Source organism: Lysinibacillus sp. DFXJR4 (genome assembly GCF_057196045.1).
On the sequence record NZ_JBXUNW010000012.1, the window covers coordinates 1 to 49,725 of the forward strand.

Here is a 49,725-nt window from a genome sequence, read left to right on the forward strand (position 1 = left end):
CTACTTTTGTTTAAGTGTCTTTCAATTTCTTAAAAACGCAAGAAATTGAAAACAGAAAATTCAATCAAAATTCATGCGACGTTAGTGTTGTCTAATATTTAATAATTTGTTTTTATTTCAAATTCAGAGAACGATTTAATTCACTAGATAATTAAAGTATTATATCTATTTCATTTTTATTATTTCACTTAATTTGAAGATGCCTACTTTTATTTCATCGAGTGAAGCATACCCATAAGAGATTCGTATAAACTGTCCTGACTTTTCAGCATAAATACTACCAGGATTTAGAAGAATATTGTTGGAAAATGCTTTTTCAAATAGCCTTTTTACTTTGAATTCGGGTTTTATTTTTACCCATATGAACAATCCACCTTTTGGGATGTCCCACGTAGCATAAGGACTCAAATATTTATCCAGTGCATCTAAAGCAACTTTTCTACGAACCCTAAGTTGTTCTCTTACTTTATCAAGATGACTATCATAGAAATTACTAGATAACCACTCTGCGGCAACGAGCTGGGAAAGAGTACTTGATCCATAATCGGATTGCATTTTTAAATCCGCTAATCGATTAATAACTGACTCTGAGCCAACTATCCAGCCAATTCGTAATCCTGGACTAAGGGTTTTTGATAAACTCCCGACATATAATACATTTCCATAAAGGTCCCTTGCTTTTAGTGGTTTAGGTGGTGGGTTATCAATCCATAAATCGTGGTACACATCATCTTCTATAACTGGCAGCTGCTCTCTTTCACAATAGGCAATTAATTTCTCTCGTCTCTTTTCTTGCATTAAGGCGCCTGTAGGATTATGAAAGGTTGGAATCGTATATAAAATATTTTTTCCTTTTTCCTTTGTCAAATAAATTGAATCGATGATTAGCCCCTCCTTGTCCATCGCTAATCCTTGCAACTCCATCCCCGCAGACTCAAAAACAGTCAACGAGTAAAGATAGGACGGCATCTCTAGCAATACCGTAGAACCTCTTTTTAGTAATCCAATTGAAATTAAATGTAAAGCTTGGAGCGCACCTGAAACTACGAGAATGGACGAAGGTGATGCTTCGATACCCCTTACCTTTAAATAGTCACTAATGGCTTGTCGTAAATTTATATTTCCTTTCGGCTCTTCATAGCCAAACGAGGTCAATTGATTCGATATCTTTTGAACGATGAATTTCATCTCTTCTAAGGGGAACATTTCTGGTGATAGCTCCCCCTTACTCAATTGAATAAGATTCGTATTCGATTCTGCCTCGTTAATCTCCTGCACCATAGATACACTGGGTTTATGAATGCCTAAAGTGACGTTTTCATTCCAGTTAGTCGATGATTTTGCCCCCATCAAAGTCCAAGTATTATTGGTGACGATTGTTTCCTTCCCTGCCTTACCTTCTAGTAGCCCATCTGCCATTAGTTCCTCTAATGCCGTTATGACTGTACTACGATTAACCTCAAACTGTTTTGCCAAATTACGTTGGCTTGGTATGGGGCTTCCAATCGCCCACTCCCCTTTAGCAATTTTTTCTTTTATAAAATCAATAATCAATTGATATTTTGGTTTTTTCATATGTACACCCTCCTCTGACTGGTTGGTTTTTTTCATTTTAACCTGTTGGAGAAATTTTATCAAAATCCTATTAATATTGAAAACATCAATTTAATTGGTTGGATGATAAAAGTAAACGAGGTGTATTTATGTTAAAAACATTAGATGTAAAGATTATTTCTGCTCATTTCACAACAATCATTTTATGGGCATCGGCGTTTCCAGGAATACGAGTGGCATTGTCAGCCTATTCACCTGAACATCTATCACTATTACGATTATTAGTCGGATCATTCATCTTAATCATCATAGCAGTTATTACAAAAACTCCTTTGCCTGCGTTAAAAGATATCCCCATTATTTTATTACTTGGCTTTTTAGGTTTCACCGTGTATCAAGTAGCACTAAATTATGGAGAGCAAACGATTAGTGCTGGGATTGCGAGTTTACTTGTTTCCACAACTCCTATATTCACTGCTTTGCTAGCTGTATTCTTTTATCGTGAGAAGCTTGGATTATGGGGATGGCTTGGTTCACTTATTGGTGTTTGTGGTGTAGCATTTATTTCGGTTGGAGGTTCAAATGAAAGTTCTTCGCTTAATTCAGGGATTATTATCGTTTTAATAGCATCCCTTTCAGAAAGTATTTATTTTGTTTTTCAACATCGATATCTAAAAAAGTATGGGGCTACTCCCTTTACGATGTACGCAATTTGGTCAGGTACATTTTTTATGCTAATTTTCTCACCTGGCCTAAGTGAAGCAATTATGGATGCCCCGTTAAATACAACATTAGTCATTTTGTATCTTGGAATCTTTCCAACAATCATTCCTTATTTTACTCTAGCTTATGTTACCTCACGAACTGGAGCAGCTGAAGCAACAAGTACACTTTATTTAACCTCTGTTTTTGCATTTCTTATCGCATGGATCTGGCTTGGTGAAGTTCCACAATTTTCTGCCGTAACTGGGGGCTTAATTACTTTAATAGGTGTATTTATTGCAAATATAAAAAAAAGAAATGATTAAAGAAAATAACAATGCTCAAAGTTTAAACTAGTGATCAATAATTAATCAATTTGTTTTGATCACTTCAGATTGATGACAACAAGTATGAGAGCAGTAACACTCTATGCATGTTGTCATTTTTAATTCTTCGATCCATAAAAAAATAACCTTCAGACTTTATTTATCAGCAAATGCAAAGACTCCATTTTGAAAAAAGATTGATTAAAATGGAGTTAATCTTTATCTTGCTCTATATTTCAACAATAATATCCAATGAAAATGTTAATCAACAATCTGGCCCTTAAACGGAAAAGATACATTCCTTATTAAAGAAATGCGCCCTTTAATGGAATAACTAAGATGTTTATTAAATCCTATACTCATTAGTCATACTCTAATGAAAGTTCCTTGTTATCTTCTTCAATACTCGTTTACAAAAGGCGGTAAAATGCACAGCGAACTTGCCATTCGGTACGTTCGTTCTAACATGTATTTCCTCTCCCTTCGCAACTGCAAATGTGGGTGATTATTTCCCCCTTCCATAACCTTCAACAAGATTTTTTATAAAATGCCAAATATCGAAGAGTATTAAAAAAATAAAAACCCAACTGAATTTCAAGGCAGTTGAGTTTAGAAATTACTTTTTAATTCATTAAAGTCGATGGTGCTTCATAACTTTTTTATTTAGGTAGAAAGAACATCTGATAAAAATAAGTGCGAGTATAACGAATAATCCACCAATCCAGCTTAAATTTTCTATATTAGTATATTGAATAATGATTCCTCCTAATGCAGAGCCCAGCATCATTCCCACATTCATTAAGGCGGTATTAAAACTGAGTACTGTTTCAGAGGATTGTGGTTTTAGTGAAATCAGATAAAATTGCTTTGCTGGTGTCGTTGTCCAAGTTGCTACTCCCCAAAAAGCTAGTGTGACAAATACACCCACTGCCCTATACTGTGTAAATGCTAGTACAAATAAAGAGATGATATGAACACATAAACTTAATGATATTGTTCGATTAGGTCCCCATCTGTCTACCGCATATCCTCCAAAGCGTGAACCAATAAAAGCAAAAGTGCCTAAAACAAATAAAGCGATACTTGTCATTTCAATAGAAAAGCCAGCAGTATGACTTAATAATGGAGCAATGTAGGCAAACACCATAGTATATCCTAAAATCCAAAAGATCGTTGTCATTAAACCCGTAAGGACTCGTTTATCTTTCATGATTTGTAGCTGTTGTGTAAATGGCAGCGTTTGGTTTCCTTTTATAGCTGGTAGTAATTTATATAGTCCTATCATTAAAAAAACTGTACCAAGCACAATGATCAAGAAAATATAGTGCCAATCAAAATATCCAGCTAAAAATGTTCCAATAGGCACTCCAAGTACTAATGAAACCGTGAAACCTGTAATGACTGTTGCCATAGCACTACCTCTTTTTTCTGGAACTGCAATTTGAGCGGCATAATTGGTGGCAATAACAATATACAGCCCTCCACTCATCGCCATAATAACTCTGGATAACATAAGAATGACGAAATTATAACTGAAAAATGCAACTAGATTTCCTAGAATAAATATAGAGATGGCACATAAAAGCACTTTCTTACGGTCCAATTTAGACGTTAGCATGACCAATACCAATGCTCCAATAGCATAAGATAAGGAATAAATCGTAATCAACTGACCAGCCATTGAAATTGAAACATCTAATTCGAAAGAAATCAGTTCTAAAATTCCAGAAACAACAAACTCTGCTGTTCCTGTTACAAAAGCTCCTAAAGCTAAAAGTATGATGATTAGTTGATTTATATTATTTTTCAATTTGTACATCTCCTTATATTTGAACTGCTGTTTTTATTTTAAGTCCCATGTTAATATAAGTAAAATTGATGTTTTTAATAAAGGAGATGAGTATTTACTCATGACTATTGTGCGCTACGAAATCATTGCAAAAGTAGTCGAGCTAGGAAGCTTTACAGAAACTGCTGAAATATTAAATATGACTCAATCAGCCGTGAGTCATGCAGTTGCGAGTTTAGAATCTGAATGGGGAGTTTCTTTATTAATTCGTGATCGAAAAAAAGGAATAACACTTACAGAAATAGGGCAAAAAATTCTGCCGAATATTAGAGAAATATTGAAAAGAGTGGAAGTCATTAATCAAGAAATTGCACTTATGACAAGCTTGGAAACAGGTATTATTCGTATCGGCACTTTTGCAAGTGCTTCTTCTTGCTTATTGCCTAAATTACTTGTGAAATTCCGGAAAAAACATCCTAAAATAGAATTTAAATTTTACGAAGGAACCTATGAGGAAATTACAGAATGGTTGGGTTCAGGCATTATTGACATTGGATTTGTAGTAAAAGGAAAATCAAATCCAAATTTCGATTTAGTTCCTTTGATTAAAGACAAGATGGTAGTCGCTTATCACCCTGATCATCAATTCCATTTTAAAGAAACAGTAGAAATGAATGATTTAATGGATGAATCCTTTATTATGCCAACAGGGATGTACCAATCACATGTTGAGGAATTATTTGCAGAAGCGCAAATTAAACCATCTATTCTTTTTGAAGTACACGACTGTACAACCATCGCTAATATGGTACAGGAAGGACTTGGCGTTACGATAGGTCCAGAATTATATTTAAAGACACAGCAAAACATAAAAATCAGCAAACTAAATATTGAAAACAGCCGTGAAGTATCACTTGCCTGTCATTCTATTGCAAATGCTTCTCCTGCAGTTAAGGAATTTCTCCATGTGGCAAAAAATGTTTTTAAGTGAACATTTGTAGCGATTACGTTTCAAAATAGAACTTCCTTTATTCATGTAACTCATGATAAAAGGGAAGAAAAAAGGAATTTTTTTATGTATAGCCTTTTAGATTTATTAAAAACACCTAACAGGTGTAGTGGAACGTCCCCAAGCGTCGTTTTGGAGCCTATCGTTAAAAAATGTTTTTCAATAATAGGGCCCTTTTCATGAATAAAGACGCTTTCCTTATTACGGAAAAGCGCCCTATAATGGAATAACTGAGTAGTTTCTAATGGCTGGGTTCGTAATATAGCAGCCAAATTTTAAACTGTACTTGATATAGTAGACACTATAATGTATTGAAGGTCTTCAACAATCACCTTCGAACGGATAAACCACATCTCTTGTAGTAAGGAACTGCAAGTTTAGATTGCTTTTGGTAAATTTATTAATCAATTTTTCCAGTAGCAACTCTTCTTCCATTTGACTCTTCTCTTTCGCTAGTTTATTAGTTCTTCAATTTTTCCATACGTAATTTTGTTTTTTGCTCTAAGATTTTTATTTATCAATAATCGATTCAAAGAGCCTATTCATAAGGATAAGAAGAAACCTATCATAAACGTATTGGTCTTAACTGATTTTATACATATTTTAATCTTTTAGCACCACGGGTGAGGGAAACAATGGCTTATAGTCGATAGGTGAGGAAAGAGAAACAGTGTAGTGGAGTTACCATATTTCATACTTTCATTTTCAAATAGTTCAAGTTCTTTTGTAGATTCAACTACTACTTTTATTAAGTAATTATATTCCCCACTTATACGATGACACTCTACCACTTTTGGTGTATTTTCACAGTATTCAACAAAATTAAGACATTGTGTATACGGCAGCTCGTTGAATACATAAACTCAAATAGTGCTTTCTCCATCGTTGTTTGACAAGCTTCCCTTAGATGTTCTATCTCTAATTCTGAGAGAAATTTAGGAATCCTTTTACCTAATTTCGGCTCTTTTAATTTAGCTGCAGGATTTTTTAGAGTATAACCTTCTTCATGTGACCATCTAAATAATGATTTAACACAACGAATCCTATGTCCTAAACTAGAAGGCTTTAAATGGTCTCCTGATCGTATTAAATATTCTTTTAATCTATCTGTATTAAATTCGTTCATATCAATATCACCAAAAAATCGTAATAATAGATTGTATTGAAAACAATATGTTTTTAATGTAAGCGATGAATATCCCTCAATTTTTTTATCCTGTTGATACCTTTTCCATGCTTCGGATAATAACATGTGTCTTTCACTCTCCCACCTAAAAATCTATTAATTCTAAATTCTATTATGTTCAATGAAAGATTTTTTCATACAAGGATATAAAAAAATAGTGATAGTTATGAACTCTAATTAATCTAAAAGGCACTTTCCGTGTTTCCAGGAAAGCGCCCGATTGCAGAAGATTGAAGAATTTTAAAAAATTGATTGTTTTGTATCGTATGCCAATAATTATTCAGCAATTTTAAGACTATCTATTTTATACCCCTGTGCTAAGGCTTGGAAAGTAAATTGAGATTTTTGAGGTGAAGCTTTAGCCAATAGTAATGTCCCTTCCTCACCATTGACTTCTATAGTATCAACTAAGTATCCCTTTTTCGCATGGATATACCATGTATCATTTTGATGTAAAATAGTTGTTTCGTTTGGCTTCTTCTTAGCTTCCTCCCATTGTTCCTTTAATTCTTCAGGAATGTATTCATCGATATTTCCTGTAATTATTTTTGGGCCATTCCACAGTTCTTCTTTTTTATAGTCATCCAAATTCGGGGTAAATCTCTTTGTATCAATTGGAACATTCACTTCAAGGCTTGTAGGATGCAGATAATCAACGAGCTTTCCTTTAGCATCATAAGTTTCATATTTCACTAATATTCCTGTATCTTTATCCACCCAAAACCGGAATGACCTGGCGTCCCTATGGTTTATATTCCCTTTTATTACAAGCGTGTTATGACCGAGTAATTCTTCATTTTGATTCTCTATTTCCCATTTACTTAAATCTCTTGTATAGTTAGAGGCAATCTCATAGGGAAATAAGGTTGCATTTGCCAAGCCAAATGGGGATCTTTCTCTATAAATGGATAAGGGATTTCCATCAGGGGCAGTTGAAAATGCTTGTTCTAATGTTAGTGTAGTTCCTTTTTTTAAGTTCTCTTCCATTCCCATTACTTGCGATTCTATATAGGTTTTTGCTGAATCATTAAGGGACCACACTGTTCCATCTTTATAAAATTCTTGAGAAGAAATTTCACCTGTATTAAATGTTATTTTACCATATCCCCCTGGTTCCACTTTTAAACTAATATCATATTTAACTACCTCATAACCAGGACTAAAATCGTAATGAATTTTATATTCACCTCTTGCGGTTTCAAAATAATCTACTGTGTTAATCATTTTAGTTAGAATCTCTTCTTCAGTCATTTCATCATAATTTTCTTTATGTTTTGGCGGTGTATATACAGTTGTCTCCGTTTTTGTTTCTATTTTTGCTTTCCCATCTGTGTTCGCTTTTATTTGTTTTTCACTCGACCCATCTGCATTTGCATTCAGTAAAGAAACTGATGCAACAGCAGCCACCGCCAAGATACCAAGTGCTGACCAGCGATAAGATTTCTTTTTGAATTTTTTAATCATAAGGATTCTCCTCTTTAATATTCTTTTATTTTTACTTAAATTGGCTAAACTAGGCACCGGATAATAATTCCTATAGTGTTCTAAAAGACTGATAATGGTATATCCATATGGTACCTTTTCCTCTTCCTCCATAAAGCTGAGAGCGTACGCATCACATGCAAGTTCCTGATCCTCTCGCATACAAACATAAGCAACCCAAATAATCGGGTTAAACCAATTTAAGATTAGTAAAAAATGCATAAGCCAATTAATACCGACGTCTCTTCGTTTTATGTGAGCTAATTCATGATGGAAAATATGTCGTAGTTGCTGTTCATTGAGAAGATTGATTTGATCACTTGAGAGTAATATTCTTGGTTGAAGGAATCCAAGCACTGTTGGACTTGGGATTTTTCCAGCTAAAAGCAAAGGGACATTCTGCTGAATAGACATTGATTTCTTACAGTTTTCAAAAATGTTGATAATCTTTTCATCTGTTATAACAGGTTGTTGTTTTATATAGTGCTGTAATCGTCTATTCGCAAGATAAGTTGTGAAACCTAATAGAATTACACCTGTTAACCAAATGTATAAGGCAATGCTTTGAATGGAAAGTGGCTCTTCCTCTTGTTTGCCATTACTATTCGTTGTCTCTTTCTTGCTTTCCACTATCGTAGGTGAGGTAGGAGTATCAAAGCGTTCGTCATCTGTAACGACCTTTAGATTAGACAAATTGTTTGTTTCATGTAGCTGCTCTGAGGAGCTAATGGATTGGCTTTGTTCAGAAGCAATTGATTCATAACCATTTAATAGAATGGAATAAACACTAAAGGAACTTCCTGGTGACCAGGGAAGTATAAGTCTCACTATTAAAATCATCCATAGTAGATAGTGCCATCTTGGAGTTAACCGGTTTCTCAGTAATACCTTGACACATAAGATGACACCCACTAATATGCTTGCCATAATAGACGTTTCTATCACCCAGTCAAAAAGGTGAGGCAGGTAGGTGTCGAAAACAATATCAATCATTTTTCCTTATCACTTCCTCCGATTCTCTTCAGCCTTCTCATCGAGAATACGTTTGAGTTCATTAATGTCTTCTGAAGATAACTTTTCTTCCTTCAAAAAATTTACAAGTAAAGGTTTAAAGGCTGCGCCATAGAATCGTTTCAGCAAAGACTTTGTTTCTACTTGCAAATAACTTTCCTGCGACACCAAAGGATAATATGTATACAAACGTCCCTTTTCCTGATGATAAGAAACTGCTTCCTTTTGGACTAATCTGTTAATAAGTGTTCGAATGGTTTTTGGTTTCCAGTCCGTTGTTGACTCCAACCTATCAATGATTTCATTCGCTGTTTGAGGTGATTCCACCCACAAGACTTTCATAACTTCCAATTCAGCCTCAGATATTTTAGGTAATTCCTTCATCTTATGGAATTACACCTCCTTTAATATTACAAATGTAATCTATGATTAAATATTACATTTGTAATCCTATAGTGTCAACCATATATCTCTTCTAAACTTTAATAAAAATATCTAGGTGTTGTTCAAAAACTTGAACTGGTCCAATTCAACAAGGACACCTTCTCGAATACAAGAATAGCGCCCTTTAATGGAATAACTAAAATACGGGCTTTTATTACTGTAAACATCTCCCTTTTAAGATTTCAATAAAAGGAAGTATTTTGTTACAAGGGAGCAAGCAGAAATTTCAATTCCAAATTTATTGAATAAAAAATTCCAATATATTAGAATGTAGGAAATACATAATAAGGAGGCTCTTTTATGAAACACCTTTATTCTCCATATCCAGCTGAAAGCATTTCCTTACAAGTAGAATCCTCACCTGTTTGGGAAGTGATACTTGGTATTGCAGGGTACACACATGGACAACTTCGACATACATTCGATTTAGATGAAAAGTGGATATCAGAGCAAGATTCAATGCCTTCATCATTATTAAAACATTTGAAGGTAATTGAGGAGACCAATTTATGGTATGGACTGATTATGCTTCAAGATAAACTATCTGCATTATCTGTTCAAGATTTTTCGAATCAACTTTCAGAAATTCCAATTGCTCGCTTTTATGACATACTTTTGCCGTACAAAGATCGGAATACTGAGCCTATAAGAAAAGCGACAGCCACTGAACATCATCGAGGTGAATTATTTGAGAAGTATTCGACATATTTTGAAGACCACGATTACTTAGGTGGGTATGTGCGTAATCTTAGTCGTTATACACAACAAGAAATTTGTGACCTATTCAACAATACATTGGTTGAGTGGTACATGTGGGTAAGTCAACAAGAAGAATGGGAAAAATGGACTCATGCGCTTGCTTTTGAACAGAAACAATACAAATCATTGGATATAACAAATCCTATTGAGGAAATCGAACGAATTACGGGTGGAATCAAGTATCTCCCTGAACCTTCTGTCTGGAATGTCAAATTAATTCCACACGTATCTTATCGTCCTTGGATCTTAGAAAAACGCACACCTGATACTAAACTTTTCTTTTATCCTTTAAAGGAAGAATATTTGATAGAGCCTGGTGTTCCATCAAATGAGTTAATTCGTGGTCATAAGGCCTTAGGGGATGAACTTCGATTGAAATTGCTTTATCAACTTCTAAAGGGACCTTTATCACTTCAAGAGTTGAGCGTGCAGTTTAATACATCTAAAACAACACTACATCACCAACTTTCTATATTGAAAGCAGCAAAGTTTATTCGTGTTGATAAAGGTATCTATTCAGCAAATCTAACGCAGATTAACGCTTTTTCTGGACGACTCACTCAGTACCTGGGGGTTCACAAATGAATAAGTTCTCTAAGTCATTTAAAGCACTTTGGATAGGTGAAATTGTATCCGAATTTGGTGGAGCAGCTGGAGGAATCATTAATGGATTGTTACTTTATGAATTGACAGGTTCAAGGGAATGGATGGGTGTACTTTGGCTTGTATATTTTATCCCCTCTTTAATTTTGCAAGGCATTAGTGCGCCTTTCCTAAACCATGTTGTGAAGGAGAAAATGCTTCAAAACATACAATTGATTCGTGCTGGAGCCTACATCCTTCCACTTGTTGGTTATTTAATTGGTACAGACGTGGGAACCATTTTAGGATTAGTCGTTTTACAATGTTTGTTAGGCTTGATGCAACCAATTTACGCAAGTCTATCTTTCTCGCTTCTACCAGAAATTTGTAAAGAGAAAGAACTTGTCGAAGCAAATGCATTACTAGATGGAACTATTCGACTTATGAGTTTTATCGCTCCTGGAGCAACTTCATTATTGCTTTTGGTCAGTCCTATACATTTTATATATGGGTTTTCATCTGTAATGTTCCTCGTCAGCTTTCTCGCACTTTCACGTATCCCTCAATCAAGTAAGAAGAAAGTGGCAACTTGGACAAAGAAATTTTGGTGGGCAGAAATGAAGGAAGGCTATCGAACATTCTTTAAATATCCAAATCTTTTTCGACTTACCATTCTTTCTTCCACGGTACAATTTGCGGTTGGAGCAACGATGGTTTTAAGTATTCCTTTTATACGAGGAGACCTTAATGGTCATTCTTGGGAATATGCGATCTTTTCTGGGTCTTTCCCAGTCGGTTATGCTGTAGGTATGGTACTACTTACGAAGTTACCAAAAACCTATCAAACTATGTACCTCGGTTTAATAGGAGGAGGTCTTTCTTTCGTACTCTTGTTTTTTGTAAATTCAGTTCCTATTGCATGGGTGTGTGAATTGTTTGGAGGAATGGTATTTCCTTTATTCAATGCTCAAAGTGCAGCAATTTTTCAGCGTGAAGCTCCTAGAGATCGTTTAACCCAACTAAGTGCAGTTCGATTACTATTCATTCGAGTTACCATGCCATTAGGGATATTGTTTGCTTCCTCAACATTTTTAGATTTAAGTACGCGTCAAATATATGCGATTGTTGGTATGTTAATTGTTTTACCTGGATTATTTCACCTCCTTTCTTCATTTTCCCAACCAAATAAAGATTTACTTACAAATAAAAAATAAAAAACAAGTATGTAGCTTTAGAATACAGATTGATCAAAAAGTTACCTTCAGACTTTATTTATCAGCAAATGCAAAAACTCCATTTTGTAAAAAGATTGATCAAAATGGAGTTAATCTTTATCTAACTCTATATTTCAACAATAACATTCATTGAAAACGTTCCTCAACAATCTGGCCCGTTTGTGGAATAAGAAAAAATTTCAAATTAATTGCCTCCTTATCAATAATTTAATCCCATACTCATTGTTAGTCATAGAATCAATATGACTTACTTTATTAAATGTATAAGCAGATAAAAATGTTTAGGTAAAGGAGGAAGGACAACATAAAATCTCAAAATTTTTCTACTAAGACGCCGTTATTTGAGTTAAAGGTAATTATTTTTATTGAGATAAAAATGTTTGTAATCTTCTTCTGATTTGAATTAATAAAGTTATTTAATTTTAATTAAAAAGGTAAGAGCCTTACTACAATCTATAAGAAGTAGCAAAGCTCTTTAAGTTGTTTCAATTTACATTCAATAATTATACATCCCTTAAAAAATGAATAATAAGTTGTTATATTTCTTATTCAACGAACGCACCCGGTGGCATTGCTGCTGAACTAGTTACATATAGCCAAGTTATGGGTATGTGAACTAGAGAAGATATTGGACTAATGTATGGTCAATTCCATACTGCCAGTTTAAGTATATTTCTTCACAAGGCGACTTTATTTCAAAGACACAACGATCTTACTACATGCTTTTTATTTATCCCACACTCTCATCTGCTAGTACTACTATTTTTTATTACCAAATTAGCCGTTTCACTCGGATGGTTAAGAGGAAAATGATGACCATATGGAACAAAATCAACCTTACCCAGATGTGAAGGAGCAGAATAGCCTCTGTCATAATCCCCCCAAATAATGTGAAGATTATACTTTGTTACTTCATTGAAATCACCTTGAACGTTTTTCGATAGTAAAGTGTTAAGCTGAACGGTAGTATTTAAAATTCTAGGAGAAGTAAAACTTTTACTTATTTTTTCAATATAATGTTCAGGGATGCTCTCTATACTTTCAAATAAACCATTACTTAATAAATATCGCTCTATCAAATTAGTAGTTGCCAATTTCAATGTCCATTTGTTCATAAATTGAGGAACATATATCGATTTAGCATTTTTTTTAGCAATAGGTGGCTGAAGTAAAGTAATTGTATACTTCTTATCTATGTACTTTTGTACTAATGCTTCCAAAAGAATATACGCACCAAATGAATGGCCAATTAGATGGGCGCCGTTAGTAGCTTTCTCCAATAACTTTTTTAATACATTCAAATAGATATTTAAAAGATTTTTCTCGCGTTTAAAAGGAGAACGTCCCAAACCTGGAAGATCCAAGATCCATACAGGTTGACCAGTTTTTTCATGAAGCTCGTGCGCTAAAGGAAATAAATCCTCTCCATCACTCAATAAACCATGTAATAAAATAAACGGTTTCCCCTCTCCTTGTAATTGGTAAAGGGTATTGTTATCGCATAATGTTCGCTCAAATAAATGATGATGCTCACCATTTTGATACATCAATCGATAATCCAGATCAGCTACTACGGCAGGGAAAAAGTTCATGACACTCATCTTCTTAAACCAATCTCCCCCCCTCATGTTTTTCACCGAACCATTTGAAAATGTTCGTTTTGTGATAAAATTCAGTCCATCAGAAGGAATGTTTGCTATTTTACTTACTCCACTTTTCATTATTGTTTTCATAAGTGGCATTGGAACAGAGATTTTTGGTGCCCTCATATTCATACTTTCCGACATAACACTTAATAATTCAGCAATGTTCGGATCGTTCTCTTTGTCATCAACAAGTGTATATGTTTGAATAGCCGGCTGCTCCAATTTGAAAACCTGCACAATAAACTTCGCAAACTCATCGTTTGAAATCAGTGGCAACCTATATCCCTTACCTCCAGGAATCACTGGCAAGAGCCCTCTTCGCATACTTGTCACAAGCAAACCTAATCCTGCTATCTGCTCTGTACTCCCTGTTTTACTACTACCAACCACAGTTGGCGGATTAATGACAGACAGCGGATAACCTACTGCTGATGCCTGTTGACGGATATAAAGATCTGCTAAAAATTTTGTTTTCTCATATGGATTTTTTATTTTCAAATAATTGTTTCCTTCTTTAAACACATCAATTGCAATCTTGCTATTTTTATCATCAAAGGGACTCATATAACCTACAACATGAATAAATTGCTGCAAGCCCTTCAATTGATGAATACTTTTAGCGAATTCACTAATATGTTTGGCGCCATTCAAAAATACAGAAGTTGCCTCTTTGTTTGTCGCTTGAATATCCATGGAGCCTCCTGCGTGAATAATCACATCCGTTTTCAATACCAACTCCTTATCTTCAGCACTTAGACCTAAGTCTATTTTCGTTAAATCACCTTCAATAAAGTGCATATTTTCCTCTTTTAAGATGCCTCTTTCCTGAAAAATGTGTGTTGCTTTACTTTTCGACCTCACTAAAAGAAGAATGTTCACATCCTCTTTGACTAATTCCTTCACTAATTGCTTTCCAATAAAACCTGTTCCACCCGTTAAAAATACTGTTCTCATAAAAATCCTCCTAGTAGTACTGTGTAGTACTAATTTGATGTAAAAAAAATGCTTCTTTTACCGAAGCAAGTTAAACAAATGATCTGCTGTTTTCATGATGACAGTTGCATCCTCCAGTGTTTCTGAAATAAATAGCGCTCCTTCAAGATTTGTAATAAAAAGAGATGCAACCTCGTCAATATTTATTGTCTTTCTAAATTCACCATTCTCTACCCCTTGTTGAAGGAATAGAGAAACTTTCGTTTGTAAGCCTTTAAAAAAAAGACCTATTTTTTCTTTTACTTTTGTGGCATTTGTAGGACTTTGAATATAAAGCGTAATAAATGGACAGCTCCCGTTATATTCTCTCGTCTGAACTCCTTGTGATATTTGCTTTAAAAACAGTTGGATACGATCTTCAACTAATAAATGGTTTTGAGCTAGTAAGTCATCTATTGCAGATTGATACATTTCAATCCAATAATCAACGACCCCTTCCAACAATTCTTCCTTATTAGAGAAGTGATAATACACATTAGACTTTGAAACTTTGCTTACACGTACTAATTCATCCATGCTTGTATAAGCAAACCCTTTTTCTAAAAATAATGTTGCAGCTACTTCAATTACACGTTTTTGATTCATTAATTTTACCTTTGTCATAATTAGTACTATACAGTACTACAATTGGTGTTGCAAGTATTTTTGTTAGTTTAATAAAAAAATTGATCAAAAAAGCTATACTTTAATTGATTTTACTGCTAAAAATTAATCTCATTTTGAACAAAGTTGAACTGAACCCCAAAACTGTTTTGGATGGCTTGCAATTTTTCACTTGTGTTTTAACGCTAGGTTCATATATTTTTGAAAAGAAAACAAATATGTTTTTTTGGAAGATACATACGAATTTATTTTTGTAGTCACTAAATTGTTTAGAGGAGATGCTTTTATGCCCATTTCAGTACAGCATATTCGACATGCTACATCAATTATCTCAATAAATGGAAAACGACTACTGATTGTTCCGATGTTGAGTGAAGCCGGTAAACTTTCACCTGTCCCTTTCACTAGAAATTATCGCAGAAATCCATTGACTTCATTGACTGTTTCACTTCACATTTTCGAAGATGTAGATGCTATCCTTCTAACACATCGTCATTTTGATCATTGGGATACGAAATCTATATCCATCTTGAATAAGGAAACTCTTGTATTTTGTAGCCTTAGGGACCAAAGCTTTGTTCAAAAAGCTGGATTCAAGAAAATAATAGCAATTAATGACTATTCTGAATGGGAAGGAATTCAAATGAGGAGAATTGAGGGACCGCATGCTCCTGGCATTACTGGTAAGATACTCGGGACAGTTTCTGGTTTTTACTTGAATACGATGTCGGAAGGTTCTATTTATATAGTAGGTGACTGTATTTATACACCAAATATTGAAAAAACCTTTCGAGATTTATCGCCTGATGTTGCTCTTTTGAATGCCTTAGAGGCAGAAATGATATGGGGAATATTATTACAATGACACGCGAGGATATTGCTCGCATTGCTCAGCTATCTCCGAAAACTAAGCTACTTGCAGTGCATCTAGATACTATTAGCCACTGTAAATTGAGCCGAAAGCAACTATCCGATTTTCTTAAGGAACAGGATATAAATGGTTCAGTATTGATTCCTGAAGACGGTGAAATTATTTCTTTTTAATTGTTTCCATTATTAAGTATATTTTCATCAAAAATACAATGCCAATTCGGCAAAGATATACTTAAAGTCACACAATTCTTTCTCTCGTACAAACAATTCTAAAGCCCATCTTTTTATGTAATAGAATACTTGATGTATTATTGGCAAAGATAGATGATTGGAGTGTCCAAACCCCTGCCTAAACGCAATTTTACATGATGTCCTTCGTCCCATTAACGTTCACTTGGCACCTCTGTTTGAAAGGTAGCCATTCCTGTATCGATTCTCTCTTTATAATAAATCTTTAATACCTCGTATAAATCCTTCTGTTCCATTTTAAGCCTCTTCTTAAAAGAAAGATGTTAAGTCGGATAAAGAGCTAAACCTAGTCGCAAACGAAGAAAACGCTATATGTATTTCTCTAGTTGAGTTTCTTAATAATACAAAAATATACCCTGAAGGTAGACTTTTTTAGGGGTCTACACTACAGGGTACACTTTAAAATAACTGAAGGCATGAACTTTTTTAATAATCTCAGGGCAGGTTTCTTATACGTGTTGCAACTTTGTGTAATACCCAATAATTGAGATAATTACAGTAAGTAACAGCAGTGTAATAAAGATTGGTAAAGATGCTCCACCAGGCACGAGTGTACTAACTAGCATGATGAAGCCACCTGATACATATACCCGACCCATGAAAAGGTGAGACTTGCGAATTTCGATTCCATTATTGGTATCGTATACGGAAGTAGCCAGGCTGGATCCTAAATTCCCTCTCACTCTCGGAATAAAATTACCGATCACAATGAACACAGCACCTGTAACTAGAGGAGCAATGATATCCACGTTAAATGGATTACCCATGCCATAGGCCAATACCAGACCGTGAACTGGCAGGAGGATAAGAATGACGCCGTTCAGAATCGCATTAACCGGTCCAACGGAGCGCGGGTTTTTTTTATTCAATCCAAGCTTCTGGATCAATGCCATACAGACAAGCATAAAAAAGATCATTACTGGAATCATGCTCACAATAAACTCTTTGGGAGTAGCGGTAGAATCATGTTGATACTTTGAAGCGGAAATAATGTTTTCAGGAAGCTGTGGGTAGCTCCATCCACTTGCTAACACAGATATAATGAAAAGCAACACCGGAAACCAAAACTTTTTCATAATTGTTCCTCTCCCTTTCCCTTGTTATTATTGAATTGCATAAACCACTTCATTACTTCCTGTAATACAGTAGTATTAATTGAGTAAACAACATGCTGCCCTTGCCTTTCGTCCCATACCAAATCCCCTTGCTTAAGCAAGCCCAAATGATGAGAGATCGCAGGCTTTGTCATCTGAAAATGATCGGCTATTTCCCCAGCCGTTAAATCCTTATCCATAAGCAGATCAAGAATTTTACGTCTAGTCGGGTCGGAGAGCGCTTTGAATGTAAGATTTAACGTCATATTATCATCTCCCTTTCCTATAATATTTAAACATTTAAATAATTGTTTAATAATTAAATTAAACCACGCTGGTGTATTTCTGTCAATATTGCAAATAACCAGAATTGACAAAAAATTGTTTCGAATTTATTCAAGTGTATCTTTCTTTCTCATTAGCAGTAAGGCTATCTTCTAGTACACATGGCTACCACTCTAAAATATCTGATTTACTTATGCTTGATATTTATAAGAGTATTTCCCATTAAGGTTCAAGCAAGTAATCTGAAATTAATAAAATAATTCTTAACTACTTTAATAATGCACAATAAATTTGACAATAAAAAGAAAAACATATATGAATTACTAAGCTGTACTGGTTCCCCTTCTTTTGGAACCAAACTTCCCATCCGCAACAAATAAAACTTTTGCAATTTTGTGGGAGGGCCAATTGTTTCGGGTTCCTAGAGTAAATAGAATTTCTAATAAATGGATTAAAAAATACAAGTTTGCTTCTCCAAGAAAATACCCAACTGACCATAATTGGATTTTAGGTTTAACAAAAGCCCCCTTTACTCTATACAAGAGAATTATTAGCCCCAAGCCATTACCTCTTTTAAATAACACTCTTTTAAATAGAAAGAATATTTAGATTTTTATTGATGAATTGAAAATAATTACTTATACTTATATGATTAACAATCGTTTAGAAAACATTAAATACTAGAGTACTGGGGAGAGGAAAGAATGAAAGATTTAATAGTAGAAAAAGCGATTCAAGATATTTATCCAGATGATTTCGCTTGGTGTTATGGATGTGGCCGACTGAATAATGATGGTCATCATCTTCGAACTGGTTGGCAAGGTGAAAAAACTATTACAATCTATACACCTGAATCAAAATACATGGGTATTCCTGGATTTATCTACGGTGGTTTAATCGCATCATTAATTGATTGCCATGGATCAGGATCTGCAGCCCTTGCTTTGCATCGTAAAAATGGACATGAAATTGGTGATGGAGCAGAGCCACCTCGATTTGTAACTGCTAACCTTAATGTAGAATTTCTAAAACCAACACCACAACATGTCCCATTAAGAGCTATTGGAACTGTTGAAGAAATTCATCCGAAAAGATGGAAGGTTGAAACCGAAGTTTACGCACAAGATACTCTATGTGCTCGAGGTACAGTAGTTCTTGTTGTAATGCCAAGTACTTTTCAAAAAAACGATTAGCACTTCCCTTGTTCATCAAACAAGTTAGCCCAATGAAGGTTAACTTGTTTTTTAAAGCCTATTATTTTTCTAATCTTCTGTCTTTTAAAAAAATAGGCATGGTGGATAAAGTTACCGCCATGCCTATTTAATTTTGTGCTAATTTTATTGAATTGTACTTCTTTTTTCTCTTGTATTTCCAAACTAGTTTTAACTAATATGATATGGTACCCTTGTATTGGAATTTTGCTAATTTAGTATAATTTTAATCCCTTACTTAATTGATAATAAAATAGGAGTTATTCTAACAATGATTGCAAGAGAAAAATTAGAAAATAACCAAGTTTTCCTGTATGTAATTGTTTTATTGCTAGCAGTAGTAGTAGGATTATTTACACCTACTATAGGAAAGCAGTTAGACGTTACGATTTCATTTGTAATTGCTATATTAATGTATAGTATGTTTTCGCAAATCCCCTTTACATCTTTAAAAGAATCATTTTCTAACCGACGTTTTATTGGGGCTCTACTAACTGTCAACTATATTGCTGTCCCTATTATTGTATGGCTGTTAACAATGCTATTACCAGACCATCCACCTTTATTACTTGGTGTCTATTTAGTATTACTTACACCATGTATTGATTATGTGATAGTATTTACGGCACTCGGGCGTGGTAACGAAAAAGCTATGCTTGTTTCTACACCCATCCTCTTCATCACTCAAATGCTATTACTACCTTTCTATTTATGGTTATTCATTGGTGATGAAGCAGCTAATATCGTTGAACCACAGCCGTTTTTAGAGGCATTTTTGGAACTTATTATTATACCACTACTACTAGCTATTGCCCTCCAATTATTTGCAAAGAAATCATCTGCAGGGGATAAAATAATTAATCTTTCTGCGTGGCTACCTGTTCCTTTTATGGCGTTAACTCTTTTTATTATTGTTTCATCTCAAATAGGAAAATTATCTACATCCATTGATTGGATTATAAGGGTCATTCCCATTTATATTGCCTTTATGATTATTATGCCGTTTATTTCTAAATTAATTGGGAAATGGTTCAAACTTGATATTGAGTCTGGTAGAGCATTAATTTTTAGCGGATCTACACGTAATTCACTTGTTGTTCTTCCCCTAGCCCTATCATTACCGAATCATTTAAATACATTGGTAGCCGCCATTATTGTCACACAAACCATTGTTGAAATTATAGGGGAAATCTTTTATATTCGTATAGTTCCGAATCTAATTTTACGAAAATAAAAATAATATTATCGAACGTGTTTGAAATATTTCAAACACGTTCTTTTCGTTTATTTCACCTGAAATGTATTCGGATCAGGCTTTCAACCCTATACTTTTATTCCCTCTCTTTATTTTTTAGTTCTTCATTTGAATTAGCAACTCAAAATCTGGAATCCTACATTCCGAGTAACAAAATTCAATATTATTAATTTCATTATTAACATTATTGAGTTTTTGGTTTTAAAAAATTAAATATTATTATTTTAATTTTCTATTCCTTGTTGTATAATCAAATTAATCAAAAGAAAGGAATCTCATTATGGCTTATAAAGTAATTACAAATTGTCCTGTCTGCAGTCAAACATTGAAAATTACAAAGTTGCAGTGTTCCCATTGCCACACTACGATTGAAAATGAGTTTGAATTATCGAAGCTGGCAACTTTGTCAAAGGATCAGCTTCATTTTGTGGAGGTATTTTTAACATGCAGAGGGAATATTAAAGATGTTGAAAAGGAACTAGGGATTTCGTATCCAACGGTTCGAGGTAAGCTAACTGACATCATTTCTTCCCTTGGCTATGTACAAAAGAAGAAAAATGAAGTAGATGAGAAAAAGGTTGTAACCATGTTGGAAAATGGTGAAATCACACCAGAAGAAGCCATTAAGCTTTTAAAAGAATAAGGAGGAATTTATCATGAAAGAGGAAATTACAAGAGTGTTAACAATGATTCAAGAAGGAAAAATTGATGCGGATAAAGGATCGGAACTCATTAAAGCATTACAAGAGAAAGAAGAAACAAGTAATAAGTCTTTTGAAAAAACTACTAGCTATTTAGATAAAACATTAAAAATCCGTGTTGTCTCAGCAGAAAATGATAACGTCACAGTCAATTTGCCTATCAAACTTGTTAAGGTAGTATTAATGGCTGGACATAGCATTGCAGCGAGTATTCCACAGTCGGAAAAATATGTGAAGGATATAGACATAAACCTTATTATTGAAGCAATCGAAAACGAATTAGATGGACAAATTGTTGATATTAAATCGGCAAACGGGGATTCCGTTGCAGTCTTTATTGAGTAGTGTTGCTTATGATGCATGTAAAAGTAAAAGCAAAGGATATTCGGTTTACTATCCCAGTTCCATACGCTATTTTAAACATTGTTCTTTCTATTTTGTCTTCTAATTTTTTTCAGCAGTATGTCAATAGATGGACCAAAGAATACTCCGAAAGAAAAAAATTAGACCTTACCTTACCACAAATAGACAAAAAAATGCTAATACCTATTGTTAAGGAACTGAAAAATTATAAAGGTACCGTGCTTGTAGATGTCAAAGCTAAGGATGGTACGGAGGTTAAGATCAGACTTTAGATTACAGGCTGACATTTTGAGAAAATGCCTAATTTCACTAATAAAAAGCTGAAACAATATACCCCGTTCTAGATTTAGGACGGGGTTAAAGTAATGTCAGGTACCTCCCTATATAAATTACCTCTTCCCCTTTCAATTAATTTTTTAGATAGCACTTCTCTATCTCAAATTATACGGTGCTGTCTCACAGTCTTTTGGAGTAAAATCACAGGAAATTGAAAAGACAGAAACATTGATTTATCAACGTTTCTGTCATTCACCTTTTTATTCATTTTTGGATAAAAATTCTTTTGGGACATCCCCATCAAAGTTATCCATATCTTTAAATTGTAATATAAACCATTTATTTTGATAGAGCTTTTATGTCTGCCACAATTGTATCAACTGGTACATCTGTTGTGCCATCATAATCTTTAACAACTGTACCGTCTGCATTGACTAAGTAATATCTTCCCATATGTATAACTTGGTCAGAATTTGGATCATTTTTAACGTGTGAATTAAACGATTTCATGGCAAACTGTTCAATAAACTTTTGATCATAGCCAGTTAATAGCTGCCATTTGCTTTCATCCGGGACTGAGTATGTTTTTAAATAATTCGTTAACACATCTGGTTTATCAACTTCTGGATCAACGCTAAAAGCTACAATTTGATAGTCTTCCAAGCCTTTATCCTTTAGCGCTTTTTGGACTTCTGTCATATTAAACGTCATTGGTGGACATATGGTATTACAGTTTGTAAAAATGAACATCGCCAGCCATGGCTTACCTTTAAAATTCTCTAGATTCACCTTTTCATTGTGTTGATTTGTTACTGAAAAATCCTGTACCTCTATATTCATTTCTGGTTCGAATTTATAGCTACCACAAGCAGCTAAAATGCTACTTAATGCTAGTATCAATACAAGCATCATATTTTTCTTTTTCATTTATTTGCCCACTTCCCTTCAATTTACCACTATTTTTATTGTATAAATTCTACCCATTAAATACAAGATTATGGTCTAAACCTTACAATTTAATATGTCCAATCTTTGTATTTTGTATGATTTTCCCATAACAATACCCTGTATATTCCAGATAATTCTCATTTTTAAAAAATTTTTTTCAAGCCGTTTTTTACTATTTTGGTTATTTCCCAAGGTATCAGATAATTGTTATATAACAAAGTTTTTCTGCTTTTTTAAATCTTCCATTATTTGATAGCGCAATAACAAATTCATTAAAATTCTCTTTCGTGTTTAAATATTCTCCTACATTCAAAATTATTATCACTAAACTATTTCAATAATATTATTCTAGTAGGTAATTCGGTTCTCTTTCATACGGAATATTTCTATTAAATCCTTATTATTTCTATGTTATTTCCATAAACGCAAAGAGACTAAAAATTATAAAAACTCAAAATTTAGTATTGCATTATAAGAATATACCTCATAAAATAAGTGAATATAACGGCGATAAAGAAAGAAATATGCCGTTTAAAACAGAAATATAACACTTTAGGGGGAATAATAATGGCAAACATTTCTGGTAACAAAAATGTAGAATCAGTTGATTATAGTGCAATTGAAGCTATGGAATCGTTCAACAAGTTCGTGAAAAAGAAAAATACCTTTCTTTTCTCGATTACAGCAGCATTTTTAATTCTTTATATCTTGCTACCAATCCTTGCTTTTCAGCCTGTACTACAACAAAAATTCGTCGGAAATATTACAGGTGTTTGGGTTTATTCAGCAGGGTTATTCATTATGACAATCGTACTTTGTACAGTATATGTAAAAAAAGCTTCTTCATTCGATAAAGCTGCAGCAGCCGTGCTAGCAGAATATCATGCGAAAGGTGGAAAATAAATGAACTTGGTATCTGTTGGTTTCTTTTTAGCAATTGTTGGATTAACACTTGTTGTTACCTATATCGCTGCAAAGCGCACGTCATCTGCAGCGGATTTTTATACTGCTGGAGGAGGTCTTAAAGGCTGGCAAAATGGTTTTGCGATTGCTGGTGACTATTTATCTGCAGCCGCATTTCTAGGTGTATCTGGTGCAATTGCTTTAACAGGTTTTGATGGCTTTTTCTTCTCAGTTGGTTATGTAGTAGCAAACTTAGTTCTATTATATGTAATTGCAGAGCCAATGCGTAATTTAGGCCGTTATACATTAGCTGATATGCTAACTGCTCGTTTTAATGAAAAACGTATCCGTGGAGTTGCAGCTTCAGGAACAATTATTATCGTTATTCTTTATATGATTGCTCAACTAGTAGGTGCTGGTGCTCTTATTAAACTTTTATTCGGGATTGAATATTGGATTGCTGTGTTAATCGTCGGCGTGATGATGACAACTTATGTATTGTTTGGCGGTATGACTGCTACATCTTGGGTTCAAATCATTAAAGCAAGTCTTCTATTATTTGGGACAGGTTTATTAGCTACACTGGTATTAGTTAAATTTGATTTCTCTCTTATGAAGATGTTTGATACAATCGCTGTTGATCACGGTGAAAAATTCCTTGTACCAGGGATAAAATATACAAGTACGGTCGATTCTGTTTCGATGATGATGGCCCTTGTTTTAGGTACATCTGGTTTACCACATATTTTAATGCGCTTCTTTACTGTTAAAGACGCAAAAACTGCCCGGGCTTCTATTTCATGGACTACTTGGATTACAGCTATTTTCTTCTCATTAACTATTTTCTTAGGCTTTGGTGCATTAAATTTTGTAGGCTTAGATAAAATACTTGCTGAAAGTAAAGCAGGTAACACTGCTGCCCCACTTCTTGCTCAGTTCTTAGGCGGGGATGTGTTAATGGCATTTATTGGTGCAGTAGCATTTGCCACTATTTTAGCCGTTGTCTCAGGCTTAGTTTTAACTGGTGCTTCTGCGATTTCTCATGATATTTATGGTGAAATTATAAAAGGTGGTAAATTAACTGAAAAGCAACAGGTTCTTGCTGCTCGAACTGGCTCTATTTCGATTGCCATTGTGTCGATTGTTCTTGCTCTTTTTGCGCAAAACCTAAATGTATCGTTCTTAGTTTCCTTTGCATTTTGTATTGGAGCTTCAGCAAATCTACCTGTTATTCTTTACACAATTTATTGGAAAAAATTCAATTCCACAGGTGCTGTTATGGCAATGGTAACTGGTTTAGTATCATGTTTAATTTTAGGGGCAATGGGTCCAAATGTATGGAGTCCTGTTGAAGGAGCGGCAATCTTTGTTGGTAACCCTATTGTGCCTTTAGCCGTGCCAGCCATTATTACAATTCCACTTGGTTTTATCGCTGGTTACTTAGGTTCTGTTCTTTCCTCTAGCAAAGTTTCACAGGCAGAAGCAGATCGCATTTACAAGGAAATTCGTGTTAAAGCAAATACAGGTGTATCGGTTTCTGATATTTCACATTAATTTTTATGTAATTTCATAAGTGCCTCTACCTGTTCTACAACACTAACAATATAAGTAAAAAACTCGATTTTTTATCAAGTTTTTTACTTTTTTATTATAAAAATTTTACCAATTTACTTATTGAACAATACTATTCTGTTTCCAAAAAACAGAAAAAAACCATTTTTCACTAGGTAAATAGTGTTTAATTTTTATGGAAAAAATAATTTTTTTTTCAAATTTTAACCTTATTTTATGCCCCGAAATCTAGATTTGTCCCCATTTCGTATATTTATCTGAATTTTCCAAAACCCCTATATTTCTAGGCTTTGTCATAAATTTTCTCTTCTAAGACTATTTTTCTAAAAATTTTTTTTACATAATTTTTCTGAAATGTATTGCAATTTTGTGAACTGTCTCATAAAATTAAGATGTGAATTCACTTAACTAGCAAAATCAAGTCTTGAAGCAGTAAAAATAAACACAAAATGGGGAATGTTAATGGCGAACAATCAAGCAAACAAAGGCGTCGTGATTGACTATGATGCAATTGCAAATCAACAATCGTTTAAAGCACTTGTACGAAGAAAGAATTCATTTCTTTGGTCAATGACTGTAATCTTTTTAGCAGCATATATGTTGTTACCAATTCTTACTTCGTACACGACAATTCTACACCAAAAGGCATTTGGGGAAATCACTTGGGTGTGGGTTTATGCAGCAGGATTATTCATTATGACATGGGGGTTATGTCATTTATATGTAGCAAAAGCGAACAGCTACGATAAAGAAGCAAAGGCGATTATCGCTGAATATGAGAACGGAGGTGGCCGCCGATGAATGATGGAGGAATGAGTTTTACAGCCATATTCTTTTTCGTTGCCATTGTAGGTTTAACATTAGTTATTACATGGTGGGCATCTAAACGTACTTCTTCAGCAAGTGACTTTTATACTGCAGGCGGTGGATTAACAGGCTGGCAAAATGGACTAGCTATTGCTGGTGACTATTTATCGGCAGCCTCTTTCCTAGGGATTGCTGGTGCAGTTGCATTATTTGGATTTGATGGATTCTTCTTCTCTATTGGTTATTTAGTAGCTTACTTAGTGGTATTATACATTGTTGCAGAGCCTTTACGTAACCTTGGTAAATTTACATTAGCTGACATGATTACTGCGCGTTTCAATAGCTCAAAAGTTCGTGGAACAGCAGCTTTAAGCACTATTACAATTGTTTTATTCTACATGATTGCACAACTAGTTGGTGCAGGAGCACTTATTCAATTACTTTTAGGGATCGACTATTGGATTGCCGTATTAATCGTAGGTGTAATGATGACAACTTACGTATTATTCGGTGGTATGACTGCTACATCTTGGGTACAAATTATTAAAGCATGTCTTTTAATGTTAGGTACTATCATTATTTCATTCTTAGTATTAAAAGAGTTCGGCTTCAGCATTGCTACAATGTTTAAAGAAATGGGGACTGCTACTGAAAGCGGTGCAGCTTATTTAAACCCTGGTCTTAAATATACAAATGGTATTGATACAATCTCAATGTTAATCGCTCTTGTATTAGGTACTGCTGGTCTTCCACACATCCTAATGCGTTTCTTTACAGTAAAAGATGCGAAGACAGCTCGTTCTTCAGTTATTTGGGCTACATGGATTGTAGGTATCTTTTATGTACTAACAATCTTCCTAGGCTTCGGTGCAGCAAAATTCGTTGGTAAAGAAGAAATTATTGCAGCAAACGCAGCTGGTAACATGGCTGCTCCACTTCTTGCAGAAGCACTTGGTGGCGACATTCTATTCTCATTCGTTTGCGCGGTAGCATTTGCAACAATTTTAGCGGTAGTAGCAGGTCTTGTACTTTCTGGCGCGTCTGCCCTTTCTCATGATATTTATGGTCAAATCATTAAAAAAGGTCAAATTACAGAAAAAGAGCAAGTACTTGCAGCTCGTATCGGTTCGATTACAATTTCAATTGTTTCTATCCTTTTAGCACTTGGTGCACAAACATTAAACGTAGCGTTCTTAGTATCACTTGCATTCTGTATTGCAGGTTCTGCTAACCTACCAGTAATCATTTATACTATCTATTGGAAACGCTTTAACACAGCTGGTGCTGTAACGGCAATGCTAACAGGTTTAATCTCTGCATTAGTACTTGTTGCGGTATCTCCAAACATCTGGAATCCAGTTGAAGGAAAAGCAATTTTCGTGGGTGAACCGTTAATTATGTTAACAAATCCAGCATTAATTTCGGTACCTCTTGGTTTCATTGGTGGTTTCATTGGAACATTACTTTCTAAAGAAAGTGATGACAAGAAATATCGCGAAGTGGATGTTAAAGCAAACACAGGTATTTCTGTACAAGACGTATCTCACTAATAATATGACAACTACCTCGTAAGTAACTTACTTACGAGGTTTTACATTTTCTGTTTTATTCAGTATTATATTGATAATAAGCAATTGGAGGTAATCCTATGTCACAATCAAAAGCCAAAAAGAAACGTATGCATTTAAAGCGTACAAAAGGAAAAAATGTTGAAATCGATCGTCAATCCTCCCCTTTTAGTACACATGAACGTGTCACAAAGACTAAACAAGAAACCTTGGAACGCAACTTCACAAAATACAAAAAGCAGCGTATAGATGAATAAACATTCTATATACTGCTTTTTTATTTATGATAGATTGTAAAATGATTTTGTATTTTGTGTAATGCTTTTAGCCGCTTCCTGCATTGATATCCCCTTTATTGAAGCAATGACCGCTATAGAATGATTCATCATCCAGGGAGATGTACGTTTATTTTCAAACGAAGCTTCAAATGGCCAAGGCCCATCCGTTTCCACCATGATTAGCTCGATTGGATATCTCGTAATAAGCTGTTGAATCTCCTCCTCATACGTACAATCAGGTGTAACAGAAATAAAATAGCCATTCTGGATCATGCGTTCTATTACTTTCTCATCTCCCTTGAACCAATGGAAATGGGCTTTCGTTACTCGATGTTTTTCAAGCAAATCACAAACAAATGCTGCATCCTCATAAACGGCATGTAAAATAATTGGTTTATCTAATTCTTTTGCTAACAAAATAAACCTTTCCAACAATGCTGTATATGGACGATAATCAATAGATTTTTCTTGCTTTAAATAATAAGGCAAACCTACTTCCCCTATTGCTATCATTTCATGTGCATGTTGACGTATCCAATCAAATAAAGCATCCATTTCCATTTTACTAGGTAAGACTTGCTCAGGATGAAAGCCAAATGCAGCCTTTACATTTTTATAGGCTTTCGATAGCATCCACGTTTTTTCACATGATGCAAGATTCATACTGACAGCAATAACATATTCTGCCTCCTCTAGTAAAGAGGGTATATCATTGTCTTGATACTGATCTAAATGAATATGAGCATCAATCAACATAAACATCATCCTTTTCTTCTTTTAAAAACATAAATAATTGTTCTTTTAATGCTGTAAATGTCTCAGAATGACGAATTTTCTCTTGTCGTGGTCGTGCAAACGGAACAACTATTTCTTGTTTAATTGTTGCTGGCCGTTTTGATAGCACAATAATCCGATCTGCCAAAAATAGCGCTTCCTCAATACTATGGGTAACAAATAAAATGGATTTTCGATATTTTTCCCAAATGGATAATAGCCAAGCCTGCATTTCCAGTCTCGTAAACTCATCTAGTGCAGAAAATGGCTCATCTAAGCATAATATAGGCTTGTCAGTAACGATTGCACGGATAAAGGACACTCGCTGTTGCATACCGCCAGATAGTTCATTCGGATAGGCATTTATAAATGAAGCAAGACCCACTTTTGCTAACCACTCCTTGGCAAGTTCCACATTCGGCTTTTGCTGAAGCTCTTCTACAATTGTGACATTTTCTAAAATGGTTCGCCATGGTAGTAAACAGGGTTGCTGAGGCATATAGCCAATTGTTCCTCTGTTCTGCTGTATATCTGTACCATCTAATAAAATGGCTCCCTTATCAATAGAAGAAACACCACCAATTAGTTGAAATAGTGTGCTTTTCCCGCTACCAGATGGACCAATGATTGCCACAAATTCACCGTCCTTAACCTCAAAGGATAAATCTTGAATGACCTGAAGAGAATTAAAGGATTTATCAATATTTTGAACGCTTAGCATGGAATCCTCTCCCCTTCACAATGATTTTTTCTAGCAGTCGAATAGCGGTAAATAACACTAAACTTAAACATATAATAGCCAAAATGGCCACAAACACACGATCTGTACGAAATGATGACTGTGCCAATGTCATATAGACCCCAATACCCTTTTTAGCACCTAGCCACTCCGCAATAACAGCCCCCATAACGCTGTAGGTAGCGGCAATTTTAATACCCGAAAAAATAGATGGATATGCAAATGGCCATTCTAACTTCCAAAAGGTTTGTGCCTTTGTTGCCCCAATCATCTCAAAATAATGCTTCAACTCTGGTGAGGTTTGACGAAAGCCATCCATTGCTGCAATAACAATCGGAAAAAAGCATACTAGGCAAATAATGATAAGCTTAGGTAATAAACCAAAGCCAAACCAAATAATTAACAAGGGCGCTAGGACAAGTATTGGAACGTTTTGTGACATAATAAGAATGGGATAAAATAGCTCTCGAATAAATGAAAAACGATGTAGGAGCACAGCAACTGCTAGTCCACAACATATGCCAATTGTAAGTCCTAGTAAAGCTAATTGCACGGTTGCGAAGGCATGAGGCAAAAATGTTTCAAACGATCGTACCCCTTCTGCTAAAATAGCACTTGGTGCCGGCAATAACCAATGAGGGATATCTGCCAAACGCACGATTAGCTCCCATATGAATAAGAGGAAGGCGATAAAAATTATCGACCTTCCCTTTTGTATTGCCTGCTTCATCACTGGTATTTCTCCGTTAATGTATCCATAGTAATACCTGATGGCTGATATAAAATTTTCACTTGTGTAATAACATTGATAGCCCCAAGCTCTATCATTTTGTTATTCATTCGTTCTATAATTTGTAGTAACGTTGTCAGCTCCCCCTCCATCGTCGTTTCTAAAGGATGCACCTCATATTTCACGCCTGATGCATCAATAATAGCAATGGCCGCATCGACAAATGGAATCACATCTTCATATTTTTCTGTTTTCGGAATAATTTGTACACTGATTAATGAGTTTGCCATGTTACTTCGTCTCCTTTTTCGGTAAAAAGTCGTTTGTAAATGCTTGTTCTGCGTTAAATTCGCCCTCTAAAACGTTGTTGCTAGTCATCCACTTCGCATAGTTTTCCCAGACAGCTAGCTTTTGCTCGCCCCATTGAGCAGCGTCATCCTGATATTTATTTGCCAGCCACTCCTGACTTTTATGCACAAGGTCTTTATCTAAATCAGGTACTGCCTCAAGTAAAACATCTGCCGCCTCACCTGGATTACTGATCGCGTATTCATAGCCCTTTGCCACGGCAGCGATAAATGCTTCAACGGTCTTTGGATCATCTTTAATCATTTTTTCATTTGTAGCAAGAACGGGTGTATAATAATCCAGTTGGTCACTATAATCTGTTAAATACAGCATGTTCAGTTTTTCATCACGAAGCTCAGCTTCAATCCCAGTCCAAGCATAATAAATCCATGCAAAATCAATATCTTTTTTCATCATTGTAAAGAAATCTATATCGCCAGCATTAATAATATCTAATTTATTAATATCTGCATTTTCAGTTTGCATTAATGATTGTAGTACGGCCTGCTCTAGTGGAGCTCCCCAGCCGCCATATGTTTTACCTTCAAATTTCTTCGGTGATGTAATACCTTTGGAGGCGATTGAGGCAAAGCCAGAAGTATTATGCTGAATAATCGCCGCAATCGATACCAGAGGTACACCCTGTACACGAGCCTGTGTAATTCCCTCCTGATAGCTTACGCCAAATTGTGCCTTGCCAGATGCTACAAGCTGATCTGCTCCTGCGTCACCAGGTTGTAAGATATCAACATCTAAGCCCTGCTCTTCAAAATAACCTAATTTCTTAGCAACATATAGCCCTGTATGATTTGTATTTGGCATCCAATCAAGTACAACGGACACCTTCTTTAACGCATGCTCATCCTTTTTGGTATCCTCTTTTTCGCTACAGCCCGCTAATGTTAAAAGGGCAGCCATAAGAACCAATAACCATTTTTTCATGCTGAATCCTCCCAGTAAGTAGTGTGAAAGTGTTCATGAAGGAATGCTCTAACCAGAAGAAAGCGTATTTATGGATTATCTGCACCCAAGATATGTACATTTAACAAAAAAACGCCCAGGATTTCTCCCAGACGTTGTCAATCAATATCAAAAATTTACTTTTTTTGAATAGATGTTCCCTACGCTGGTACGAGCCAAATCAGGTTCAAAGGGTCAGCATCTAACGGACACAATCTCAGCTGGCAACTACCAGCCCCCCTACATTCTTTCCATATGAACTTTTCGATGATTATTATACCCATATCTCACTGCAATTGACAAGGCTCTATTTAATATTAACGCTGTAAAAATATTTTAATTGCAGCATCTTTCGCTTCATGAATTCCATCCTCCGTGAGATACTTTTCATTTATCCCAAATACCTGTAATGTCCCTTCCTTAGTATAACGTGGCTCAAAGAGGATTAATGAAATATCTTTAAAGTCGTAAAGTGGTGTTAATGAACCATCTTCTTCGACTTGATATAATCTAAAGCGGTAATGTTCCTCCTTCGGTATCCATTCGTATAGAGCAAACTTATTTTGATAGGCTGTTAAAGTAATGGCTTTTTTACCATCAAGTTTATGATAGGAGCCATCTTCTAAATCAACATATCCTGTCTCTAAGCTTTCTCCAGATCTAAAGGAAGCATAGATTTTATGGTCAGTAAGTGCCACGTCATGTATGCCTTTAAAAGGGAAATCATATTGCTTTTCTTTTTCTGTTCCAACATCATAGAGTGTAAAGCGAACTGTTTCTATTCCATCTTTTTTAAAGGCACTTGGTAGGAGCAATTTATTGTCTTGATAAATTGGCTGACTTACTGCACTATTATCAAAGGCTTGTTTAAATTGTTTTACCTCGTTTGTACGCAGATTTGTTAAGCTATAAATGGTATGACCTGTCGTTGTATCAGATATTGTTGTCAGTAGTGTATCATCTTCAAAATCTATAAAAGTATCCGTAGAAAAGCCTTTGATCTCTAATGTTTCTCTATTTTTTACAAACACAGAATTCCTATCATCAGCCATCCAAACAAGCCAATTTTCATTTACTAACATTTTTGAAATAGGGAATTCACTTGTTACTTCCGCTTTTTCAATATGTGTATCGAGTGCGTAGGAATAAATGGTATTGCCTTCGTAATAATAAAAGGAGTTCGTTGCATCATCAAAGTCAGCTGTAAATAATGTATCAGCAGATCGACCAGGGATACTAATTTCTTCATAGGATTGCTCAGTTATTTGCGATATTGTCAATTGTTCCTTTATTTCATCTATAACTGGATAACTTAATAAAGCCGTAAGAGCTAAAGCTGAAATTCCTACCGCAAAGGGCTTCCACATATGTTTTTTTACAGGGGTTTGCTGTTGCTCCAATCTTACATGAGCAGCTTCTAAAATCTCTTCTTTTTTTTGGGAAGTTAATGCTATTTGATCTGGTATTGTAGCCTTTAATCGATTACGTAAATTCATTTCCATTATAAAATCCCTCCTTTTCTAATTGGATGCCTACTCGTTTTCTCCCTCTTGCTAGCCTTGTTTTCACTGTATTGATTGAACATTGTAAAATGGATGCGATTTCTGTGATAGATAGTTCATCATAGTAATAAAGCCAAAGGACCTCTCGATATTTCGTTTCTAATGTAGTAATGCTGTGAGCAATTACATCCATTTCCTCCTGCTTTAAAATTTGTGATTCCACTGAAATAGAGGCTTCCTGCTTTTTAAAAAGACTAGTTAACTCTGTTTTCCGATATGCCCAGCTTTTAAAGTAATTATGACACTCGTTGACGACCATACGGTATAAGTAAGTTTTGACACTAGAACGCCCTTCAAATTGCTCCATATGAATGTAATAGCGGATGAATACTTCCTGTACAATATCCTCTGCCCTTTCTTTATTTTTTACATATGTATAAGCTAGTCGAAGTAAGTAATGACCGTATAAATCCATAACCTCCCGTAAATGTATATCTCTTTGTTGTTTCTCCAAGCAATTCCCTCCCTTCTTCAATTTGTATAAGTTAGACAAAGCACAATGCTTGTTGGTTTCACCTTTTCATTAATTTTATATTAATGGCATTTGCTGAATAAAAATTAAAAACCCTGCATTCATAACGAAGGGCACTTTAAAACTAAAAAAAGTCGATTTGCATCACAGTTTTGTGGCAAATCGACTTTAATCTTATAAAGAGGCTTCATCAATCTAGCTTGGGTTTTGTTCTTTTTTTGCAGTTAATACGTGTGAAATCTGTCCATCAGTTGCAATATCTACCTTGAATGAGCCATTTGAATGACGATCTGCTCGTGTTAATGCTTGTACATCAATAACCTCTTGCACACCTTTTTCAGTTTCAATGATAACATGCTCCTCATCTGTAGCTTTGACTACTGCAACGATACGATGAGGATTTGCTTTTAATTCTGTTAACACCTTTAAGCCCCGTTTTGCGCGACTTGCCATCTCAACTTCAGCTACATTCATTTTCTTCACAGCACCTCGCTGCGTTACAATAACAACATATTCTGTGTCGTTTGGCTGTAAAACATTAACACCCACTAATGCTTCCCCATCTTTTAAGGTAATTCCTTTAACACCACCAGTTTTGACACCCGTTACTGGTAATTCTTCCATTGGGAAACGAATCGCATAGGCTGTATCGGTTGTTAATAGTAATTCAGTGTCATCCGTTACGAAATCTGCAAAAATCATTTCATCGCCAGCTTTAACATTCATTGTCTTTATCGGCTTTGAATAACGGGTAACTGCATAATCTGCTAAAGGAGAGCGTTTAATTTGTCCATCTTTCGTAGCTGTTAAAATATAAGTATTCGCTTGCTCAAATGTCTCGAAACCATAGACTGCAATAATGGATTCATCCTCTCCAGTCGGCACAATACTAGAAATATGCTGACCGAGATCCTTCCAGCGAATGTCTGGTAGCTCATGAACAGGCTGATAAATATAATTGCCTCGATTTGTGAACAGCAGCAGATGATGCTGTGTATTTAAGGTTTCTTCATATAATAAATAATCTGAATCCTTCATCGCTATATCCTGACCATTTGAGGCTGCATGGGAACGTGTAGAAGTACGTTTAATATAACCATCCTTAGTCACAGTCACAACAACCTCTTCACTTGGTACAAGGACATCTAATGTAATTTTGATTTCTTCAATTTCTTGTTCAATTTTCGAACGGCGTGGCTCTGTAAAGCGTTTTTTAATATCAAGCAACTCCTGTTTTATGACACGAATAAGCTTTACCTCACTATTAAGAATGCCTTCTAGCTTAGCAATTAATTTATTTAATTCATCCTGTTCTTGGCGAAGCTCTGTAATGTCCGTGTTCGTTAAACGGTATAATTGCAAGCTAACGATCGCCTCAGATTGTACCTCTGTAAAGTCAAACTTAGTTTGTAAGTTTAATTTCGCATCTTTTTTATCATTTGAAGAACGAATCGTAGCAATTACTTCATCTAAAATAGACAATGCCTTAATTAAGCCGTCAACGATATGCGAACGATCCTTAGCCTTTTGTAAATCATAGATTGAACGGTTGGTAACGACTTCTTTTTGATGTGCAATATACGCATCAAGTAATAATGGCAGTGTCATCATCGTTGGACGACGATTATGAATGGCAATCATATTAAAATTATAAGCTACTTGTAAATCTGTTGTTTTAAATAAATAATTTAAAATACCTTGTCCTGGTACATCTTTTTTCAGTTCAATGACCACACGTAAACCTGTACGATCTGATTCATCACGAATTTCCGCGATACCTTCTAGACGCTTATCAACACGTTGCTCATCTATTTTTTTAACAAGGTTCGCTTTATTAACATCATATGGCAATTCCGTAATGACAATCTGCTCTTTGCCCCCCTTAATTGGCTCCACAGCGGCTTGTGCACGGACAATGATTTTACCGCGGCCCGTTTCATAAGCTTTTTTGATGCCATCAACACCTTGAATAATGCCACCAGTTGGGAAATCTGGACCTTTAATAACGGTCATTAACTCATCGACCGTTGAGTGAGGCTTTTCTAAGCGCATTAAAACCCCGTCAAGCACCTCATCAAGAGCATGTGGAGGAATATCGGTTGCATAGCCGGCTGAAATACCTGTTGAGCCATTCACTAGTAAATTCGGGAAGCGTGCTGGTAAAACGGTTGGCTCCATATCCTGATCATCAAAGTTTGGCACAAATTCAACGGTTTTCTTGCCAATATCACGTAACATTTCTGCAGCAATAGCTGAAAGTCTTGCTTCCGTATAACGCATCGCTGCTGGCGGATCACCATCCACTGACCCATTATTCCCATGCATCTCAATCAGCATATGACGCGCTTTCCAATCTTGACTCATGCGCACCATAGCCTCATAAACTGAGCTATCACCATGAGGATGATAGTTACCAATTACATTCCCAACTGTTTTAGCGGATTTTCGAAATGGTTTATCATGTGTATTCCCCTCGGAAAACATTGCATATAATATACGACGCTGCACAGGCTTAAGACCGTCACGTGCATCAGGCAACGCGCGGTCTTGAATAATGTATTTACTATAGCGACCAAAACGGTCACCCATCACTTCTTCTAAAGGTAAATCTTGAAACTTTTCCGTACTACTCATGCTTGGTCCTCCTCTTGTTGGATGAATTCATTGTCTAAAATATTTGAATCATCCTCCATACCGAAGTTTACATTGGCTTCGATCCATTTACGGCGTGGTTCAACTTTATCGCCCATTAATGTTGTAACACGTCTTTCAGCACGTGCACCATCCTCAATCGTTACACGAATTAATGTGCGTGTTTCTGGGTTCATCGTCGTATCCCACAGCTGGTCTGCATTCATCTCACCAAGACCTTTATAGCGCTGTAGTATGTAACCCTTTCCAACTTTTTTGATGGCCTTCTGTAAATCATTTTCAGTCCAAGCATATTCAATCACTTCTTTTTTACCAGTGCCCTTTGAAATTTTATACAGAGGTGGTAAGGCAATAAAGACCTTACCTGCTTCAATTAATGGACGCATGTAACGGTAAAAAAACGTTAATAGCAGCACTTGAATATGTGCACCATCTGTATCAGCATCGGTCATAATAACGACTTTATCATAGGCTGAATCCTCAACAGAGAAATCTGTACCAACACCTGCACCAATAGCATGAATAATCGTTGAAATTTCCTCATTTTTCATGATGTCCTGTAGCTTGGCTTTTTCCGTATTAATGACTTTACCGCGCAAAGGTAATATGGCTTGGAATGTACGATCACGCCCTTGCTTTGCTGAGCCTCCAGCAGAATCTCCTTCGACTAAATAGAGCTCGTTTTTCGCAGCATTGCGAGATTGTGCGGGCGTTAATTTTCCTGAAAGAATGGTACTGGCCTTTTTGTTCTTTTTGCCATTTCGTGCATCTTCACGTGCTTTACGAGCCGCTTCACGAACTTGCTGTGCACGAATAGCTTTACGCACAAGGGATGCAGATAGCTCAGCATTTTCCTCGAGCACATATAAAATTTGCTCAGAGACCACACTATCTACGGCAGAACGAGCCTCACTCGTCCCTAGCTTGCCTTTTGTTTGACCCTCAAATTGTAGTAAATGCTCAGGAATACGTACAGACACAATTGCTGCTAGACCCTCGCGAATATCTGTCCCTTCAAGGTTTTTATCTTTATCTTTTAACAGACCTATCTTTCTTGCGTATTCATTAAAAACACGTGTTAATGCTGCTTTTGCGCCTGTTTCATGTGTGCCGCCATCACGTGTACGAACATTGTTAACAAAAGATAGAATTGTTTCTGAATAGCCATCGTTATATTGGAATGCAAATTCTACTTCAATATCATCCTGAATCCCTTCTACATATTTGACAGGATGAAGAACGTCTTTTTCCTCATTCAAATACGCAACGAAAGCTTCAATGCCGTTCTCATAAAAGAACACATCACCTTTGCCTTCCTCGCGTTCATCAATTAACTCAATTTTTAAGCCCTTCAATAAAAATGCTGACTCACGTAAACGTTCTGCAAGTGTATCATAATTAAACTTTGTAACAGAAAAAATCTTGTCATCTGGTAGAAAATGGACTAGAGTGCCTGTCTGTTTCGTACTGCCGATTTCTTCAAGTGTCGTAACTGGATGACCACCATTTTCAAAACGTTGGCAATATTTCTTACCGTCGCGATGTATAGTCACCTCTAAAAATGTTGATAACGCATTAACGACAGAAGAACCTACGCCGTGTAAACCGCCACTTGTTTTATAGCCGCCTTGTCCAAATTTGCCACCAGCATGTAAAACCGTAAAAATAATTTCAGGTGTTGGCTTTCCCATCTTATGCATACCAGTAGGCATTCCACGACCGAAGTCTCGCACGCTAATACTTTGATCTTTATGAATCTTGACAATAATATGAGAACCAAAGCCAGCCAATGCTTCATCCACCGCATTATCCACGATTTCATACACAAGGTGATGAAGACCACGGCCATCTGTAGAACCGATATACATGCCGGGTCTCTTTCGTACCGCTTCTAATCCTTCTAATACTTGTATAGCGTCATCATTATAGACGCTTGGTGACTGTTTATTCGTCAAAAAATTCCCCTCCAAAAAACAAACGCATGTTCTATTTATCTTCTCTTCCTAATAATAATAGCATTTCCTGTCAATAGCTAGCGACAGGCCCAATAAAATTTTTTATTCCTCACAGCTTCTTCGTTTTTAAAAGTAATGATCCGCATTGTCATAAGCTATTATATTCCCTTGACGCAAGGACCTAAGTTTTTGTTGCATAAATCGATTATGCCACAGCGTAATGACATCTAAATTTCTCCATAGTTAAGCTCCTCTTCAAAGTCATCCGCTAAATACGCCGCTTAAGGATAAAAGTTGTCTGTACCTGAGGCTAAGCTTTCGGTACAAAAACATTGCCGCTTCAAGATAAGACATCGAATGACTAATAACCGATTATAAACTTTCGGCTAAAACAAAGATAGCTCGTGAAGGTTTTCAATTTTTCATGCAGAAGCATTTGATAGCCACTTGAATAAGAGTGGATATGTATGAACAACTAAGTGGGTATCTTCTGTCTGACTGATGATTTATACTAGCATTTCCATGAAATTTAAGATAGACTTCTATTCTACCAAAGGAAAGGATGATTGACAAAATTGCCATTTTACCTATATTTTTAGAAAAGGCTTGTCTTAATGCAAGGATACTCGTGTCAAATAGCCTAACCTAATCATTATACATATCGAAACCCTTGAAAAAATAGTTTTCTTTTGTATTGAATTCAAGGAACGTCATGAAATCTCCTTCATGCCGTTGTAGATTATCAAGAAAAAGTGTAAAATACTTGTTACAAACTATTAGTACCAAGTAATGAATTACAATGAAATGAAAGGAGTCCAACTATGGTAAATGGACTTATTATTTTATGTGCTTATCTAATTGGCTCTATACCTTCTGGATTATGGATAGGCAAAATATTTTATAAAACTGACATTCGTGAACATGGTAGTGGTAATCTGGGTGCCACGAATACCTTCCGTATCTTAGGAAAAACAGCAGGAATTGTCGTAACCATTATGGATGTCTTAAAAGGGACAGCGGCTGTATTGTTAGTAGCACTACCGATATTTTCCGAAGTCTCCATACACTCGTTAATTCTTGGACTTATAGCGGTTATTGGTCATATGTTCCCTATTTTTGCAAGCTTCCGTGGAGGGAAGGCCGTAGCGACATCTGCTGGCGTTCTCTTAGGATATACATGGCCATTATTTGTCTTACTTTTTATTACGTTTATTGTAACGTTAAAAGTCACAAAGATTGTAAGCTTAACTTCCATGATTGCCGCTTTAGTAGCACTAATTTATTCAATCATTTATTATTTTGTTACAGGTGATTTTGCGTTAACTATTTTAGTCGCATGTTTGTTCACCTTTATTATTTATCGTCACCGCGCAAATATTGGCCGCATTAAAAATGGGACCGAGCCAAAGGTGAAATGGCTGTAGCAAAGAGAGGAGCATTCTAATGAATATTGCACTAACAGATGAAGCCCTAAATTGGTTTAAACGAGAAATGGAAGTAGAATCAGGCGATACCATTCGTTTTTATGCAAGATACGGAGGTTCCAGTCCATTTCATGAAGGCTTTTCTCTTGGTATGACGCGTGAGGAACCAATCGAGATTGGTGTCAAAACAGAGATTGACGGGGTTACCTACTATATTGATGAAAAAGATGTATGGTTTTTTAATAACCACAATCTCCATGTAGATATTGATGCTACAAACGATGAATTAAAATATGATTATCGTAAATAAAGCCGTGTTTCCTTTCGTTTATTACGAGAGGAACACGGCTTTTTTATTTGCCAACAATTAAATAGATTAAATTTCTATCTTTGTTTATCTATACAGATATTTGTCCATTCTATATGTAGTAAATGCACACCTGGAGGAGGAAAGTAAATGTCCGTTTCAAAAAGTACAGATGCCTCCCAACCAAATTCCAACAATGAACTCCTGTATAGTTCACTTTCGAGCAATGTCAAACTGATTCGAAACACACTTGGAAATAGTAATGACCTAATTATACGAGAAATTACGATTGGTAAAGCTGAAAAGCACACAATCGCAATTGTTTATATGGATGGCTTATCTGATAAAACAACCATTTCGGATACTATTATTGATAAGCTCATGCTCGATCTGGTTGAAGTAAATGGCTCAGAAACAGATATAGAAACAATTCATCAATATATTAAAGAATCTTGTTTGACAGCCGGTGATGCCAATAATATTTCTCATTTCTCAGCATTGTATACCGCGATTTTAAATGGCAATACAGTCATCTTATTAAATGGATGTAATTTTGGTATTGTAACAAGTACAAAAGGTGCTAAAGATCGAGAGGTTACAGAGCCATCAACAGAATCTGTGATTAGAGGTCCAAGAGAATCCTTTACTGAAACGTTACGCACTAACACTGCCCTTATCCGTCGAAAAATTAAAAGTCCTAATCTTTGGATAAAATCTCGTGTGGTTGGAGAGGTAACCCAAACAGATATAGCTGTTATGTATATAAATGGTATTGCTAATGACAAAATAGTGGCTGAGGTACTGGCACGCATTGACCGTATTAACATTGACGGCATATTAGAAAGTGGCTATATCGAGGATTTTATTCAAGATTCTAAATTCGCAATATTTCCAACAATCTATAATTCTGAACGACCTGATGTTATTGCTGGAGAATTGTTAGACGGGAAAATTGCTATTCTAGTGGATGGTACACCCTTTGTGCTGGTGGTACCCGCTTTATTTACTTCCTTTTTACAATCTGCTGAGGATTACTATCAAAATTGGATCATCAGCTCTCTTATTCGGTTATTAAGATTTTTAGGAATAAGCCTTGCGTTGGTGGCACCATCACTCTATGTTGCCATTACCACCTTTCATCAAGAAATGCTTCCAACCGCTATGCTTATTAGTATTGCCTCCCAACGAGAAGGCGTTCCTTTCCCTGCAGTGGTTGAAGCACTTATTATGGAAATTGCCTTTGAGGTGTTACGAGAAGCAGGTCTTCGAATGCCAAGAACAATTGGACCTGCTGTATCCATTGTGGGAACCTTAGTCATTGGTCAGGCAGCCGTTGAAGCAGGCATTGTATCAGCTGTAATGGTAATTATCGTAGCTTTAACAGCAATTTGTAGCTTCCTGTTCCCTGCCTATGGTTTATCTAACACCATTCGGGTTCTACGTTTTCCATTAATGATTGTAGCAGCAATGCTAGGTTTATTTGGTGTGATGTTTGGCATTATGATTATTATCCTACATTTATGTAGCATTCGCTCTTTTGGTGTGCCGTATTTAAGTCCATTCGGTCCACTAATTTTAAAGGATCAAAAAGATGCGTTAGTATTGTTTCCTCGAAGAGCGCTATTGACTCGACCACGCTTAGTCAGCCAAAAAAATAATGTTAGAGGACATAAGTATTTGGATACGAAAAAAAGAAATAAATCTAATGTATAAACGAGGAATGGTACATGTCAAAATTCAGCTTAATTTGTTTCCTTCTCATCCTCCCTTTACTACTAAGTGGTTGCTGGAGTAAGCGTGAACTAAATGAATTAGCAATTGTCCTAGCGTTCGGCATTGATAAGGTCGATGATGAATTCGAATTATCGATTCAAGTAGTAGATCCTAGTGAAATTTCTACTAGACAGCCTTCTACTGGACGAACTCCCGTGATTACCTATCACGCAAAAGGAGAAACCATTTTTGAAGCTATTCGAAAAATGACGGTTTTAGCAGCTAGGAAACCCTATTTTTCTCATCTTAGGATTGTTGTTATCGGTGAGGAATTAGCGAAAGAGGGAATAAATGAAGCACTAGATTTAATTTCCAGAGACCATGAATTTCGAAATGATTTTGATGTCATCCTCTCTCATCAGGCATCTGCTAAGGATGTTTTAAATGTGTTGACACCGATTGAAAAAGTACCAGCCAACAAAATGCTAAATTCTCTGAGAGTGTCAGAAAAAGTTTGGGGCTCCACCATTTCCATCAATATCGATGATTTAGTGAATACTTTAAACAACAATGAAAAAAGTGCAACCCTTTCAGCTATTGAAATACATGGTGATCCAAAATTAGGTATGGATCAGACAAATGTAAAAAAAGTGAAAACCCCTGTACTTTTAAAATATGCTGGATTAGCCGTCTTTAAAAAAGATAGATATATCGGACTTTTAACAGAAGATGAAAGCAGAGGCCTTAGCTTTATCAATGACAAAATAGAGAGTACCATTGAAATTATTGCTTGTAAAAAAGGAGGTACTCTGTCAACCGAAATTACCAAATCAACTAGCAAAGTAAAAGGTAATTTTAAAAAGGGCTCTCCTCAGATCAATGTGCATATTGACGTGGAACAAAATGTTGGAGAAGTTGAATGTAATATGAAGCTTTCTAACAATAAATCCATTAAATATATAAATAAAAAAACGGAGGAAATTATTAAACAACAGGTTGAAAATACAATCAGAACCGTTCAGCAAAATTATCAAGTAGATGTTTTCGGTTTCAGCGAAGTACTCCATCGATCAGATGCAAAACAGTGGAAAAAAATAAAAAAAGACTGGGATACAATTTTCCCTGAACTTCCTATTAAGGTTGAGGTTCATGTAAATACACAGGGATTAGGAACCTTGCAAAATTCATTATTGCATAAATCCAAAAAGGAGGAATAGGCCTTGATAATGACGCTTTTTATACTAGTTATTTCGTCTATAATTGCCTTTGCTTTTATCCCACAATTAAAGAAAAAGAAAGAAACGAAAACGATTATAACTTTTTCAATTATTTTATTATTTGCTACTGCAATAAATATTGGCATTGCATTAAAGCTTAAGATTCCAAGTCCACTTGACTTTATCACATTTATTTTTTCGCCCATCAGAGATCTAATTGTTTCACTTACAAAATAAAAAAGAAGGGGGTTGCTCATAATGGAAAAAGAAATCATTAGTTCAAGGCAATTTATGATCATTACCCTTCTCTTTTCTATTGGAACTGCCATATTAATTATTCCTGCCACTATAGCAAATGCTGCAAAGCAAGATGCATGGATTGCAGCAATCATTGGAGTCGCAATCAGCTTTCTGTTAGTGAAGCTTTATATTTCTTTAGGAAAACGCACACCTTCCCTCACATTCATTGAGGCAAATGAAAAAATACTAGGTCGCTTTTTAGGGAAATTTACAGCGGTTGGCTTTATACTTCTTACCTTTCTTTCCTCAGGTGAACTATTATATTTTATTGGCATTTTCATGAAAACAGAAGTGATGCCGGAAACACCTACGATGGCATTTGCATTGTTATTTAGCATCATCATTGTATATGCTGCTTTTCTTGGCATCGAAGTATTTGCTCGCTCTGCAGAGATTTTATTTCCCTTTTTTATCCTGATTTTTATCGTCTTTGCAGTTTGTATTACACCTCAAATTAGTTTTGATAATGTACAACCAATTTTGGAAACACCTAAAAAATTCTTATTGTATAGTATTATTCGATTTATGAGTATTTTTTCTTTCCCACTAGTTGTACTGCTAATGCTTTTCCCATCTGTCGTAAATGTCCAAAAATCTGCACAAAAGGGATTTTACATAGGAACACTTATCGGTGGAATTGTCTTAATTATTCTAATTACCTTATGTATTCTTGTATTAGGTCCTGCTAATACCGCCTCCCGTACTTTCCCTAGCTATGCATTGGCGCAAAGAATTTCAATCGGGAACTTTTTACAGCGTATTGAAATTATTATGGCTGGTATGTGGATTGTATCCATTTATATTCGGACTTTTATGTATTTTTACGCATCAGTCATTGGTGTAGCGCAGTTATGTAAGATAAAGGATCATCGTCCACTTATTTTACCATTCGGTTTATTAATGATTGGTCTTTCTCAAATTATTCATCCTAATATTGTTCATTCCAATGTCTACAATAATGAAATTTGGCCTATATTTTCTGCGATATTTACCGTTATTTTACCGTTAACGTTGCTGATCATTGCGAAAATCCGCAAAATAGACGGGAATTCACAAGGTGAAAATAGCAATGAAATTCAAACAAATAACAATAATCAGGCGCAGCAAGATAGTGAGACTAAAAACAAGAATAGTAATAAACAGAGCGACTCTAAAGATGAGGCACAAAATGAAAATAAACTAGAAAAAGCCAGTGAACCACAGACTAAAAATGAAGATAATGGAAAATCCGATCAAGATACAAGTGAACATTAAAAATGATGACCTTGAAACTAACAGGTCATCATTTGATCATTTATTTCGCTTCAAAATTAAATATGATATTCAATTTCATCAACGAAATCCCATTCATATGGTGTTTCCTGATAAACATAATAATTCAACCAGTTTGAGAATAACAAATGGGTGTGGGCACGCCATGTATTAATGGGCTCATTTGTTGGGTCGTCATTCGGGAAATAGTTCACCGGGACAGCAATGTCTAACCCTTTCGCAACATCTCGTCCGTATTCATCTGCTAAGGTTGTCGCGTCATATTCAAGATGACCTGTAATCATAATGTTTTTATTATCCTTGGACTGCACAATAAATACACCAGCTTCCTCTGAATAGGACAGTAAACGTAAATCAGGGTGATTGCGTACTTCATCGATTGAAACAGATGTATAACGAGAATGTGGTGCTGTAAATAAATCACTAAAGCCACGCACTAAGTCCACTGTTAAATCTGTAATGACATGCGAGTAAACCCCTGAGCATTTTGCTGGAAGTTCAACCTTCCCGATCCCATAATGATGATATAAAGCAGCCTGTGCCCCCCAACATATATGTAGAATCGATGTAACGTTTTTCTTAGACCAATCCATAATTTGTGAGATTTCCTGCCAGTAATTCACCTCTTCAAAAGCCATTTTCTCTACAGGCGCTCCCGTAATAATCATGCCATCAAAGCGGCGATGACGAATTTGTTGGAAAGTTGTGTAAAAAAGCTGTAAATGTGATTTACTAACATTTTTTGATTCATGTGTTGCTGTATTTAAAAATGTAATATTGACCTGCAGTGGCGTATTCCCGAGTAAGCGCAGTAACTGCAGCTCTGTCTTCTCTTTCTCAGGCATTAAGTTTAAAATTAATATATTTAATGGACGAATTTGTTGTGTTTTCGCACGATCCTCTTCCATCACGAAGATTTTTTCCTCTCGTAAATGTTCTCCAGCTGGTAAGTTCTTTGGAATATTAATTGGCATCTTGCATTCCCCTCTCTTTTATTTATAAAAGTGTTAATCGTAATGATTACAATGACACTTTTATGAAATTAAAAAATCCCCCTCATTCCATGCGAGATAGAATGAGAAGGACTTTACCACGTTCACTCTTATCTCTCAAAGGAAAAACCCTTTGCTGGAATTAGCACCTTTCTAACATTTGTTAGAGGTTGCTGAAGCGTCATCGGGCCAAATCCCTCAGCTTCTCTTGATAAGATTATTTAATTAAAATGAATTGTAACATGAACAATTAAGAATATCAATAAAACATAGAATATTTCGTCATTACAATGCATGTTCAGCTCAAGTTTGATGAACACTAATTATCATAGCAACATATGAAATTTTATGGTAAACATGCTGTAATTATGTTAACATATACCTTTAGTAACAGAGAGGAACGTGAACTAGCTTGATTAAAATTGAATTTCCGAAACCAGATACAGTCATTCGCCAGCGTGAGCAGGATGTAAAGCCTGGTGATGTACCCATTACACCATACCACGGATTTATTGACTTCCATAAAATCACACGAGACAAAGGTGGTATTTTCTTATTTTACAATGAGAAAAATGAGCTTTTATTTGTCGGTAAAGCACGTAAAATTCGTCAACGTATAAAAAAGCATTTTGAAGACAATGTATCCCCTATGAAAAATCATCGTCAAGAAATTTTCAAAATTGAGGTATATGAAATCGAAGATCCGATGGAACGTGAAATTTACGAAACATATGCCATTAATGTTTTCCGTTCTAAATATAATGTTGATAAAGTATTTTATTAAAAAAGAATCTGCTTGCCTCTTAAGTATTAGGCAAGCAGATTCTTTATTTTTTACTCTACAAAAAATGCCTTTCGTTCTTTCGTAATCCATTCCTCAAGCTCATGATCATCTCGTCTTAGTAGACGATTAATAAGGACGTCATGCCAAATATAATCTTCTAATAAATAGATGTGAACCGGATCATTTGTAATAAAAGCGGTTTCAAGATTTGAAGGAGAATGTCCATAAATCATCTCTTGCCCATCGATAGACAAGATAAACCAATGGGGAGTGGAAGATTTTTTTGTATAATAGGTCATTCGATGCCTATCAATGGATGACACAGGCTCATCCACGTATAGCGTAATACCATGTACAGCGACCTGTTCAGCCACCTCATAAATATCCTCTCGTAAGGCTTCATACATCTCTTCCCACATAGAAAGAAGTACTTTTTTCTCAGCTTTTTTTAATAAGGACTGACAATAATTAATAATGGTCTGCCTGCCTTTTAGCATTAACACTTTAGGCTCCGCTTCCTGCTCCTTAGATTCTAATTTTTCTAATTGATCACTAATAGACGTAAAATTCGATTCCCAACGCTGCTGTATTTGCTGCAGAAACATCTCAACAGGAATGGAACAATAGGTTGTTTGATCAACAGCTTCCTCTTTTAGCACTAATCCTTTTTCAACGAGTACATCCAGAATGTCATAAATTCTTGCTCGAGGAATACCAGAATTTTTGCTGACCTGATAAGCACTAATATGGCTCTTTTGTACAAGTGCTGTATAGGCCTTTGCTTCATATTCTGTAAATCCTAGCTCTTTTAATTGGGCGATTAATTCATCCATCCAATCCCTCCATTTCCTTTATTATAGAATAATTTAACGAATAGAAGCCAATGAAAAAAATATCTTTACAGAGAAACGAAAATTAGTTACTATTTCAGTAGTAACTATGTAATGAGGTGTCAACATGTTTTTTGAAATAGATGTAAATGTAGTAATTTTATTGATCGCGTTTGGGTTTCTCGCTGCTTTTGTAGACTCAGTAGTTGGCGGAGGAGGCTTAATCTCATTACCTGCTCTGTTGTTTGCGGGTTTAAATCCTGCAGCAGCGGTTGCAACCAATAAGCTAGCAGGTACCATGGGTTCATTAACCTCTACAATTTCCTTTTATCGTTCAGGACAGCTAGACATTCGTTCTGTTTTAAAATACTTTCCACTAGCCTTTGTAGGGTCATTGTTTGGCGCATGGACTGTGCATTTAATCAATCCCTCTCTACTCAAACCAATCATGCTCATAATGCTTGCAGGAGTAGCCGTTTATACAATTTTTAAAAAGGATTGGGGCTCTGTATCCGCTGTCAAAACATTATCGCCTTTGCACTTGGTTTTATTTATGTTTTTGCTATTTAGTATTGGCTTCTATGATGGATTTCTCGGCCCAGGTACAGGATCATTCTTAATCTTTAGTTTTTTACTTGTTGGCTTTGACTTTTTAAAGGCAGCAGGTAATGCAAAGTTTTTAAATTTAGCAAGTAACTGTGCTGGTCTTTTAATGTTCATCTACTTAGGACATGTTCATTTTGCCTATGGATTCATAATGGGTATCGCTCAAATTGCTGGTGCAATGGTGGGTTCACGTGTAGCCATTAAAAAAGGTAGCGGTTTTGTACGGGTTTTATTCATCATTGTGACCATAACATTATTAACAAAAAATGCATATGATTACTTTGCTCATTAATAAACATGAAAAATGCCATGAATGTATAATGATAATAAAGTTATTGAATTTTGATTAATAAAAGCTAAGAGCCTTACTACATTCTACGTAGCAAGGCTCTTTAAAGTTGTTTAATTTAAGTGTAACTCTTCACAATTACTTGATATTATATAGGTGAATAGAAAGATAAATGAAAATTTAGTCTAGCAGTTGCAAAAGTAGGTTTTTATATTATTCCCTTATAACTTTTCAAAAAGGAGGATTTATGAAAAAGATTATTGTTTTTGTATTAACGATATTTATATTATTCTCAGGATTCGCAACACAAAGTTATGCGTTGTCAGATTCGAAATCTGCGGCAATACAAGCGTTGCTAGATGATGCCAGTCGTATATCAGGTGTGCCGGGAATGTCAATCTCAATACTTGCTGATGATGAAGTGCTCTACTTTTCTTCAGGGTATGCAGACCGTGAAAAGGGGTTGTCTGCAAGTGAAAATACACTCTATGAGTTAGCCTCGGTTAGTAAAGCTTTTACCGGTATGGGTATTATGCTGTTGGAAGAGCAAGGGCTGCTCTCAATGACTGACCCTGTCCAAAAATATTTACCTTGGTTTACGTTAAAGTATCAAGGGAAACCTGTTGATATGCAAAGCCTTACACTAAATAACTTTCTTCACCATACCAGTGGTCTAACAAATATTAGGCATACTCAAAATATTCCACAAGGCAATACATCGGATATGTTGCAAAAGACTGTGGAAATGCTCGTGGATGCTGAATTGGCGTTTCCTCCCGGTGAACAGTATACCTATGGAACCGTTAATTATGACATATTGGGTTTGGTTATTGAGATGGTGTCGCAACAAAGCTATGAAGACTTTATGAGGGAACAGGTATTTCAGCCGTTAGGTCTTCATCAGACGTATGTTTATAAAGAAGATGCTCAAGCCACTGGACAGTTGGCGCAGGGCTACCGTTCTTCCTTTTTTATGACAACTCCATTTAATGCTCCGGATTATGCTGGGAATAAACCCGCAGCCTACATCATTTCTAATACAAAAGATATGGCGCGTTGGATGGGCATACAGATGGGTATCGTGCAGGACATACCCGAAATATTTCACACGGTTATCGAAAAATCACATAGGGGTGATATGTCTGTTTCGGCTGTCAACGATATGTATTATGCGGCAGGCTGGTCGGTAAACGCCGACCAAACGATTATAGAGCACCCAGGGGGCAATCCCAATTTCGGAACTGAAATGGTCATACTGCTAAATGAACGAATAGCCATCTGCTTGCTGACCAATGGCGCAAATATCAATAGAAGCTTGGTACTAAAAGTTAAAGATATATTAGATGGCAATCTAACTCAGTCATATGAAATAAGCGGCACACAGCTTTTGGATATCGTTTTGTCGTCTATCACAATTATTCTTTGCCTATTGGCCGTTTTGCTATTTCTCTTAGGATTACGCAGAATGAAAACGAATGAGCGGCAGCCAATGACAAAAAAGAGAATAATCGTAACAGTTATTTTCCTGATCGCTACGATTGCCCTTGGTATACTGTGCTGTGCTTTCGATTGGTCAACGATACTTATTTGGCGAACATATAGTGTTCTTACAGCTTTGATTTCGTCAGCATTATTAACAGGAAGCATTACATGGTTTGTATACACTCACCGATAAAATACCTCGCTCCCAAGGTAAGCATAATGTTAAGTAATTAAATTTCAATTTATCGGTACGCTTAATTTGACAAACATAAGACACTTCGGAGTCTTTTTTAAAATCATCGACAATTTTCCGCACAGTGAATTTTCGTTCACGGCATTTTTCTAAATCAATTTTGCCTCGGCCTAATTGCGTCCGGAATCGGCTTTGCGCTTAGGCCTGCGTGATACAGGTCAGTTTGCCATTATCACACGGATGCGATGATACATCCTTTATGAACTCCTTTTCGATTCCATGCCATCCCCAGGGGCTTTAAGCCAACAGATGTTTTTTGTGCGAAAGCGTAGTGCAACGTAGCGGCAGCAACATGATGTTTTTTGTGCGAAAGCGTAGTGCTAACGTAGCGGCAGCAACATGATGTTTTTTGTGCGAAAG

47 protein-coding genes, 1 pseudogene and 2 riboswitches are annotated in these 49,725 nt (G+C 35.7%); of the genes and pseudogenes, 25 read left to right on the forward strand and 23 right to left on the reverse strand.

Going from position 1 to position 49,725, the window contains the following annotated elements:
- Positions 1-165 precede the first annotated feature (165 nt).
- Complete coding sequence (locus AC2CGN_RS18740) at positions 166-1,575, reverse strand: aminotransferase-like domain-containing protein (RefSeq protein WP_484515504.1); 1,410 nt, start codon at positions 1,573-1,575, stop codon at positions 166-168.
- Positions 1,576-1,703: 128 nt separating this feature from the next.
- Between AC2CGN_RS18740 and AC2CGN_RS18745 the strand changes: the two genes are divergently transcribed.
- Positions 1,704-2,582 carry a DMT family transporter gene (locus AC2CGN_RS18745; protein WP_484515506.1) on the forward strand — a complete coding sequence of 293 codons (879 nt, stop codon included), beginning with the start codon at positions 1,704-1,706 and terminating at the stop codon, positions 2,580-2,582.
- A 631-nt stretch (positions 2,583-3,213) separates the two neighbouring features.
- Here the strand turns inward: AC2CGN_RS18745 and AC2CGN_RS18750 are convergent.
- The gene (locus AC2CGN_RS18750) at positions 3,214-4,401 is read right to left on the reverse strand and encodes an MFS transporter (protein WP_484515508.1); all 1,188 of its coding nucleotides are present in this window, start codon (positions 4,399-4,401) and stop codon (positions 3,214-3,216) included.
- A gap of 91 nt (positions 4,402-4,492) precedes the next feature.
- On the opposite strand from AC2CGN_RS18750, the gene AC2CGN_RS18755 reads away from it, so the two are divergent.
- A complete protein-coding gene (locus AC2CGN_RS18755) occupies positions 4,493-5,362 on the forward strand; it encodes a LysR family transcriptional regulator (RefSeq protein WP_484515509.1) in 870 nt (289 codons plus the stop codon).
- A gap of 629 nt (positions 5,363-5,991) precedes the next feature.
- Here AC2CGN_RS18755 and AC2CGN_RS18760 read toward each other — a convergent pair.
- From AC2CGN_RS18760 to AC2CGN_RS18775, 4 genes and pseudogenes are all read right to left on the reverse strand, one after another.
- Positions 5,992-6,171 (reverse strand): Lrp/AsnC ligand binding domain-containing protein, encoded by a 180-nt coding sequence (locus AC2CGN_RS18760; protein WP_484515511.1) that lies wholly within the window; start codon positions 6,169-6,171, stop codon positions 5,992-5,994.
- A gap of 26 nt (positions 6,172-6,197) precedes the next feature.
- A pseudogene (locus AC2CGN_RS18765) lies at positions 6,198-6,632 on the reverse strand (tyrosine-type recombinase/integrase); the annotation flags it as partial.
- A gap of 210 nt (positions 6,633-6,842) precedes the next feature.
- Positions 6,843-9,041, reverse strand: coding sequence for a M56 family metallopeptidase (locus AC2CGN_RS18770; RefSeq protein WP_484515513.1), 2,199 nt, complete (start codon positions 9,039-9,041; stop codon positions 6,843-6,845).
- Positions 9,042-9,050: 9 nt separating this feature from the next.
- On the reverse strand, positions 9,051-9,443 hold the full coding sequence (locus AC2CGN_RS18775; protein WP_484515515.1) for a BlaI/MecI/CopY family transcriptional regulator: 393 nt from the start codon (positions 9,441-9,443) through the stop codon (positions 9,051-9,053).
- A 360-nt stretch (positions 9,444-9,803) separates the two neighbouring features.
- Between AC2CGN_RS18775 and AC2CGN_RS18780 the strand changes: the two genes are divergently transcribed.
- Both AC2CGN_RS18780 and AC2CGN_RS18785 read left to right on the forward strand, forming a co-directional pair.
- Complete coding sequence (locus AC2CGN_RS18780; RefSeq protein ID WP_484515517.1) at positions 9,804-10,847, forward strand: ArsR family transcriptional regulator; 1,044 nt, start codon at positions 9,804-9,806, stop codon at positions 10,845-10,847.
- Positions 10,844-12,058 (forward strand): MFS transporter, encoded by a 1,215-nt coding sequence (locus AC2CGN_RS18785; RefSeq protein ID WP_484515519.1) that lies wholly within the window; start codon positions 10,844-10,846, stop codon positions 12,056-12,058. The genes AC2CGN_RS18780 and AC2CGN_RS18785 overlap by 4 nt, the downstream gene beginning before the upstream one ends.
- A 764-nt stretch (positions 12,059-12,822) precedes the next feature.
- On the opposite strand, the gene AC2CGN_RS18790 is transcribed toward AC2CGN_RS18785, so the two are convergent.
- Positions 12,823-14,679: an alpha/beta fold hydrolase gene (locus AC2CGN_RS18790; RefSeq protein ID WP_484515521.1), complete on the reverse strand. Its 1,857-nt coding sequence runs from the start codon at positions 14,677-14,679 to the stop codon at positions 12,823-12,825.
- Between the two features lie 57 nt (positions 14,680-14,736).
- Positions 14,737-15,303, reverse strand: a complete 567-nt coding sequence (locus AC2CGN_RS18795) for a TetR/AcrR family transcriptional regulator (protein WP_286925234.1) — start codon at positions 15,301-15,303, stop codon at positions 14,737-14,739.
- A 304-nt stretch (positions 15,304-15,607) separates the two neighbouring features.
- On the opposite strand from AC2CGN_RS18795, the gene AC2CGN_RS18800 reads away from it, so the two are divergent.
- Together AC2CGN_RS18800 and AC2CGN_RS18805 are read left to right on the forward strand one after the other, a co-directional pair.
- Positions 15,608-16,186 carry an MBL fold metallo-hydrolase gene (locus AC2CGN_RS18800; protein WP_484515523.1) on the forward strand — a complete coding sequence of 193 codons (579 nt, stop codon included), beginning with the start codon at positions 15,608-15,610 and terminating at the stop codon, positions 16,184-16,186.
- Positions 16,183-16,365 (forward strand): hypothetical protein, encoded by a 183-nt coding sequence (locus AC2CGN_RS18805; protein ID WP_484515525.1) that lies wholly within the window; start codon positions 16,183-16,185, stop codon positions 16,363-16,365. The genes AC2CGN_RS18800 and AC2CGN_RS18805 overlap by 4 nt, the downstream gene beginning before the upstream one ends.
- Before the next feature lie 527 nt (positions 16,366-16,892).
- Here the strand turns inward: AC2CGN_RS18805 and AC2CGN_RS18810 are convergent.
- The gene (locus tag AC2CGN_RS18810) at positions 16,893-17,519 is read right to left on the reverse strand and encodes an SdpI family protein (RefSeq protein WP_429981911.1); all 627 of its coding nucleotides are present in this window, start codon (positions 17,517-17,519) and stop codon (positions 16,893-16,895) included.
- A complete protein-coding gene (locus AC2CGN_RS18815) occupies positions 17,516-17,803 on the reverse strand; it encodes an autorepressor SdpR family transcription factor (protein ID WP_283868106.1) in 288 nt (95 codons plus the stop codon). The genes AC2CGN_RS18810 and AC2CGN_RS18815 overlap by 4 nt, the downstream gene beginning before the upstream one ends.
- Before the next feature lie 723 nt (positions 17,804-18,526).
- Here AC2CGN_RS18815 and AC2CGN_RS18820 point away from each other — a divergent pair.
- Entirely contained in the window at positions 18,527-19,015 is a 489-nt protein-coding gene (locus AC2CGN_RS18820; protein WP_429981912.1) for a PaaI family thioesterase, read from the forward strand.
- Here the strand turns inward: AC2CGN_RS18820 and AC2CGN_RS18825 are convergent.
- Positions 19,012-19,197 carry a hypothetical protein gene (locus tag AC2CGN_RS18825; RefSeq protein WP_484515528.1) on the reverse strand — a complete coding sequence of 62 codons (186 nt, stop codon included), beginning with the start codon at positions 19,195-19,197 and terminating at the stop codon, positions 19,012-19,014. The two genes, AC2CGN_RS18820 and AC2CGN_RS18825, sit on opposite strands and share 4 nt — an antisense overlap.
- A 107-nt stretch (positions 19,198-19,304) precedes the next feature.
- Between AC2CGN_RS18825 and AC2CGN_RS18830 the strand changes: the two genes are divergently transcribed.
- From AC2CGN_RS18830 to AC2CGN_RS18845, 4 genes are all read left to right on the forward strand, one after another.
- The gene (locus AC2CGN_RS18830) at positions 19,305-20,267 is read left to right on the forward strand and encodes an arsenic resistance protein (protein ID WP_429981913.1); all 963 of its coding nucleotides are present in this window, start codon (positions 19,305-19,307) and stop codon (positions 20,265-20,267) included.
- Between the two features lie 301 nt (positions 20,268-20,568).
- Positions 20,569-20,931 carry a DUF2089 domain-containing protein gene (locus AC2CGN_RS18835; RefSeq protein WP_286925120.1) on the forward strand — a complete coding sequence of 121 codons (363 nt, stop codon included), beginning with the start codon at positions 20,569-20,571 and terminating at the stop codon, positions 20,929-20,931.
- A 13-nt stretch (positions 20,932-20,944) separates the two neighbouring features.
- On the forward strand, positions 20,945-21,334 hold the full coding sequence (locus AC2CGN_RS18840) for an SHOCT-like domain-containing protein (RefSeq protein ID WP_484515531.1): 390 nt from the start codon (positions 20,945-20,947) through the stop codon (positions 21,332-21,334).
- 8 nt (positions 21,335-21,342) lie between these two features.
- Positions 21,343-21,624 carry a hypothetical protein gene (locus tag AC2CGN_RS18845; protein ID WP_484515533.1) on the forward strand — a complete coding sequence of 94 codons (282 nt, stop codon included), beginning with the start codon at positions 21,343-21,345 and terminating at the stop codon, positions 21,622-21,624.
- Between the two features lie 343 nt (positions 21,625-21,967).
- Here the strand turns inward: AC2CGN_RS18845 and AC2CGN_RS18850 are convergent, their stop codons facing one another.
- A complete protein-coding gene (locus AC2CGN_RS18850) occupies positions 21,968-22,555 on the reverse strand; it encodes an SCO family protein (protein ID WP_484515534.1) in 588 nt (195 codons plus the stop codon).
- Positions 22,556-23,143: 588 nt separating this feature from the next.
- Between AC2CGN_RS18850 and AC2CGN_RS18855 the strand changes: the two genes are divergently transcribed.
- The 5 genes from AC2CGN_RS18855 (at position 23,144) to AC2CGN_RS18875 (ending at position 27,683) form a co-directional block, all read left to right on the forward strand.
- Positions 23,144-23,479 carry a DUF485 domain-containing protein gene (locus tag AC2CGN_RS18855; protein ID WP_286925124.1) on the forward strand — a complete coding sequence of 112 codons (336 nt, stop codon included), beginning with the start codon at positions 23,144-23,146 and terminating at the stop codon, positions 23,477-23,479.
- Positions 23,480-25,033, forward strand: a complete 1,554-nt coding sequence (locus AC2CGN_RS18860; RefSeq protein ID WP_429985380.1) for a solute symporter family protein — start codon at positions 23,480-23,482, stop codon at positions 25,031-25,033.
- Between the two features lie 480 nt (positions 25,034-25,513).
- On the forward strand, positions 25,514-25,852 hold the full coding sequence (locus tag AC2CGN_RS18865) for a DUF485 domain-containing protein (protein ID WP_283868113.1): 339 nt from the start codon (positions 25,514-25,516) through the stop codon (positions 25,850-25,852).
- A gap of 11 nt (positions 25,853-25,863) precedes the next feature.
- Positions 25,864-27,408, forward strand: coding sequence for a solute symporter family protein (locus AC2CGN_RS18870; protein ID WP_484515650.1), 1,545 nt, complete (start codon positions 25,864-25,866; stop codon positions 27,406-27,408).
- Positions 27,409-27,506: 98 nt separating this feature from the next.
- The gene (locus AC2CGN_RS18875; RefSeq protein WP_286925128.1) at positions 27,507-27,683 is read left to right on the forward strand and encodes a hypothetical protein; all 177 of its coding nucleotides are present in this window, start codon (positions 27,507-27,509) and stop codon (positions 27,681-27,683) included.
- Positions 27,684-27,707: 24 nt separating this feature from the next.
- Here AC2CGN_RS18875 and AC2CGN_RS18880 read toward each other — a convergent pair whose 3' ends face one another.
- From AC2CGN_RS18880 to parE, 9 genes are all read right to left on the reverse strand, one after another.
- Positions 27,708-28,460 (reverse strand): TatD family hydrolase, encoded by a 753-nt coding sequence (locus AC2CGN_RS18880; protein ID WP_484515537.1) that lies wholly within the window; start codon positions 28,458-28,460, stop codon positions 27,708-27,710.
- Positions 28,450-29,199, reverse strand: a complete 750-nt coding sequence (locus tag AC2CGN_RS18885) for an ABC transporter ATP-binding protein (RefSeq protein WP_484515539.1) — start codon at positions 29,197-29,199, stop codon at positions 28,450-28,452. The genes AC2CGN_RS18880 and AC2CGN_RS18885 overlap by 11 nt, the downstream gene beginning before the upstream one ends.
- A complete protein-coding gene (locus AC2CGN_RS18890; protein WP_484515541.1) occupies positions 29,177-29,947 on the reverse strand; it encodes an ABC transporter permease in 771 nt (256 codons plus the stop codon). Before AC2CGN_RS18890 ends, AC2CGN_RS18885 begins: the two co-directional genes overlap by 23 nt.
- On the reverse strand, positions 29,947-30,237 hold the full coding sequence (locus tag AC2CGN_RS18895) for a thiamine-binding protein (protein WP_286925131.1): 291 nt from the start codon (positions 30,235-30,237) through the stop codon (positions 29,947-29,949). The genes AC2CGN_RS18890 and AC2CGN_RS18895 overlap by 1 nt, the downstream gene beginning before the upstream one ends.
- Position 30,238: 1 nt before the next feature.
- Positions 30,239-31,237 carry an ABC transporter substrate-binding protein gene (locus AC2CGN_RS18900; protein ID WP_484515543.1) on the reverse strand — a complete coding sequence of 333 codons (999 nt, stop codon included), beginning with the start codon at positions 31,235-31,237 and terminating at the stop codon, positions 30,239-30,241.
- A 159-nt stretch (positions 31,238-31,396) separates the two neighbouring features.
- Positions 31,397-31,507, reverse strand: a riboswitch (TPP riboswitch).
- Positions 31,508-31,572: 65 nt separating this feature from the next.
- Positions 31,573-32,757 (reverse strand): hypothetical protein, encoded by a 1,185-nt coding sequence (locus tag AC2CGN_RS18905; protein ID WP_484515545.1) that lies wholly within the window; start codon positions 32,755-32,757, stop codon positions 31,573-31,575.
- Positions 32,738-33,271 (reverse strand): sigma-70 family RNA polymerase sigma factor, encoded by a 534-nt coding sequence (locus AC2CGN_RS18910; protein WP_484515547.1) that lies wholly within the window; start codon positions 33,269-33,271, stop codon positions 32,738-32,740. Before AC2CGN_RS18910 ends, AC2CGN_RS18905 begins: the two co-directional genes overlap by 20 nt.
- Positions 33,272-33,484: 213 nt before the next feature.
- Complete coding sequence (gene parC, locus AC2CGN_RS18915) at positions 33,485-35,923, reverse strand: DNA topoisomerase IV subunit A (RefSeq protein WP_484515549.1); 2,439 nt, start codon at positions 35,921-35,923, stop codon at positions 33,485-33,487.
- On the reverse strand, positions 35,920-37,896 hold the full coding sequence (gene parE / locus AC2CGN_RS18920) for a DNA topoisomerase IV subunit B (protein WP_429981924.1): 1,977 nt from the start codon (positions 37,894-37,896) through the stop codon (positions 35,920-35,922). The genes parC and parE overlap by 4 nt, the downstream gene beginning before the upstream one ends.
- Positions 37,897-38,717: 821 nt before the next feature.
- On the opposite strand from parE, the gene plsY reads away from it, so the two are divergent.
- The 6 genes from plsY (at position 38,718) to AC2CGN_RS18950 (ending at position 44,111) form a co-directional block, all read left to right on the forward strand.
- Positions 38,718-39,320 (forward strand): glycerol-3-phosphate 1-O-acyltransferase PlsY, encoded by a 603-nt coding sequence (gene plsY / locus AC2CGN_RS18925; RefSeq protein WP_429981925.1) that lies wholly within the window; start codon positions 38,718-38,720, stop codon positions 39,318-39,320.
- Between the two features lie 19 nt (positions 39,321-39,339).
- Entirely contained in the window at positions 39,340-39,630 is a 291-nt protein-coding gene (locus AC2CGN_RS18930; RefSeq protein WP_429985381.1) for a HesB/YadR/YfhF family protein, read from the forward strand.
- Between the two features lie 147 nt (positions 39,631-39,777).
- Positions 39,778-41,340, forward strand: coding sequence for a spore germination protein (locus tag AC2CGN_RS18935; protein ID WP_484515552.1), 1,563 nt, complete (start codon positions 39,778-39,780; stop codon positions 41,338-41,340).
- 14 nt (positions 41,341-41,354) lie between these two features.
- Entirely contained in the window at positions 41,355-42,557 is a 1,203-nt protein-coding gene (locus tag AC2CGN_RS18940; protein WP_484515554.1) for a Ger(x)C family spore germination protein, read from the forward strand.
- Between the two features lie 9 nt (positions 42,558-42,566).
- The gene (locus tag AC2CGN_RS18945; RefSeq protein WP_484515652.1) at positions 42,567-42,794 is read left to right on the forward strand and encodes a hypothetical protein; all 228 of its coding nucleotides are present in this window, start codon (positions 42,567-42,569) and stop codon (positions 42,792-42,794) included.
- Between the two features lie 21 nt (positions 42,795-42,815).
- Positions 42,816-44,111 carry a GerAB/ArcD/ProY family transporter gene (locus AC2CGN_RS18950; RefSeq protein ID WP_484515556.1) on the forward strand — a complete coding sequence of 432 codons (1,296 nt, stop codon included), beginning with the start codon at positions 42,816-42,818 and terminating at the stop codon, positions 44,109-44,111.
- A gap of 56 nt (positions 44,112-44,167) precedes the next feature.
- On the opposite strand, the gene metA is transcribed toward AC2CGN_RS18950, so the two are convergent.
- Entirely contained in the window at positions 44,168-45,103 is a 936-nt protein-coding gene (gene metA, locus AC2CGN_RS18955) for a homoserine O-acetyltransferase MetA (RefSeq protein WP_429981931.1), read from the reverse strand.
- A 125-nt stretch (positions 45,104-45,228) separates the two neighbouring features.
- A riboswitch (SAM riboswitch) is annotated at positions 45,229-45,339 on the reverse strand.
- A gap of 194 nt (positions 45,340-45,533) precedes the next feature.
- Between metA and AC2CGN_RS18960 the strand changes: the two genes are divergently transcribed.
- Positions 45,534-45,905, forward strand: coding sequence for a nucleotide excision repair endonuclease (locus AC2CGN_RS18960; protein WP_484515558.1), 372 nt, complete (start codon positions 45,534-45,536; stop codon positions 45,903-45,905).
- Between the two features lie 50 nt (positions 45,906-45,955).
- Here AC2CGN_RS18960 and AC2CGN_RS18965 read toward each other — a convergent pair whose 3' ends face one another.
- Positions 45,956-46,738, reverse strand: coding sequence for a TrmB family transcriptional regulator (locus AC2CGN_RS18965; protein ID WP_484515560.1), 783 nt, complete (start codon positions 46,736-46,738; stop codon positions 45,956-45,958).
- Between the two features lie 124 nt (positions 46,739-46,862).
- Between AC2CGN_RS18965 and AC2CGN_RS18970 the strand changes: the two genes are divergently transcribed.
- Complete coding sequence (locus tag AC2CGN_RS18970) at positions 46,863-47,633, forward strand: TSUP family transporter (protein ID WP_429987371.1); 771 nt, start codon at positions 46,863-46,865, stop codon at positions 47,631-47,633.
- Positions 47,634-47,877: 244 nt separating this feature from the next.
- Positions 47,878-49,305 carry a serine hydrolase domain-containing protein gene (locus AC2CGN_RS18975; RefSeq protein WP_484515563.1) on the forward strand — a complete coding sequence of 476 codons (1,428 nt, stop codon included), beginning with the start codon at positions 47,878-47,880 and terminating at the stop codon, positions 49,303-49,305.
- Positions 49,306-49,725: the final 420 nt, after the last annotated feature.

Coding starts and splice junctions, on each gene's coding strand:
- AC2CGN_RS18815 (WP_283868106.1), bottom strand. CDS start 17,803: ATGACGTTAAATCTTACATTCAAAGCGCTCTCCGACCCGACTAGACGT.
- AC2CGN_RS18855 (WP_286925124.1), top strand. CDS start 23,144: ATGGCAAACATTTCTGGTAACAAAAATGTAGAATCAGTTGATTATAGT.
- AC2CGN_RS18940 (WP_484515554.1), top strand. CDS start 41,355: ATGTCAAAATTCAGCTTAATTTGTTTCCTTCTCATCCTCCCTTTACTA.
- AC2CGN_RS18905 (WP_484515545.1), bottom strand. CDS start 32,757: ATGGAAATGAATTTACGTAATCGATTAAAGGCTACAATACCAGATCAA.
- AC2CGN_RS18750 (WP_484515508.1), bottom strand. CDS start 4,401: ATGTACAAATTGAAAAATAATATAAATCAACTAATCATCATACTTTTA.
- AC2CGN_RS18895 (WP_286925131.1), bottom strand. CDS start 30,237: ATGGCAAACTCATTAATCAGTGTACAAATTATTCCGAAAACAGAAAAA.
- AC2CGN_RS18880 (WP_484515537.1), bottom strand. CDS start 28,460: ATGTTGATTGATGCTCATATTCATTTAGATCAGTATCAAGACAATGAT.
- AC2CGN_RS18935 (WP_484515552.1), top strand. CDS start 39,778: ATGTCCGTTTCAAAAAGTACAGATGCCTCCCAACCAAATTCCAACAAT.
- AC2CGN_RS18845 (WP_484515533.1), top strand. CDS start 21,343: ATGATGCATGTAAAAGTAAAAGCAAAGGATATTCGGTTTACTATCCCA.
- AC2CGN_RS18745 (WP_484515506.1), top strand. CDS start 1,704: ATGTTAAAAACATTAGATGTAAAGATTATTTCTGCTCATTTCACAACA.
- AC2CGN_RS18890 (WP_484515541.1), bottom strand. CDS start 29,947: ATGAAGCAGGCAATACAAAAGGGAAGGTCGATAATTTTTATCGCCTTC.
- parC (WP_484515549.1), bottom strand. CDS start 35,923: ATGAGTAGTACGGAAAAGTTTCAAGATTTACCTTTAGAAGAAGTGATG.
- AC2CGN_RS18835 (WP_286925120.1), top strand. CDS start 20,569: ATGGCTTATAAAGTAATTACAAATTGTCCTGTCTGCAGTCAAACATTG.
- AC2CGN_RS18780 (WP_484515517.1), top strand. CDS start 9,804: ATGAAACACCTTTATTCTCCATATCCAGCTGAAAGCATTTCCTTACAA.
- AC2CGN_RS18900 (WP_484515543.1), bottom strand. CDS start 31,237: ATGAAAAAATGGTTATTGGTTCTTATGGCTGCCCTTTTAACATTAGCG.
- AC2CGN_RS18885 (WP_484515539.1), bottom strand. CDS start 29,199: ATGCTAAGCGTTCAAAATATTGATAAATCCTTTAATTCTCTTCAGGTC.
- AC2CGN_RS18770 (WP_484515513.1), bottom strand. CDS start 9,041: ATGATTGATATTGTTTTCGACACCTACCTGCCTCACCTTTTTGACTGG.
- AC2CGN_RS18840 (WP_484515531.1), top strand. CDS start 20,945: ATGAAAGAGGAAATTACAAGAGTGTTAACAATGATTCAAGAAGGAAAA.
- AC2CGN_RS18930 (WP_429985381.1), top strand. CDS start 39,340: ATGAATATTGCACTAACAGATGAAGCCCTAAATTGGTTTAAACGAGAA.
- AC2CGN_RS18755 (WP_484515509.1), top strand. CDS start 4,493: ATGACTATTGTGCGCTACGAAATCATTGCAAAAGTAGTCGAGCTAGGA.
- plsY (WP_429981925.1), top strand. CDS start 38,718: ATGGTAAATGGACTTATTATTTTATGTGCTTATCTAATTGGCTCTATA.
- AC2CGN_RS18865 (WP_283868113.1), top strand. CDS start 25,514: ATGGCGAACAATCAAGCAAACAAAGGCGTCGTGATTGACTATGATGCA.
- AC2CGN_RS18875 (WP_286925128.1), top strand. CDS start 27,507: ATGTCACAATCAAAAGCCAAAAAGAAACGTATGCATTTAAAGCGTACA.
- AC2CGN_RS18975 (WP_484515563.1), top strand. CDS start 47,878: ATGAAAAAGATTATTGTTTTTGTATTAACGATATTTATATTATTCTCA.
- AC2CGN_RS18870 (WP_484515650.1), top strand. CDS start 25,864: ATGAGTTTTACAGCCATATTCTTTTTCGTTGCCATTGTAGGTTTAACA.
- AC2CGN_RS18860 (WP_429985380.1), top strand. CDS start 23,480: ATGAACTTGGTATCTGTTGGTTTCTTTTTAGCAATTGTTGGATTAACA.
- AC2CGN_RS18820 (WP_429981912.1), top strand. CDS start 18,527: ATGAAAGATTTAATAGTAGAAAAAGCGATTCAAGATATTTATCCAGAT.
- AC2CGN_RS18950 (WP_484515556.1), top strand. CDS start 42,816: ATGGAAAAAGAAATCATTAGTTCAAGGCAATTTATGATCATTACCCTT.
- AC2CGN_RS18830 (WP_429981913.1), top strand. CDS start 19,305: ATGATTGCAAGAGAAAAATTAGAAAATAACCAAGTTTTCCTGTATGTA.
- AC2CGN_RS18965 (WP_484515560.1), bottom strand. CDS start 46,738: ATGGATGAATTAATCGCCCAATTAAAAGAGCTAGGATTTACAGAATAT.
- metA (WP_429981931.1), bottom strand. CDS start 45,103: ATGCCAATTAATATTCCAAAGAACTTACCAGCTGGAGAACATTTACGA.
- AC2CGN_RS18810 (WP_429981911.1), bottom strand. CDS start 17,519: ATGAAAAAGTTTTGGTTTCCGGTGTTGCTTTTCATTATATCTGTGTTA.
- AC2CGN_RS18795 (WP_286925234.1), bottom strand. CDS start 15,303: ATGAATCAAAAACGTGTAATTGAAGTAGCTGCAACATTATTTTTAGAA.
- AC2CGN_RS18850 (WP_484515534.1), bottom strand. CDS start 22,555: ATGAAAAAGAAAAATATGATGCTTGTATTGATACTAGCATTAAGTAGC.
- AC2CGN_RS18970 (WP_429987371.1), top strand. CDS start 46,863: ATGTTTTTTGAAATAGATGTAAATGTAGTAATTTTATTGATCGCGTTT.
- AC2CGN_RS18740 (WP_484515504.1), bottom strand. CDS start 1,575: ATGAAAAAACCAAAATATCAATTGATTATTGATTTTATAAAAGAAAAA.
- AC2CGN_RS18775 (WP_484515515.1), bottom strand. CDS start 9,443: ATGAAGGAATTACCTAAAATATCTGAGGCTGAATTGGAAGTTATGAAA.
- AC2CGN_RS18800 (WP_484515523.1), top strand. CDS start 15,608: ATGCCCATTTCAGTACAGCATATTCGACATGCTACATCAATTATCTCA.
- AC2CGN_RS18785 (WP_484515519.1), top strand. CDS start 10,844: ATGAATAAGTTCTCTAAGTCATTTAAAGCACTTTGGATAGGTGAAATT.
- AC2CGN_RS18945 (WP_484515652.1), top strand. CDS start 42,567: ATGACGCTTTTTATACTAGTTATTTCGTCTATAATTGCCTTTGCTTTT.
- AC2CGN_RS18805 (WP_484515525.1), top strand. CDS start 16,183: ATGACACGCGAGGATATTGCTCGCATTGCTCAGCTATCTCCGAAAACT.
- AC2CGN_RS18790 (WP_484515521.1), bottom strand. CDS start 14,679: ATGAGAACAGTATTTTTAACGGGTGGAACAGGTTTTATTGGAAAGCAA.